A 57,671-nucleotide genomic window follows, 5' to 3' on the forward strand; every position below is an offset into this window, starting at 1 on the left:
TCGGGCTTGAGGTCATGGACGGAGACGATCATGCCGTAGTGCTCGGCGACCGCGTCCCGGCCGAAGGGCAGCGTGGGATTGGTGGAGGACCCGATGACATTCGGGACACCGGCCATCTTCAGCACGTTCGGGACGTGCCCGCCACCGCAGCCCTCGATGTGGAAGGCATGGATGGTCCGCCCCTCCAGCACCCGCAGGGTGTCCTCCACCGAGAGACACTCGTTCAGACCGTCACTGTGCAGAGCGACCTGCACATCGAACTCCTCCGCCACCCGCAGCGCCGTGTCCAGCGCCCGGGTGTGCGCGCCCATGTCCTCGTGCACCTTGAACCCGGACGCACCGCCCTCGGCGAGGGCCTCGACCAGGGGAGCATCGTTCGAGGAGGAACCGCGGGCCAGGAACCCGATGTTCACGGGCCAGGCGTCGAAGGCGTTGAAGGCGTGCTTCAGCGCCCACGGGGAGTTGACGCCGACACCCCATACGGGGCCGAACTCCTGGCCGATGACCGTGGTGACGCCCGCGGCGAGCGAGGCTTCCATGATGCGTGGGGAGAGCAGGTGGACGTGGGTGTCGACGGCGCCGGCGGTGGCGATCAGCCCCTCGCCCGACACGATCGAGGTGCCGGTGCCGACGACCACGTCGACGCCGTCGAGCGTGTCCGGATTACCGGCCCGGCCGATCGCATGGATCCGGCCCTCACGGATACCGATCGACACCTTCCGGATGCCCAGCACGGCATCGATGACCAGCACATTGCTGATCACGACGTCGCACGTCCCGCGGACCGCGGCCGCCTTCAGGTGCAGACCGTCACGCGCCGTCTTCCCGAAACCGGCCAGGAACTCGTCCCCCGGCCTCTGGGCGTCCGACTCCACCCGGACGGTCAGCCCCGAATCCCCGAGCCGCACCCGGTCCCCCGCCCGCGGACCGAACACGGCCGCGTACTCGTGCGGATCGATGTGCCGGCCGCCCGGCGCACAGTGCGCGCTGTGATCGGTGTGCGGTGTCTGCCTGCTCATGCCGTCGTCCCTTCCGGGCTGTTCTCGTCGGGGGCGCCCAGGTAGCCGCAGGCCGCGGCGCGCCGAAGGGCTTCTTCCTTGGCCCCTGGCGCGTCGAGGGGCCCGTCGACCAGCCCGGCGAAACCGATCGCGATGCGGTCGCCGCCGATGGGGACCAGGCCCACTTCGCCCTCGCCGTGGGGGTCGAACCGTACGGACGAGCCCGCCGGAACGCACAGCCGCATCCCGTAGGCCGCGGCCCGGTCGAAGTCGAGCCGCGGGTTCGCCTCGAAGAAGTGGAAGTGCGAGGTCACGCTCACCGGCACGGCGGCGGTGTTGCGCACGTGCAGGTGCAGGGCCGGCTCCGGCTGGGGGGCGCCCGGGCCGGGGACGATCGCGCCCGGGGCGTCGTCGCCGAGCGGGACCGCGCCCTGGATGGGGGACGAGACCACCGCGAGACGGGATCCGTCGTCGAAGACGGCCTCCACGTGCACCTCGGTGACCACGTCGGCGACGCCCGGCAGGACATCGCCGGGACCCAGCACGCTGCGGGCCTCCTCGATGGCCTCGGCCAGCCGCTTGCCGTCGCGCGCGGCCTCGCAGACCGTGTCCGCGATCAGCGCGGTGGCCTCCGGGACATTGAGTTTCAGGCCACGGGCCCGCCGGGCCCTGGCCAGTTCCGCAGCGCTGCGGAGCAGCAGCCGGTCGCGCTCCGTAGGGGTCAGCCGCACGCCGATCCACCACCTCTTGAGTCGATGGGTTAGAGCATCACTCTAACTCTTCATTTCCTTGCAGGGAATCATTGACCTGGGAGCAGGCCTTGAGTCACATTGAGTGTCGCTCAAACACAAGCGCAACCACCCCCCGCCCTGCCAAGGGAGTCCCCCATGCCCATCGAACAGCGCGGAGTCGACACCATCCCCGAGGACGAGCGGACGAGTGGTCCCCGTGACCTGATCTCGATCCTGCTCGGCTCCAACCTGTGCCTCGGTGTGATCGTCTTCGGCTGGCTGCCCCCGTCCTTCGGACTGGGGCTGTGGCCCTCGGTCACCGCCATCGTGACCGGCACGCTCGTCGGTATCGCCTTCACCGCGCCGCTGGCGCTCGTCTCCCTGCGCACCGCGACCAACCTCTCGACCTCCAGCGGCGCACAGTTCGGCGTCCGCGGCCGGCTCGTGGGCTCGGTGGTGGGCCTGCTGCTCTCCCTCGGCTACACCGCACTCACCCTGTGGATCGGCGGCGATGTGATGGTGGGCGTCCTCGCCCGGCTCACCGGGCTGCCGGACACCGGCGCCTCGCGGGGCGTGATGTACGGCGTACTGGCCGTGTGCACCGTCGTCGCGGCCGTCTTCGGCTACCGGCTGCTGCTGCGCATGAGCAAGATCCTGGCCATCGGCATGGTGGTACTGCTCGCCGTGGGCGTCTTCGCGTACTCCGGGAACTTCACCACCGCCGCCCCGCCGGAGACCCCGTACCTGCTCGGCTCCTTCTGGCCGACCTGGATCCTCGCGGCCGTGGCCGCCGGGCTCAGCGGGCCCGTCGCCTTCATCACCCTGCTCGGCGACTACACCCGCTACATCTCCCCGCGCCGGCACAGCTCCCGCAAGGTGCTCCGGGCCACCGGTCTCGGCCTGCTCTTCGGCCTGCTGGTCCCGCAGCTGTTCGGCACCTACACGGCTCTCGCCGCCCGGGCCGGGGCCGAGTACGCCGGTCCGCTGGTCGGGGCCGCGCCCTTCTGGTACCTGGTGCCGCTGCTCGCCGCCGCCGCGGGCGGTTCGGTCGGCAACGCCGGGCTGATGCTCTACTCGATGGGCCTCGACCTCGACGCGATCGTCCCCCGGGCCACCCGGACCACGGCCACCCTGGTCGCCGCGGCCGTCGCCACCGCCTTCGTGTTCATCGGCTCCTTCGAGTGGGACGTGCAGTCCGCGATGACCTCGTTCGTACTGGTGCTGACCGCGATCGGCACCCCGTGGGCCGTGATCACCCTGATCGGGTACGTGCGCTGCCGCGGGCGCTACGACGCCGACGCGCTCCAGGTCTTCAACCGCCGCTCGGTGGGCGGGATCTACTGGTACCGCTCCGGCTGGAACCTCGCGGCGACCGCCTCCTGGGCGATCGGTGCGGGAATCGGCCTGCTCGCGGTGACCACCCCCTTCTACGAGGGCCCGCTGCTCGCCCTCACCGGCGGCGTGGACTGCTCCTTCGTCCTCTCCGGCCTGACGGGCGGGCTCGTGTACGCCGCGCTCACCGCCCGCCGTGCCTCCGCTGCGGCCCCGGCGGCGGCCGCCGAGGAGCCGGCGAACGCCTGAGGTCCCCCGTACGCGCGCAGGCCCGCGCCCCGGAGCATCCGGGGTGCGGGCCTGCGTACGTGGGTGGCGCCGTGGGGCTAGCCCAGCGGGTGCATCCAGCCGTGGGTGTCGGCGCTGTGGCCGGTCTGGAGTTCCAGCAGCGCCTTGCGCAGGCGCATGGTGACCTGGCCCGGCTGCCCGTCGCCCTGGGTCCAGTCGGCGCCCTCGGACTTGACCGAGCCGACCGGGGTGATCACGGCGGCGGTGCCGCAGGCGAAGACCTCGGTGAGGGTGCCCTCGGCGTTGTCGCGCTGCCAGTCCTCGGTGGTCAGGCGGCCCTCCTCGGCGGTGTAGCCGAGGTCGCGGGCGATGGTGAGGAGCGAGTCGCGGGTGATGCCGGGAAGGAGCGAGCCGGTGAGCTCCGGGGTGACGATGCGGTCGCCGTACACGAAGTACAGGTTCATCCCGCCCATCTCCTCGATCCAGCGGTGCTCGACGGCGTCGAGCCAGACCACCTGGTCGCAGCCGTGCGAGGCGGCCTGGGCCTGCGCGACGAGCGAGGCCGCGTAGTTGCCGCCGGTCTTGGCCGCGCCGGTGCCGCCCTTGACCGCGCGGACGTAGTCCTCGGAGAGCCAGACGGAGACGGGCTTGACGCCGCCGGGGAAGTAGGCGCCGGCGGGCGAGGCGATGACGATGAAGAGGAACTCGTTGGCCGGGCGGACGCCGAGGCCGACCTCGGAGGCGAACATGAACGGCCGCAGGTAGAGGGATGCCTCACCGGAGTCCGGCACCCAGGCGCGGTCCTGCTTGATCAGCGCGTCGCAGGCCTCGATGAAGAGCTCGGTCGGCAGCTCCGGCATGGCCATGCGGCGGGCGGAGGACTGGAAGCGCGCCGCGTTGGCCTCGGGGCGGAAGGTGGCCACGGTGCCGTCGGGCTGGCGGTAGGCCTTGAGGCCCTCGAAGATCGTCTGCGCGTAGTGCAGCGTCATGTTCGCCGGGTCGATCGCGAGCGGCGCGTACGGGACCAGCTCGGCATCGTGCCAGCCGCGGCCCTCGGTCCACTTGATCGTCACCATGTGGTCGGTGAAGTGGCGGCCGAAGCCGGGGCTGGCCAGGATCGCCTCGCGCTCCGCATCGGACAGCGGGTTCGAGGAGGGCTTGAGCTCGATCGTGGGCGTCGTCATGAGTGCTTGTCCTTCACCGGTTGTGTATGGCGGACCGCGCTCACGGCGTACTAGGACGTCCGAGCTTCCCCGCATTCCGCGGCCTCGCGTTCGATTATCGCGCGCGGGCAGGCTTCGGAGAAGCGGGGACAGCGGCCCAGGGGAGATGGTGGCACCCGGGGCCGCGCAGGAAAAGCCGCCGGGTCCCTTTGTGACCCGGCGGCTTCCTGAGGTGGAGCTGCCGGGTCAGCCGGCTACTCGAGCGGCGAGGGCGTCGCCGATCGCGTCGGTGGAGCGGAAGGTTCCGTCGCGCTCCGCCAGGTCGGCGGTGACCGCGTCCTCGATGCGGACGGCCTCGGCCTCGTGGCCCAGGTGGCGCAGCAGCAGGGCGACGGAGAGGATCGTCGCGGTCGGGTCGGCCTTGCCGGTGCCGGCGATGTCCGGGGCCGAGCCGTGGACGGGCTCGAACATGGACGGGAAGGCGCCGGTCGGGTTGATGTTCCCGGAGGCGGCGAGGCCGATTCCGCCGGTGACGGCGGCGGCCAGGTCGGTGAGGATGTCACCGAAGAGGTTGTCCGTGACGATGACGTCGAAGCGCTCGGGCTGCGTGACGAAGAAGATCGTCGCGGCGTCGACGTGCAGGTAGTCGGTGGTGACCTCGGGGTACTCCTGGCCGACCTTGTCGAAGATGTTCTTCCACATGTGGCCCGCGTACACGAGGACGTTGTTCTTGTGGACGAGCGTCAGCTTCTTGCGGGGGCGGGCGTTGGCCCGCTCGTACGCGTCACGGACGACGCGCTCGACGCCGTACGCGGTGTTGATGCTGACCTCGGTGGCCACCTCGGCGGGGGTGCCGGTGCGCAGGCTGCCGCCGTTGCCGGTGTACGGGCCCTCGGTGCCCTCGCGGACCACGACGAAGTCGATGTCCGGACGGCCGGCGAGCGGAGTGGCCGTGTTCGGGAACAGCTTGGACGGGCGCAGGTTGATGAAGTGGTCGAAGGCGAAGCGGAGCTTCAGCAGCAGGCCGCGCTCCAGCACGCCGGACGGGACCGAGGGGTCGCCGATGGCGCCGAGCAGGATCGCGTCGTGGTGCTTGAGGGCTTCGAGTTCCGCGTCCGGGAGGGTCTCACCGGTGCGGTGCCAGCGCTGGGCGCCGAGATCGTATTGCCTGGTCTCCAGCTTCACATCCTGGGGCAGGACCGCGGTAAGGACCTTGAGTCCCTGAGCCACGACTTCCTGGCCGATGCCATCACCGGGGATCACTGCGAGATTGATGCTGGTCGACATGACGGAACCGTACTCCGTGTCCCAGCCCTCAGACATTCCGCGTCCACCATCTGGACGCAGAATGTCCCGGGCGGCGCTGGTCAGTGGCCGGTCGAGCCGCCGTTGTCACGGCGGTCGAGGGCCCGCTGGAGAGCGGCGGCGGCGTTCTTGCGGTCGTCGGCCGAGGCGGAGGTGTGGCGGACGCGGCGGGTGGCGGTGGAAGCGGTCATGGTGATCGACTCCTTGAGATCACGGCGTGGCGGGGCCACGGATAAGGGGTTCCTTCAAGGCGCCGGAAGAGGCGGGGAGCAGTGCGCCGCAGGGGTTGCCTGCCAGGGGCGCGCGCTCTCGACCGCCATTCGCCTGATCGGCGAGACGTTCGGCTTCTACAAAGCTAGGGCAGGTCCCGTTGTATGTCTCGGCAATTACTCGGGCTTCCTACTATCTGAGACGCCAACCCCTTCGGAAGGCCCCCTCCCAGCGGTCCGTTTCAGCCCTTGCTGGATCGAAGTTCCCTGATCAGAGCACGTACGGCGAGAGATGAGGCCAATTCCGCCGTAGTGACGTATCCCACCTGCCTCACCGGCCCCCCGGGGCCCAGACCGGTGATGCCGACCGCCTCGGTCGCCTCCCTCAGGGACAGCTCGGGCATGATCGCCATGCCGAGCCCGCGGCCGACCATGGTCAGCACCATCGCGTCGTCCTCCGCCGTGACCGTCGCCCGCGGGATCCAGTCCTGGGCCCGCCACCAGGAGCGTGTGTAGGAGCCGCAGTTCTCGTCCCAGTCCATCAGCGGCAGAGCCTTCGGGTCCGGATGCCCGGCCGGGTGGACCAGGTGGTACGCCTCCTGCGCGAGCACCCCGGTCAGCAGGCCGGGCGGCACCTCCTGCGACCCGCCCAGCGTGGCGATGCCCAGGTCGGCGCGGCCCGCCGCCACCTCCCCGGCCGTGCCGGCGCCGATCTCGCGCACCACGCGGACCTCGGGGCGGATGCCCGGGTGCCGGGCCGTGAGCCGCTCCAGGGCGGGCGGCAGCAGGTGCAGGGCCGCGCTGCGGAACGCCGCGATCCGCAGTACGCCCTCCACCGCGCCCCGGCCCGCGCTGCGGACCTCCGCGCCGAGGACCTCGTACATCCGCAGGATCCGGCGGGCGAGGGCGACGGCCCGCTCCCCCGCCGGGGTGGGCGCCGCGCCGGCGCGGCCGCGCTCGAAGAGCACCGCGCCGACCTTGGCCTCGCTGCCGCGCACGGAGTGGGAGACGGCCGACTGGGTGAGGCCGAGCGCGGCTCCGGCGGCGGAGAAGCCGCCGCTCTCGGCGACGGCGACCAGGATCCGCAGTTCCTGGGGCAGCAGGTCGGCAGTGCTTCCCGCCATGGGCGCTTCCACCTCGTTCTATGAGCGGCGTTCATGGATGTGCAGCTTCCATGAACGCAACCCTCTGCCCGGGCCGCTGATTCCTCCCTAGCGTCGGGCCCATGACCACGAACACCGCTCATGCCGTCCACCAGATCGCCCGCCCGACCGGCTTCCCCACCGCCCGGGACTTCACCCTCGCCGCCTTTCCGGTCCCGGATCCGGGGCCGGGCACCGCGCTCGTGGAGAACCTCCTGCTCTCGGTGGACCCGTACCACCGCGGCCTGATGGACGGCGGCGAGGGCGGCTTCGAGCTGAACACCCCGCTGGAGGGCCGCTCGGTGGGCCGGGTGATCGCCTCACGCGACCCGGGGCTGGCCGAGGGCGACCTGGTCTTCCACCGGGCGGGCTGGCGGACCCACGCCCTGGTCACCCTCGGGGTGGACGGGACGCGCAGGCTGCGCGTCCATGACGGCGTCCCGCTGGAGGCGTACCTCTCGATCCTCGGCGGCACCGGCCTGACCGCGTACGCCGCCCTCACCCGTACCGCCGCCCTGCGGGCCGGCGAGGACCTCTTCGTCTCCGCCGCCGCGGGCGGGGTCGGCACGGCCACAGGTCACATCGCCCGGCTGCTGGGCGCCCGGCGGATCATCGGCAGCGCCGGATCGGCGGCCAAGGTCCGCCACCTCACCGGCGTGCTCGGCTTCGACGCGGCCTTCGACCACCACGACGGCCCGGTCGGCGAGCAGCTCGCGCAGGCCGCCCCGGACGGCATCGACGTCTACGTGGACAACGTCGGCGGGGACCACCTGGAGGGCGCGATCGACGCGCTGCGCGAGTACGGGCGGATCGCCTGGGTCGGCGCGATCTCGACGTACAACGGGGACCGTTCGCTGGCCGCGCCCCGCAACCTCTTCGAGGTCGTACACAAGTCGCTTCGACTGGAAGGGGTATTGGTTCGCAATCACACCAATCTGCAGGAGGAGCTGGAGGAGTTCCTCGTGCCGCATCTGCGCAGCGGCCGGATCAGCACCGACACCACCGTTGTCCAGGGCTTCGACCGCACGGTGGAGGCATTTCTGGGCATGCTCCGCGGTGACAATCTGGGCAAGATGCTGGTCCGGACCGACGGCTGATTCCAGCCACCCCTATGTTCACCGAACTCTTACCGCACGGATGTAGACCTTTGACCCCGGCGCCGCCACTCTTGCCGTCGATGTGCCAGCGGGGCACTTGAGTTGGAGGCGAGAGGCCAGTGACACCGATCAGCCGCAGAGGTTTCGTGGGAATCGGCGCCGGGCTCGTGGCGGGCGCCAGCCTGCCCGCGATCACGCCGACGACGGCGGCCGCGGCCGCCGCGACCGGCACCATCACCGATGTGAAGCACGTGGTGATCCTGATGCAGGAGAACCGCAGCTTCGACCACTACTTCGGCAGGCTGAAGGGCGTCCGGGGGTTCGGTGACCGCGCCGCCGGCAACATCCCGGGCGGCTGGGGCATGTTCAACCAGCCCAACTGGGGCGGCCGTCAGTACCCCTGGAAGCTGTCCGCCACCCCGCCGGCGGGCGGGGTGGACGGCGAGACCCTGGCCCAGTGCAACGGCGACCTCCCGCACAGCTGGACCTCGCAGCACGCCGCCTGGAACAAGGGCCGGATGGACAACTGGGTCCTCGGCGTCGGCAACACCCGTACCCTCGGCCACCTGGACCGGGGGGACATCCCCTACCACTACGGCCTCGCCGACAACTACACGATCTGCGACGCGTACTTCTGCTCCACCCTCAGCGCGACCGGACCGAACCGCACCTTCCTGTGGAGCGGCAGGATCGACGCCTCCAGCAAGGACGGCGGCGACGAGTCCGGGCTGACCTGGGAGACCTACGCGGAGGCCCTCCAGCGGGCCGGCATGACCTGGAAGGTCTACCAGAACGCCCAGGACAACTACGGGGACAACGGGCTCGCCTACTTCAAGAAGTTCACGGACGCGGCCCCCGGCAATCCGCTGTGGGACCGGGGCATGGGCTCGGTCCCCCGGGTCACCGGCTCCACCCCGGACGACATCGCCGCCGCCATACGCGCCGACGTCGTCGCGGGCACCCTCCCCCAGGTCTCCTGGGTCGTGGCCAGCGAGGCCTTCTCGGAACACCCGTACGCCCCGCCCGGCGACGGCGCGCACTTCGTGGACCTGGTCCACCGCGCGCTCGCGGCGAACCCCGAGGTCTTCGACTCCACCGTCCTCTTCCTCAACTACGACGAGAACGACGGCTTCTTCGACCACGTCCCGCCGCCGGTCGCCCCGCCCGGCACCCCCGGCGAGTACATCGACGGCACCCCGATCGGGCTCGGCTTCCGCGTCCCGATGATCGTGATGTCCCCGTGGACCCGCGGCGGCTGGGTGAGCTCGGAGGTCTTCGACCACACCTCGGTGCTGCGGTTCATGGAGAAGTGGACGGCCGCCCTCGGCACCCCCGCCACCTGTCCGAACATCAGCGCCTGGCGCCGCAAGGTGGTCGGTGACCTGACCGGCGTCTTCGACTTCGCGCACCCGGTCTACGGGGTCCCCGCGGGCCTCCCGTCCACCGCCAAGGTGATCGGCCAGTCGACCTGCGCCCCGCTCCCCAACCCGGTGCCGCAGGACAACGCCCTCCCGGCGCAGGAGCCCGGCACCCGCCCCGCGCGGGCCCTGCCGTACCAGGTGAACGGCAACCTGGACCGCTTCGAGTTCGGGGCGGCCGGCAAGATCCTGGCCTGGTTCTCGATGAGCAACCAGGGGGCCGAGGCGAAGCAGGCCGCGCACTTCTCGATCCACCCGCACCAGCACCGGGACACGGCGGCCTGGCAGTACACCGTCGATGCGGGCGCCACCGGCAGCGACTACTTCAACATCGGGCTCGGCCACGGCTCCGGCAAGTACAACATCTCGATGCACGGGCCGAACCGCTTCCTGCGCCGCTTCATCGGCGACGCGTCGAAGCCCGGCAAGGACATCGAGGTCGCGGCCCGCTTCGCGATCGAGCCGGGCACCGGGAAGACGGCGGTCTACTTCAGGATGAAGAACGCCTCCGGCTCCCCCGTCACCTTCACGATCCGCTCGAACGCCTACCGCACGGACGGCCCGTGGACCTACGCGGTCCCGGCGAATTCCTCGCGCGAGGACTACTTCAACGCCGTGGCCCACAGCAACGGCTGGTACGACTTCACGATCCTGGCCGATTCGGACGGCACCTGGTCGCGCCGCTACACGGGCCACATCGAATCGGGCGGGCCCAGCATCTCGGGGTCGTGACTACAGGACGTCCCCGTCCCGCCAGTCGAAGTCGAGCCGCCCGGCGGGGTCCAGCCGGATCCCGCCGGGCGGCGCCCACACGTAGGTGGAGCCCTCCTCGTCGGGCAGGCGCACCGGCCCGTCGGGCGCGAGCACGCCGATCCGCCCGCCCCACACCTGCCAGCCGCGGCCCAGGTACAGCGCGGCCCCCTCCTCGGAGGCCGACAGCGCGCCCAGTACGTAGGCCCCCGCGACGATCCGTTCGAGCTCGGCCATGACCTGCCCGCCGAGGCCGCGGCGCCGCAGCCCGGCGCGTACGGCCACGGCCTCGACGTACCCGGTCCGCAGGGCGCGCCCCCGGTGCAGGACCCGCCGCTGCACGACGCTGCCGTGCGCGGCGAGCCGGCCGTCCATGCCGATCAGGACGTGCATGCCGCCGAGCGCGTGCTCGAAGTCCTCGTCGGCGAAGTCCCCTTCGAAGGCGTCATCGAGCAGCGACCGGATCGTGCGGAGCTCGTCGCCGGTCAGCTCGGCGGTGTGGGCGACGCGCAGGTCCATCACTTCTCCAGTCGGTCGGTGCGCCGGGTGCGGAAATCAGGGCGCCCGGGCGGCCTCCGCGTCCCGGTCGCCCGTCCCGCGACCGTACCAAGGACCGCATTGCGGACGCCGGACGCCGTTCACCGGCCGGAATCGGCCGACACGGCTCTGGCGGTCTGGACCAATGGCTCGGCACACTCGCCCCATGTCGCCTCAGACCCAGCAGTGGAACCCCACCCACGGCCAGCCGTACCGCCCCGCCCCCTACCGGCCCGAGCGGATGCCGCAGCACGAATCCCTGGCGCGCGCCGCCGAGTTGCGCACCCGGATGGACGAGCGGCGGACCGTACGCCACTTCTCCCCCGACCCGGTGCCCGGCCAGGCGGTCCGGGACGCGATCGCCTGCGCGGCGACCGCACCGTCCGGGGCGCACCAGCAGCCGTGGACCTTCGTCCTGGTCAAGGACCCGGCCGTGCGCCGGCAGATCCGCGCGGCCGCCGAGCAGGAGGAGCAGCTGTCCTACGACGGCCGCCTCGGCGACGAATGGCTCGCCGCCCTGCGCCCCATCGGCACGGACGCCGTGAAGACGCACCTGACGGACGCCCCGGCGCTGATCGTGGTCTTCCAGCAGCGCTACTGGCTCGGCCCGGACGGCACCAAGCGCAAGCACTACTACGTGGACGAGTCGGTCGGCATCGCGGTCGGCATGCTCCTGTCCGCCCTCCACCTGTCGGGTCTGGCGGCGCTGATCCACACCCCCAGCCCGATGCGCTTCCTCAGCCACGTCCTGGACCGCCCGAAGAACGAGAAGGCCTTCGCGGTCATCCCGGTCGGCTACCCGGCGGACGACTGCGAGGTCCCGGACCTCGTCCGCAAGTCCCTGGACCAGGTCATCGTGGAGGTGTGACCCCCTCCCCGGCGGGCGGCTCCGGGGGCGGCCCGGACTGCCCGCCGCCGAGCGCTTCCGCGAGCCGCATCCCGATCCGCACCCGGTCCTGTGACGTGCCCGCCTCCATGGCCGCCCGCACCTGCCGCAGGATCAGCCAGTCACGCACCACCTTGCTGACCCCGAGCACGGCCGCCGTCACGATCGCAGCGAGCAGCATCAGCGCACCCCCGCTTCCGGGGTGGCGGTGGCGGCACAGCAGGGCCCGCGCCGCAGGGTGACGAACCCGCCGCCCATCACGATCTCGCCGGGGAACCACGGTCGGTCCCGCTCCCGTTCCCGTGCCGGGCCGCCGTCGAGCCGTTCCGCGAGGCCGCTGCGCCGCAGCCGGTGCTCCAGGTCGGACCGTTCCACGGAGCAGCACCACTCGACGACGACGTCCCCTCCCCCGTGGGTGTAAACGTTCGCCGAACCGTGTGCGGCCCCGGCGGCGCCCAGCAGCAGGGGGCGCCTGAGCAGCCTGCTGTTCAGGCAGTTCTGCGCCGGGACGCCGTCGTGGTCGTGCCCCGCCCCGGACCGCTGCTCCCAGTCGGCCGCCTCGGCGGGGTGCATGCGGTGACGGTGGCGCCGCCACAGCTGCGTGAGTCCGTCGCCGTGCTCCGGCAGGGCGGGCCGCCAGCCGGCGTCCGGATGGACCAGATGGATCGCGGCACGGCCCTGGACCCGGGTCAGTACCCATGTCCCGCCCATCGGAACGAGCCGCAGCCCCGGCACACCGCGCAGACCGCCGTGGTGCTCGTCGAGCCGGGGCAGCAGCGTGGCGAGGACCCGGTCGGCCATCGCCGGGTGCAACGACAGCGTCAGGCAGGCCGGCTCGGGACGGGCCCGGGTGAAGCCGAGGAGGGCTCCGTCGCGTCGTTCCTGTTCGCGGAGCCCGTCGGCGAGCTCCGCCAGCACCAGGGCCTCGAAGGTCCGCTGCTGCTCGTCGGCGGCATCGGGTACCGGCCGACGGCGGGTGATCAGCCCGTCGGCGGCCCACTGCATGCAGGTGTGGTGTGCGAGCCCGGTGGCCTCACGGCAGATCGTCGCCACGCGGTGGCGGTTGTCGGTGCGCCTGGACATACGTCTCCCCGGGCGTCGTCCCGGCACGGACGCGTAGAGGTCTCGTATCTCCTGGCAAACATCCCACCCCGTACGGGAACTCGTCAGAGCCCTCGGCTCCCTCGGGTAACCGGGCCCGAGTACTGGAGCGTGTCGCCGTACACGACAACTGCCGCCAGGCTAACAGGTGTTGCCGGTCGGCGGAATGGAACCGCCCCCGCTCCGGACTTGGGGGTACCGGAACGGGGGCGGGGTTCAGCGGGGGCGGGCAGGTCAGCCCATGTGGGGGTAGCCGTACTCGGTCGGCGCCACCAGCGTCTCCTTGATGGAGCGGGTGGAGGTCCAGCGCATCAGGTTCGACGCGGCGCCCGCCTTGTCGTTCGTGCCCGAGGCGCGGCCGCCGCCGAAGGGCTGCTGGCCGACCACGGCGCCGGTCGACTTGTCGTTGATGTAGAAGTTGCCCGCCGCGAAGCGGAGCTTCTCCATCGCGTCCGCCGCCGCGTAACGGTCCGCCGCGATGATCGAGCCGGTCAGGGCGTACGCCGAGACGGACTCCATCTGCGCGAGCATCGCGTCGAAGTTCGCGTCCTCGTAGACGTGCACGGCGAGGATCGGGCCGAAGTACTCGGTCGTGAAGACCTCGTTCTCCGGGTCGGTGCACGCGATGACGGTCGGGCGGACGAAGTAGCCCTCCGAGTCGTCGTAGGTGCCACCGGCGATGATCTCGCAGGTCGGGTCGGCGATCGCGCGGTCGATGGCGGCCTTGTTCTTGGCGAAGGACCGCTCGTCGATGACGGCGCCGATGAAGTTGGTCAGGTCGCGGACGTCACCCATGGTGATGCCGTCGACCTCGGCCGCGAAGGCCTCCTTGAAGCCGTCGTTCCAGATCGAGGCCGGGACGTAGGCGCGCGAGGACGCCGAGCACTTCTGGCCCTGGAACTCGAAGGAACCGCGGGTCAGGGCGGTCTTCAGGACGGCGCGGTCCGCGGACGGGTGCGCGACGACGAAGTCCTTGCCGCCGGTCTCGCCGACCAGGCGCGGGTAGGACTTGTACTTCTCGATGTTATTGCCGACCGTCTTCCACAGGTACTGGAAGGTCTTGGTCGAGCCGGTGAAGTGGATGCCGGCCAGCTCGGGGTGGTTCAGGGCCACCTCGGAGACGGCGATGCCGTCGCCGGTCACCAGGTTGATGACGCCCTTGGGCAGGCCGGCCTCCTCCAGGAGCTCCATGAGGAGGATCGCGGAGTGGGTCTGCGTCGGGGACGGCTTCCACAGGACCACGTTGCCCATGAGGGCGGGGGCGGTCGGCAGGTTGCCGGCGATGGCCGTGAAGTTGAACGGCGTGATCGCGTAGACGAAGCCCTCGAGCGGGCGGTGGTCGCTGCGGTTCCACACGCCGGCGGAGTTCGCGACCGGCTGCTCGGCCAGGATCTGGCGGGCGAAGTGGACGTTGAAGCGCCAGAAGTCGACGAGCTCGCACGGGGTGTCGATCTCGGCCTGCTGCGCGGTCTTCGACTGGCCCAGCATGGTCGAGGCGGCGAGCTTCTCGCGCCACGGGCCGGACAGCAGCTCGGCGGCGCGCAGGATGATCGCGGCGCGGTCGTCGAAGGACATCGAGCGCCAGGCCGGGGCGGCGGCCAGGGCGGCGTCGATCGCCTCCTGCGCCTCGGCCCCGGTGGCGTTCGCGTAGGTGCCGAGCACCGACTTGTGGTCGTGCGGCTGGACCACGTCGAAGCGCTCGCCGCCGCCCATCCGCTTGACGCCGTTGATCGTCATCGGGAGGTCGATCGGGTTCTCGGACAGCTGCTTGAGCTGCGCTTCGAGCCGCGTGCGCTCCGGGGTGCCGGGGGCGTACGAGTGGACCGGCTCGTTGACCGGAGCGGGGACCTGGGTCACAGCATCCATGGGGCTGGTAACTCCTTGACCTAGTTCTTGGCTAGTTCTTGGTGATCATCGAGCGGACGAAGAAGAGCAGGTTGGCCGGCTTCTCCGCGAGGCGGCGCATGAAGTAGCCGTACCAGTCCGTCCCGTACGCGGTGTAGACGCGCATCCGGTGCCCCTCGGCGGCGAGCCGCAGGTGCTCCTCGCTGCGGATGCCGTACAGCATCTGGAACTCGTACTCGTCCAGCTTGCGCCCGGCCTTGCGGGCGAGCTCCTGGCCGATGGCGATCAGGCGAGGGTCGTGCGACCCGATCATCGGGTAGCCCTCGCCGTCCATCAGGGTCTTCAGGATCCGGACGTACGCCTTGTCGATCTCCGCCTTGTCCTGGTACGCGACCTCGGCGGGCTCCTTGTAGGCGCCCTTCACGATGCGCACGCGGCTGCCGGCGGCGGCCAGGCGGCGGGCGTCGGCCTCCGTGCGGAAGAGGTACGCCTGGATCACGCAGCCGGTCTGCGGGAAGTCCCGGCGCAGCTCCTCGTGGATCGCGAACATCGAGTCGAGGGTGGTGTGGTCCTCGGCGTCGAGCGTCACGGTGGTGCCGATGGCGGCGGCGGCCTCGACGACCGGGCGGACGTTGGCGAGGGCGAGCTCGTGGCCGCCCTCCAGCGCCTGGCCGAACATCGACAGCTTCACGGACATCTCGGCCTTCTCGCCGAGGCCGAGCTCCGCGAGGCGCTCGATGAGCTGGAGGTAGGCGTCACGGGCGGCGTAGGACTGCTCCACCTCGGTGATGTCCTCGCCCACGACGTCGAGGGTGACCTCGAGGCCGGCCTGCGTGAGTTCCTCGACGATCGGGATGACCTGATCGACGGTCTCGCCGGGGATGAACCGATTCACCACGGGCTTGGTCACCGGGGCGGCAGAGACGATACGACGCATCTTGTCGCTGCGCGAAGCGGCGAGGATCACGGGACCCAGCACGGGGGCACCTCCAGCGGGTGGCAGAAGAAAAGCGCAATTAAAACCACCGTGAAACCTAAGGATCGCTTTGATCCTCTGCCATCGACAGCTGTCACGCATCCGTGTCCCGGATCTCATACATCTGTCTGAAGGGGCCGTCCCGGGGTGGGAGAATGTCCGCGTGAAGGGCGATTACCAGGACCTGGTGGACGAGATCTCCGCGCTGCTCGGCGCCCCGGCGACCCTGGAGAACCGCGACTTCCGGCTGATCGCCTTCGGCGCCCACGACAGCGACGACGATCTCGCCATGGACCCGGTGCGGACCCGCTCGATCCTGACGCGGCAGTCCACGGCCGCCGTCCGGTCCTGGTTCGAGGGCTTCGGCATCGCCCGCGCCACCGGGCCCGTCCGGATCCCAGCGGCGCCCGCAGCGGGAGTGCTCCGGGGGCGGATCTGCCTTCCGGTGCGCTACCGGGGCATCGTGCAGGGCTACGTGTGGCTCCTCGACCAGGAGCCCGGCAAGCCCGGGCCGGAGCCGGCGGCCCTGGACGCGGCCATGGAGGTGGCCCAGCGGATCGGGGTGCTGCTCGCCGAGGAGGCGAAGGCGGGGGCCGACCTGTCGCGCGAGTTCCTGGCGGTGCTCACGGCCGGACGGGGCTGGCAGCAGGACATGGCGGTGACCGCGCTGCGCGCCGCCCTCGGCCCGGGCGGGGACGGGCTGCACGCGGCGGTCTGCGTGGCGCCGTGGCCCGGGGAGGCTCCGGCGTCGGTACCGGGCGCGGCGGCGGTGTGCGTCGTACCGCGGCGGGCCGGGGGCGAACCGGGAGGTGCCGCCGGCTCCGGGCCCGGGGCGGAGCCCGCGGGCGACCCGGCCCTGGCGGTACTGCTCCGGCTGCGCTCGACGGACGCGCTGACCCCGGCCCTGGCGGCGGTGGCCCGGCTGCTGCCGCGCACGGCGGACCCGACGGGGTCGGGGGCGGCCGGGGGCGCCGCGGCCCCCGCGCACCGGGTGACCGCCGGCGTCGCCGACCCCGTACGGGGCCTCGCGGACCTGCCCGCCGCCTGGGAGCAGGCCGTCGCCGCCGCCCGGGCGGCCGTGGCCCAGCCCCGGCTCGGCCCGGTCGCCCAGTGGTCGGCGATCGGCCCGTACCGGCTGCTGGCGACCCTCGCCGCCGACCCGGTGGACGACCCCGCCGCCCGCACCCTGCTGACCCCGGCCCACCGCGAACTCGCCCGCACCGCCGAGGTCTTCCTGGACTGCGCCGGGCAGGCGGGCCGCGCGGCGGCGGCCCTGGGCATCCACCGCCAGACCCTCTACTACCGCCTCGCCCGGGTGGAGCAGCTCACGGGCCTCGACCTGGACGAGGGCGAGGACCGCCTGCTGCTCCACATGGCCCTCAAGGCCTCCCGGCTGGCCTGAGTCCGGCGGTCAGCCGTCCCGGCCCTCCTCCAGCGCCCTGCCCGTCGCGGCATCGACGACGATCCGGTCGCCCACCGGCCGGCTCAGCACGATCCGCACGGTCTGCGCCTGCAGCATCGCATCGCAGAGCGTGCCCGGCTCCAGGGGGCGCCGGGCAGGATCCGGCCGGCCGGCACCACCACGCCGACACCCTCCAGGACGTCCACGGCCACACCGCCGTCACAACTTCCGTGGCCCGCCGTGACGCTGACGGTCATCGCCTCCCGGGCGGGCCGCCCTTGCCCGCGCTCCCGCCCCCGCTCTCACCACGGTGACTCCCCCTCGCCCAGGGCCGATTCGGCGATGGGACGGGGCGCGCCCGGCGGTGGTTCCGGCTCCGGTCACCGGGTCTGCGAGCGGGTCATCGCCTCTGCGGCCCGGCGCATGCCCTCGGTGAACTCCTCCGCGGTGGCCGCCGATTCCGGATCGAAGAGCCACTGGATCATCAGGCCGTTCAGCAGCGCCTGGTAGAAGCCGCCCAGCGTGCGCACGTCCCGCTCGTCGAGCTGGTCCTCCGGTGTGCCGGTGAGCATCGAGATCAGCCCCCGGCGTCCCTCGGCCTGCGAGGCGGCGAGCATCGACCTCAACTCCGGCCGCTGGTCGCGGCCGAGCGCCACCTCCAGGCTGGCCGCCCAGACCGGACCCGACTTCTCGTGCTGCGCCAGCACCCCTTCCCACAGGGCGCGGAACCGCTCCAACGACCCGCCCTCGCCGTCGAGTCCGGACTGGAAGACCGCGCCCCACTCCTCCATCAGGCCGATGAATGCCTGGGTGAGCAGGGCGTCCTTCGAGCCGTAGTGGTAGCCGATGGAGGCCAGGTTGGTCCCCGAGGCGCTGACGATGTCGCGCGCGGTGGTGCGCACGAACCCCTTCTCGATCAGGCACTTCTTGGCGCCTTCGAGCAGATCTTCGCGATGTCCCATGGCCACACGGTAGCAAGACAAGCGTCCTAGACAGCAGTTCTATACATTCGTCATAGACAAGCGTTTAAGACGACTGTACATTCCTGCTCATGACGAACCCCGCCGCCACAGCGCGACTCGCCGGCCGCCGCGAATGGACCGCCTTCACCGTCCTGCTGCTGCCCCTGCTCCTGGTCTCGATGGACGTCTCGGTCCTCTACTTCGCCATCCCGGCGATCACCGAGCAGCTCGACCCGAGCGCCACCCAGCAGCTCTGGATCTTCGACAGCTACGCCTTCGCCCTCTCCGGCCTGCTCATCACGATGGGCTCGCTGGGCGACCGGATCGGCCGCCGCAAGCTGCTGCTGATCGGTGCGACCGCCTTCGGCCTCGCCTCGGTCGGCGCCGGCTGCGCAACCAGCGCCGAGATGCTGATCGCGGCCCGCGTACTGCTCGGCATAGGGGGCGCCACCCTGATGCCCTCCACGCTGGCCCTCGTCCGCAACCTCTTCCAGGACGCCCGGCAGCGCGGCAGGGCCATCGCCATCTGGTCCGGTGCCATGACCGGCGGGATCGCCCTCGGCTCGGTGCTCAGCGGAGTGATGCTGAACCACTTCCACTGGGGCTCGGTCTTCCTGATCAACGTGCCCGCGATGCTGCTCCTGCTGGTCCTGGTCCCGGTACTGGTCCCGGAGTTCAAGGACCCGGCCCCCGGCCGCTTCGACCTGCTGGGCGTCCCGCTGTCCCTGGCCGCCGTGCTGCCGGTCGTCTACGGCCTCAAGGAGATCGCCGCCGAGGGCTTCGAACCCCTCTACCTGGGCTGTCTCGCCGCCGGCCTGGCCTTCGGACACGTCTTCGTCCGCCGCCTGCGCACCCGTGACGACGCCATGGTGGGTCGGGCGCTGTTCCAGGGCCGCGGATTCGGCGCGGGCATCGGCCTGAACACCATCGCCGCCTTCGCCATGATGGGCTCGGCCTACTTCACCACCCAGTACCTGCAGTCCGTGCTCGGGATGGGCCCCCTGGAAGCCGCCCTGTGGAGCCTCGCCCCCTCGATCGTCATCGGCGCCGCGGCCCCGGTCGGCGCAGCCCTGGCCCAGAAGCTGGACCGGGGCTACGTGATCGCCGGCGCTTTCGCCCTCGCCGCCGCCGGGTTCGCCCTGATCGGCCTGGTCGGGACCGACTCCCTGTGGCTGCTGCTGATCGGCGCCGGGGTACTGGCCTCGGGCATCGTCACCGTGATGTCCCTGGTGTCCGACATGGCGCTGGCGTCGGCCCCCGCGGAGAAGGCCGGGTCCGCCGCCTCCCTGCTGGAGACCGGCCAGGAGTTCGGCGGCGCGCTCGGGATGGCCCTGCTCGGCACTCTGAGCACCGCCGTCTACCGCAGCGACCTGGCGGACTCCGAGCCCGCGGTACGGGAGACCCTGGGCGGGGCCGTCGCCACCGCCCACCGCCTCGGCGGGCCGGCCGGCGAGCAGGTGCTGGCCCTGGCCCGGGATGCCTTCGTCCACGGCATGCAGTACGCGGCCTGGGGCGGTACGACGCTGCTGCTCGGGGCGGCCGTGCTCGCAGCGGCTCTGATGCGGGGCATCGAAACCCCCGCCCCGCCCGCGGCGGAACCGGCCGGTGCTCCCGGGGCCCGCGTCCACGAGGCGACGTACAACTGATCGGTGCGGCACGGCCGCCCGAACGCGAAAGGGCCCGGGGTCTCCCCCGGGCCCTTCGCCTGCGTGGTGCCGGTCAGGCGAGGCTGACCGTGCGCGCCGAGACGGCGCCGATCTCGGTGGCGATGTCCGCGAGGACGTTCGCCGGCACCGGGGCGTCGACGGTCAGGACGGCGAGCGCCTCGCCGTGCTCCTCGGCACGGGCGACCTGCATGCCCGCGATGTTCAGACCGCCCTCGCCGAGCACGCGGCCGACGGCGCCGACCACGCCGGGGCGGTCGGTGTAGCGCAGGACGACCATGTGGTCGGCGAGCGCCAGGTCCACGTCGTACTCGCCGACGCCCACGATCTTCTGAAGGTGCTTCGGGCCCGCGAGCGTGCCGGAGACCGAGACCTCCTGACCGTCCGACAGGGTGCCGCGCACGGTCACCACGTTGCGGTGGTCCGGGGACTCCGAGCTGGTGGTCAGACGGACCTCGACGCCGCGCTCCTGCGCGAACAGCGGGGCGTTGACGTAGGAGACGGTCTCGTCGACGACGTCCTCGAAGACACCCTTGAGGGCGGAGAGTTCCAGCACCTTGACGTCGTGCTGGGTGATCTCGCCGCAGACCTCGACGTCGAGGCGGACCGCGACCTCGCCCGCGAGGGCGGTGAAGATGCGGCCGAGCTTCTCGGCGAGCGGCAGGCCGGGACGGACGTCCTCGGCGATGACGCCGCCCTGGACGTTGACCGCGTCCGGCACGAGCTCACCGGCGAGCGCGAGGCGCACCGACTTGGCGACCGAGACACCGGCCTTCTCCTGGGCCTCGTCCGTGGACGCGCCGAGGTGCGGGGTGCAGACGACCTGGTCGAGCTCGAACAGCGGGGAGTCCGTGCAGGGCTCCTTGGCGTACACGTCGAGGCCGGCGCCGGCGACGCGGCCCTCCTTGATGGCCGTGTACAGCGCGGCCTCGTCCACGATCCCGCCGCGGGCGGCGTTGACGATGCGGACGGACGGCTTCACCTTGTGCAGCGCCTCGTCCCCGATGAGACCGAGGGTCTCGGGGGTCTTGGGCAGGTGCACGGTGATGAAGTCGGCCACCTCCAGGAGCTCGTCCAGCGCCAGCATCTTGACGCCCATCTGGGCGGCGCGCGCGGGCTGTACGTAGGGGTCGTACGCGACGACCTTCATGCCGAAGGCCGACATGCGCTGCGCGACCAGGACGCCGATGCGGCCGAGGCCGACGACACCGAGGGTCTTCTCGCTGAGCTCGACACCCGTGTACTTGTTCCGCTTCCACTCACCGTTCTTCAGGGCGGTGTTGGCCTGCGGGATGTTGCGGGCGGTGGCGACGAGCAGGCCGCAGGCGAGCTCGGCCGCGGTCACGATGTTCGAGGTCGGCGCGTTGACGACCATCACGCCGGCCTTGGTGGCGGCGGAGACGTCCACGTTGTCCAGACCGACACCGGCGCGCGCGACGACCCGCAGCTTCTTGGCCGCGGCGATGGCCTCGGCGTCGACCTTGGTGGCGGAGCGGACGAGGATCGCGTCGACGTCGACGATCGCGGGCAGCAGCTCGGCGCGGTCGGCGCCGTTGCAGTGCCGGATCTCGAAGTCCGGGCCGAGCGCCTCCACGGTGGCGGGCGACAGCTCTTCGGCGATGAGTACGACAGGTTTCGAGCTCACGTGGGTCCTCACAAGTCCAGTGCGGACGGCCGTCCCGACGGCCGCAGGCGGTGGAGGGGGTAGCCGCGTGGAAGACGCACGACACTGTGGGCCTGACGCGTATGTGTTGAGCAGTGTAGTGGCGCTGACGGTCCGGATTTCCGCCTGTACGGAAGGATCACCCATCCGTGGTTGGCCGAGGTGGACAAGCCGCGCTCAGGAAGGCCGGATTCCGGATGCTTCCGCACCCCCGGCACCCCGGCCTCGCGGGCGGCCGCGGCGACTCCCGGTGATGCACGGCGGGGCCGGGGCCGCAAGCGTCCCGGCCCCGCCGACACAGGATCAGCTCTCGTCGCTGTCGACCCAGCTCATCAGCTTGCGCAGCTTCTTGCCGGTGGTCTCCAGCAGGTGGGCCTCGTCGGCCTTCTTGTACTCGTTGTACTTCGGCAGACCGGCCTTGTACTCGGCCATCCAGGTGTTGGCGAACTCGCCGGACTGGATCTCCGCGAGGACCTTCTTCATCTCGGCCTTGGTGGCGTCGGTGATGACGCGGGGGCCGGTGATGTAGTCGCCCCACTCGGCGGTCTCGGAGACCGACCAGCGCATCTTCTCCAGGCCGCCCTCGTACATGAGGTCCACGATGAGCTTCAGCTCGTGCAGGCACTCGAAGTACGCGATCTCCGGCTGGTAGCCGGCCTCGGTCAGGGTCTCGAAACCGGCCTTGACCAGCGCGGAGGCACCACCGCAGAGGACGGCCTGCTCACCGAACAGGTCGGTCTCGGTCTCCTCGGTGAAGGTGGTCTTGATGACGCCGGCGCGGGTGCCGCCGATGCCGGCCGCGTAGGAGAGCGCGAGGGCGAAGGCGTTGCCCGAGAAGTCCTGCTCGACGGCGGCGATGCAGGGCACGCCGCGGCCTTCCTCGTACTGGCGGCGGACCAGGTGGCCCGGACCCTTCGGGGCGACCAGGGCGACGTCCACGTTGGCCGGGGGCTTGATGAAGCCGTAGCGGACGTTGAAGCCGTGACCGAAGAAGAGCGCGTCGCCCTCCTCGAGGTGCTCCTTGATGGACTCCTCGTAGATCTCGGCCTGCAGCGGGTCCGGGGTCAGGATCATGATGACGTTCGCCCAGGCGGCGGCCTCGGCCACGGGGACGACCTTCAGACCCTGCTCCTCGGCCTTGGCCTTGGACTTCGAGCCCTCCTTCAGACCGACGACGACGTCGACGCCGGAGTCACGGAGCGACAGCGCGTGGGCGTGGCCCTGGCTGCCGTAACCGATGACCGCGACCTTGCGGCCCTGGATGATGGACAGGTCGGCGTCGTTCTCGTAGAACAGCTCGGCCACTGGGATATCTCCTTGGTGCGCTGGTGTTGCTCCCACCGTACGGCGGGGAACGGAATCTGAGTTTCTCGGTCTCGCTATGCGAGCAGGGCGTGTCCGACCCGGCTCACGTGTCCGCGGTGCCGGGCCGGGCGGGTCAGGCGCTGCGGTCGAGCGCGCGCAGACTGCGGTCCGTGATGGACCGGCCGCCACGCCCTATGGCGATCGTGCCGGACTGGACGAGCTCCTTGATGCCGAAGGGCTCCAGCATCTTGAGCATCGCGCCGAGCTTGTCGGAGCCGCCGGTGGCCTCGATGGTCACGGCCTCCGGGGAGACGTCGACCGTCTTGGCGCGGAACAGCTGGACGATCTCGACGATCTGCGACCGGGTCTCGTTGTCGGCGCGGACCTTCACCAGGACGAGCTCGCGCTCGATGGCGTTGTGGGACTCCAGCTCGACGATCTTGAGCACGTTGACCAGCTTGTTCAGCTGCTTGGTCACCTGCTCCAGCGGGAGGTCCTCGACGTTGACGACGATGGTGATGCGGGAGATGTCGGGGTGCTCCGTGACACCGACCGCGAGGGAATCGATGTTGAACCCGCGGCGGGAGAACAGGGCGGCGATCCGGGCGAGGATGCCGGGCGTGTTCTCGACCAGGACGGAGAGCGTGTGCTTGGACATGTGAGGCGTTCTCTCTCTCGGGCTCTCTCGGCTCAGTCGTCTTCGTTGTCGCCGAAGTCGGGACGGACGCCCCGGGCTGCCATGACCTCGTCGTTGGAGGTGCCGGCGGCGACCATCGGCCACACCATGGCGTCCTCGTGGACGATGAAGTCGATCACGACGGTGCGGTCGTTGATCGCGTTGGCCTCGGCGATGACCTTGTCCAGGTCGGCCGGGTCCTCGCAGCGCAGCGCCACGCAGCCCATGGCCTCCGACAGCTTGACGAAGTCCGGGACGCGCGTGCCCTTGCGGGGCGCGATGGACTCGCCGAGCTGGGAGCCGACCGTGTCGTGACCGGTCTCGTCGGCGTGCAGAACGGTGTTGGAGTACCGCTGGTTGTAGAACAGGGTCTGCCACTGGCGGACCATGCCCAGCGCGCCGTTGTTGATGATCGCGACCTTGATCGGGATGTTGTTCAGGGCGCAGGTGACCAGTTCCTGATTGGTCATCTGGAAGCAGCCGTCACCGTCGATCGCCCAGACCGTGCGCTCGGGCATGCCGACCTTGGCGCCCATCGCGGCCGGGACCGCGTAGCCCATGGTTCCGGCGCCGCCGGAGTTCAGCCAGGTGCGGGGCTCCTCGTACTTGACGAAGTGCGAGGCCCACATCTGGTGCTGGCCGACGCCGGCCGCGAAGATCGTGCTCTTCGGCGCGAGCGCGCCGATCCGCTCGATGACCTGCTGCGGGGAGAGGCTGCCGTCCGCGGGCAGGTCGTAGCCCAGCGGGTAGGTGTCGCGCCAGCGGCTGAGGTCGTTCCACCAGGCGGTGTAGTCGCCCGCGTTGCCCTCGGTGTGCTCGGCCTGGACGGCCTGGATCAGGTCGGCGATGACCTCGCGGGCGTCACCGACGATCGGGACGTCGACCGCGCGGTTCTTGCCGATCTCGGCCGGGTCGATGTCCGCGTGGATGATCTTGGCGAAGGGGGCGAAGCTGTCCAGCTTGCCGGTGACGCGGTCGTCGAAGCGGGTGCCGAGCGCGATCAGCAGGTCCGACTTCTGCAGCGCGGTGACGCCGGTGACGCTGCCGTGCATGCCCGGCATGCCGACGTGCAGTGGGTGGCTGTCGGGGAAGGAACCCAGCGCCATCAGGGTGGTGCAGACCGGGACGCCGGTCAGCTCGGCGAGGACCTTCAGCTCGGCGGTCGCGCCGGACTTCATGACGCCGCCGCCGACGTACAGGACCGGGCGCTTGGCCTGGCAGATGAGCTTGGCGGCCTCGCGGATCTGCTTGGCGTGCGGCTTGGTGACCGGCCGGTAACCGGGGAGGTCCTGGGCGGGCGGCCACGAGAAGGTGGTCTTCGCCTGCAGGGCGTCCTTGGCGATGTCGACCAGGACCGGGCCGGGACGGCCGGTGGCCGCGATGTGGAAGGCCTCGGCGATCGTCCGCGGGATGTCCTCGGCCTTGGTGACCAGGAAGTTGTGCTTGGTGATCGGCATCGTGATGCCGACGATGTCCGCCTCCTGGAAGGCGTCGGTGCCGATGGCCTTGGAGGAGACCTGGCCGGTGATCGCGACGAGCGGGACGGAGTCCATGTGCGCGTCGGCGATCGGGGTGACGAGGTTCGTGGCGCCCGGGCCGGACGTGGCCATACAGACGCCGACCTTGCCGGTGGCCTGCGCGTAGCCGGTGGCGGCGTGACCGGCCCCCTGCTCGTGGCGGACCAGGATGTGACGGACCTTCTTCGAGTCCATCATCGGGTCGTACGCGGGGAGGATGGCACCTCCCGGAATCCCGAAAACGGTGTCGCACCCCACCTCTTCGAGAGAGCGGATGAGGGACTGCGCACCCGTGACGTGCTCAACTGCGGCGGACTGCTGTCCGCCGGAACGGGGCCGCGGCTGCGGATGGTGGGCCCCGGTGGCCTGCTCGGTCATCGGCATTCTCTTCTCGAAGCTGAGGGTTTTACGCGGATTCGACTCTGTGCCAGTGCAACAAAAAACCCCTCGTGCCGGGAGGCAAGCGAGGGGAGCGCGTCGGGTGTGTTGAGCAGGGACATGCAGGTCCCAGCTTCAGCCGACGCGCTTTCCAAGTACGAGAATTCGGGTGCGCATGGCACTGACCCTCCCTCCGGCGGGAGGGTGATGTCAAGTAGGTGGGACGGGCGTCTCATTATGTGAGCCTCTGCGGATGGCCATCGAGCCCCCGGGGGAACCGCCGGCCAGTGCTGGTTGAGCCGCTCCGCCCGGTACTGGGAACGTACCGCGCACCAGCGCACGGCGCAGCCTGTACTCGTCGAGCGGGCCGGAAAAAGCCATTCCCTGGCCGTGTGTGCACCCCATCGCGCGCAGCGCCAGGACCTGCTCGGGAAGATCCACCCCGTCCGCCACCGACCGCATGCCCAGGTCGTTTGCGATCCGCAAGAGACCGGCGGTGATCTTGTGCAGGCGGGCGGACTCCACCACCCCCTCCACCAGCCCCCGGTCCAGCTTGAGCATGTCCACGGGCAGGCGACGCAGGGCGCTGATGGCCGCGTAACCGCTGCCGAAGCCGTCCAGGGAGATACCCACCCCGAGCCGGTGCAGGGCCGTCAGGCGGCGCTCCAGGTCGTCGAAGGGCACTCTGGGGTCGGACACGGCGAGCTCCAGCACCAGGGCCCCGGAGGGCAGTCCGTGCCGGGACAGCAGTGCCTCCACGGAGCCGCGCGGCATGGACCGGTCCAGGAGCCGCTGCGCGGTCATCCGCACGACCACGGGGACGCCGTGCCCGGCCCGGTGCCGGTCGGCGGCCTGCTCCACCGCCTCCTCCAGCAGCCAGCGCCCCAGCTCGGCGGTGCGCGAGGCGTCCTGGCCCGCGGCGCCGGGGCCGCCCGCACCGCCCTCGCTGTACTCGGCGACCCGCAGGAACTCCGCCGGGGTGAAGAGGATCCCCTGGGCCGAGCGCCAGCGGGCGTGCGCGGCGACGGCCGACACCTCGCCGGTGGCCAGCGAGACCACGGGCTGGTGGAGCAGGGCGAACTCGCCCTCGTGCAGCGCGGTCCGCAGCCGGCCCGCCAGCTCGGCCTTGCGCACCACCTCGGCCTGCATCTGCGGGGCGTACATCTCGACGCGGTCCTTGCCGCCCGCCTTGGCCCGGTACATCGCGAGATCCGCGTTGCGCATCAGGTCCGAAGGGGTGATGCCGGGGTCGGCGAAGGCCACCCCGATGCTCGCGGCCACCCGCACCTCGCTGCCGCCGATCCGGTACGGCTGGGAGAGGGTGGTGCGCAGCCGCTCGGCGATCTCGCGCACCTGGTGCTCACGGGCGCCGGCGTCGCGGTTGCCGTCCCCGAGGATCAGCGCGGCGAACTCGTCGCCCCCGAGGCGCGCCGCGGTGTCCCCGGCCCGGACCGAGTCCTGGAGCCTGCGCGCGGCCTCGACCAGCAGCTCGTCACCGGCCTGGTGGCCGATGTTGTCGTTGACCGCCTTGAAGCCGTCGAGGTCGATGAAGAGCACGGCGGAGCTGTGATCGCCCGCACGCCGGCCGTTCAGGGCCTGTCGAACGCGCCGGGTGAACAGGGCCCGGTTGGGCAGGTCGGTCAGCGGATCGTGTTCGGCGCTGTGCTGGAGCTGGGCCTGGAGCCGGACCCGCTCGGTGACGTCCCGGCTGTTGAGGATGAGCCCGCCCTGGTGGCGGTTGACGGTTGACTCCACATTGAGCCACTCGCCGCCGCCGGATTTGAAGCGGCACTCGATGCGGGTGGTGGGCTCCTCGGTCGGCGGCGCCGCGAGGAAGCGGCGCACCTCGTGGACCACCCGGCCGAGGTCGTCGGGGTGGATCAGGGTGGCGAGCTCGGTGCCGACGAGCTCCTCCGCCTCACGGCCGTAGACCCCGGCGGCGGCGGGGCTGACGTAGCGCAGGGTCCCGGTGGGCGCGGCGATCATGATGACGTCGCTGGAGCCCTGGACCAGGGAGCGGAAGTGGTTCTCCTTCTGGGCCAGTTCCTGGGTCAGCGCGATGTTGTCGAGGAGCATGATGCCCTGCCGGATGACGAGGGCGAGCACGACCGTGCACCCGGTGAAGACGACCATACGGTCCACCTTCCGGCCGTCCACGACGTTGTACAGGATGCCGAGGGTGCACACGGCGGCTGCGAGATAGGGGGTGAGGGCGGGCAGCGAGCCGGTGATCGGGCGACTGTGCGCCCGGTCCGCGCGCGGGCGCCCGGCCGGCTCCGGGCCCGGGTGGATGCGCCGGGCGCCCCAGGGTGCGTACGCGAGCAGCAGCGAGCCGGCGAACCAGCCGGCGTCGAGCAGCTGTCCGGACTGGTACTCGGCGCTCAGCAGGGGCGAGGTGAACAGGGCATCGCTGAGCACGGTCAGGGCCAGCGCCGCGATGGCGGTGTTGACGGCGGAGCGGTTGGTCTCGCTGCGCCGGAAGTGCAGGACCAGGACCATCGAGACGAGCGCGATGTCCAGGAGCGGGTAGGCGAGGGAGAGCGCGGCGCGCGGGACGCTGCCGGGGGCACCGGACTGGGCGGTCCGCGCCGCGTGGGCCAGGGCCAGGCTCCAGGAGAGGGTGAGCAGGGAGCCGCCGATGAGCCAGGAGTCGAGCCCGAGGCACACCCAGCCGGCGCGGGTGACCGGGCGTTTGGCGAGGACGAGCAGGCCCACGATGGCGGGCGGTGCGAAGCAGAGGAAGGCGAAGTCCGCGAGCGAGGGCTTCGGCACCTCCTGGCCGAGGACCACCTCGTACCAGCCCCAGACCGCATTGCCTCCGGCGCCCATGAGGGAGGAGAAGGCGAACAGGAGCCAGGCGGGGCGCTCGCGGCTGTCGATCGCCCTCGCGTAGGAGTAGCAGGAGACCGCGGCGAGTAAGCCGGCGGCACTGAGCCCGAAGTCACCCATGATCTCGGCGACTTCCTCCGAACCCCAGTTGAGGGCGGCGCCGACGGCGTACCCGCCGCTGACCACCGCGAGGAGCAGCTGCATCGCCAGGCCCCTGCCTCCGCCCGAGACGGACGGCCGGTTCAGGAGCGCCGCCCCCGGGGTACTCACCGGTCCCCCTCGCCGGCTGGTTCCGGTGCAGCCCAGTCTCGGCAGCGTCGCCTCCGGCGGCTGTGCCGCATCGGATCCTTCGTCCATTGGCCGTACATCGCCCGTCGCCCCCCAAAGTGTCCGATCACTCCCCAGCGCCATACGTTCGTGGCGCAGCCCCTTCTTCCGGACGATACACCACTTTCGTCACTCAGGGACATAGTCCCTCTACTCTCCGTTACCGCGAGAAGGGTTGTGGACACAGGGAGCATCCGGGTGACTGCGGAGCGTGGGCATCATCGGTCACTCGGTGACCAACACCGTGTGCTCCACCGGCTCCCCGGCGGCGAACCGGGTGAGCTGGCGTGCCAGCAGGCGCTTGGCCCTCGGCTCGAACGCCGAGCTGCTGCCCCCGACATGAGGTGTGATCAGGACGTTCGGGGCATGCCAGAGCGGGTGGCCTGCGGGCAGCGGTTCCGGGTCGGTGACGTCGAGCGCCGCGCGCAGCCGTCCCGACTCCACTTCCGCCAGGAGGGACTTGGTGTCGACGACGGGGCCGCGCGCCACGTTCACCAGCAGGGCGCCGTCCTTCATCCGGCCGAGGAACTCGGCGCCGGCCAGGCCGCGGGTGGCATCGGTCAGAGGTGTCACGAGGATGACCACGTCGGCCCGCGGCAGGAGCTCGGGGAGGTCGGCCAGGGCGTGCACGGGCCCGCGGACGGTGGTCCGCGCCGTACGCGCCACCCGGGCGATCGGCCCGCACTCGAAGGCCACGAGCCGGTCCTCGATGGCGGAGCCGATCGATCCGTACCCGATGATCAGAACCGACTTGTCGGCAAGGGCGTCGTAGAAGCCGGAGCGCCATTCCTCGCGGTCCTGGCCGCGGACCATGCCGGGAATGCCGCGCAGGGAGGCGAGGGTCAGCGCGAGGGCGAGTTCGGCGGTGCTGGCCGTGTGGACCCCGACGGCGTTGCACAGCCGTACGCCGGGACGCAGGTCGCCGAGGCGGCCCAGCACGTCGTCGATGCCGGCGGTCAGGGTCTGGACGACCCGGACCGCGGGCATCACCGCCAGCGGGCGCACGGTGACCTCGGGGGACTTCATGTAGGGCGTCACGTAGAAGACGCAGTCGGCCGGGTCGGCCGGGAAGGCGTCCTCGCCGTCCCAGAGGCGGTACCGGAAGGAGTCGGGCAGGCCCTCGATCTCCTCGGCGGGGAACGGGAGCCAGACATCCGGGGTCATTGCAGTCATGATCACGAGGCTATGCCAAGGCATCCGGATCAAGCCGTTAGTTTGATGGCCGGAGCCGGAGGGGGACGCAGGAGTGGAGCGCAGGTCGATCGGGGCGGGGGCGCTGACGGTGGGCGCCGTCGGCCTCGGCTGTATGCCGATGAGCTGGGCGTACGCGCCTTCGCGGCGGCGGGGGCAGGAGTCGCTGGCCGCCGTGCACGCGGCGCTGGACCTGGGGTCGAACCTGCTGGACACGGCCGACGTGTACGGGCCGTTCACCAATGAGCTGCTCCTGGGGCGCGTGCTGCGGGAACGGCGGTCCGAGGCCTTCGTCTCGGCGAAGGTGGGGCTGCGGGCGGGTGACCAGCACGTGGTCGCGGACGGGCGGCCCGGCTATCTGCGGCGGGCGTGCGACGCCTCGCTGCGGCGGCTGCGGACCGATGTCATAGACCTCTACCAGCTGCACCGGGTGGATCCGGAGGTCCCCGTGGAGGAGACCTGGGGGGCCATGGCGGAGCTGGTGGGCGCGGGCAAGGTGCGGGCGCTCGGTTTCTGTGCGCTGGGTGCCGGGGCCGGGCCGGGGGCGGGACGCAGGGGGGACCGCGGATACCGGACGACCCTGCGGCACCTGGAGCGGCTGCAGCAGGTGTTCCCGGTGAGCGCCGTGCAGGCGGAGCTGTCGGTGTGGTCGCCGGAGGCGGCCTGGCAGCTGCTGCCGTGGTGCGCGGCGCGCGGGGTCGGGTTCCTGGCGGCGATGCCGCTGGGCAGCGGGTTCCTCACGGGGACCCTCACGCCGGGTGAGGGCTTCGAGCCGCAGGACGTGCGGGCCCGGCATCCGCGGTTCACGGCGGAGGCGATGGCGTCGAACCAGGTGCTGCTGGCGGGGCTGCGGCAGGTGGCGCGGCGGCACGGCCCGGAGGTCACGGTGGGGCAGGTGGCCCTCGCGTGGGTGCTGGCGCAGGGGCCGCAGGTGGTGCCGGTGCCGGGGGCGGACCGGGCTCCCTGGGCGGTGGAGAACGCGCGGGCGGCGGAGGTCCGGCTGTCGGCCGGTGACCTTGCCGAGATCGCGGGCCTCCCGGTCGAGGTGGGAGCCTGGGACTGACCCGGGGCCGGTCCGGGTGCGCAACCGCGGCAGGACCGGGGCGGAGCCCGGGCCGGGCCGGGGCCGACCCACAACCACTCGATCGAGTGTACGAGTGGTGGAACTTCGCGAACTGCCGGAGCTGTTGAGAGAGATGGAAGGCAGGATCGGGGGACCGGAAGGGAGCAGGGCGATGCGATACGGAAGTCTTCCCGGGCGGGCGGGGGCCGAGGGCGCGGGCGGGCGGCGCCGGGGGGTGCTGGCGGCGGTCGCGCTGGCCGGCTGCGGAGCCCTGCTGGCAGCGGGATGCTCGCCGGAGGGCGCCGCGGGCGCCGGGCCGGGCGGCTCTCCACCGGGCACGGCCGCGGCCGGCCCGGGGTCACCGGGTCCGTCGGGGAGACCGTCCGCCTCGCCCGAGGCCACCGGACCTCCGGCGAAGGGGGCGGTGACGGTGACCGGTGAGGTCGCCAAGGGTCTGGAGTCACCGTGGGGCGTGGCCCCGCTGCCCGGCGGTGACCTGCTGGTCGCCTCGCGGGACAAGGGGACGATCAGCAGGATCGCGGCCGGCTCCGGCACGGTGACGCAGATCGGCAAGGTGCCGGGGGTGGCTCCGGGCGGGGAGGGCGGGCTGATGGGCCTCGCGCTGTCGCCCACCTTCGCGTCGGACCGGCTGGTGTATGTGTACTTCACCACCGAGTCGGACAACCGCATCGCCCGGCTGCGGTACGACGAGCAGAGACCTGCCGGTCAGCAACTGGGCGCGCCGGACACGGTGTTCCGGGGCATTCCCAAGGGCCTCATCCACAACGGCGGCCGGATCGCCTTCGGCCCCGACAAGATGCTCTATGCGGGGACGGGTGAGACGGGTGACACCGGGCTCGCGCAGGACAAGACGTCGCTGGGCGGCAAGATCCTGCGGATGACGCCGGACGGGGAGCCGGTGCACGGCAATCCGGAGGCGGATTCCGTCGTCTATTCCTACGGTCACCGCAATGTGCAGGGCCTGGCCTGGGACAAGGACAAACGGCTCTGGGCGGCCGAGTTCGGCCAGAACACCTGGGACGAGCTGAATCTGATCGAGCCCGGCGCCAACTACGGATGGCCCGAGGCCGAGGGGAAGGCGGGCAAGCCCGGTTTCCGGGATCCGGTGGCCGTCTGGAAGACGGACGAGGCCTCACCGAGCGGGATCGCCTGGGCCGAGGGCTCGGTGTGGATGGCCGGGCTGCGGGGCAAGCGGCTGTGGCGGATCCCGCTGGCCGGCACGGAGCAGGCGGCGGAGCCCGAGGGCTTCCTGGAGGGCGAGTACGGCCGGCTGCGGACGGTGGTGTCCCTCGGCGGGGACCGCATGCTGCTGGTCACGAGCGAGACGGACGGACGCGGGTCGCCGGAATCGGGCGACGACAGGATCCTCACCCTGACGGTGCGGTGACCGGCAAGTCCCCGGCAGGGGACGAAGGGCTTGGTGGGCACGGTGTTCAACATGATCGAGGAGCTGTTCAACCCGGGACGCAAGCACACGAACGAGGAGAAGAAGCGCCTGGAGCTGTCCCGGACCGACGTCAATGACAACGATCCGGGACGGGGTCCGATAGACCTCGACTCCGGCAGGGTGCTCATACGCCTGGACGAGGAGCCTGCGGACGGGGACTGACCGGGGAGGGCGCGGCGAACAGGCGCAGCCGGTGGGCGAGGGCGGCCGCCTCGCCGCGGCCGGTCACCCCCAGCTTCGCCAGGATGTTCGAGACGTGCACGCTCGCCGTCTTCGGGGAGATGAAGAGCTCCTCGGCGATCTTCCGGTTGGTGCTGCCGGCCGCCACCAGGCGCAGCACGTCGCGCTCCCGGCTGGTCAGCCCGAGTGCCTCGGCCGGGTCGGTCTCCTGGGCGGGCGGTGTCTCGGCGGCCGGGTCGGCGTCGGTCAGCGGTAGCCGGGCGCGCCGGGCCAGCAGGGCCAGGTCCTCGCGCAGCATGCGTGCGCCGATCCGCTCGGCGGTGGCGCAGGCCTCGCGGAGCAGGGCGGCCGCGGCGTCCCGGTCACCGGCGGCCAGCAGGGCCTCCGCGAGCCGGTGGCAAACCCTGGCCAGCAGGTAGGGGCGTTCCAGCGGGCGGACGACCTGCTCGACGCCGGCCCAGTCGGCAGGGGTGTCCCGGCCTTCGGCCCGGGCCAGCTCGGCGCGGACGTACGCGGCGTGGGCGGTCCACACCGGGACCGGGGCGGCCAGGGAGTCGGCGGCGGTGCGCAGCACCTCCAGGGCGGCGTCCCGTCCTGCCTCGGCGGCCGGGAGTCCCCGGGCGTCCGCCTCCGCGGTGGCGGCGGCGAGCAGCAGCGGCCAGGCGTAGCGGTGCTGCCCGAGCGGGAATCCGTAGGCGACGGCGGCGGACACCTCGGTGCGGACGTCGGCGATCCTGCCCTGCCCCGCGGCCACTCCGATCGCGAGGCGGTACAGCGGTATCCGGTGCTGGGGCTGGGTTTCGTGGGCGCCGAAGTGGGCGTGGGCGGCGGCGAGCCGGTGGGCCGCCTCGGTCAGCTCGCCGCGGGCCAGGGCCAGGTAGGCCAGCCGGGCGGAGGCCGAACCGCGCGGGGCCGCGCTCTGCCCGACGTGCAGGGTGCGCCGGGCCGCCTCGGCGGCCTCCTCCCAGCGGCCGAGGCTGTAGAGGCTCTCGGCCATGTTCCCGCAGACCCATGCCTCGCTGTCCAGGAGCCGGGACCTGCGGGCCAGTTCGAGTCCTTGTTCGGCCAGTTCCACGGCTTCGCGGGACCGGCCCAGGCTTTCCAGTTGAGAGGTGAGATTGATATGCGCATGCCCTGCCAGCATGGGGAGACCGAGTTCCGCGGCCCGTTCACCGACCGCGCGCATCTCGGCGAGGCCGCCCGCGCCGTCGCCGGCGTCGGTGAGCAGCGCCCCGACCGTGATCCGGGCATTGAGCTCGGTCTCCTCGGCGCCGACCATGCGCGCGTACTCGGCGGCGCGTTCGGCGGCGGCGAGGTTGTCGGGTCCCGGCTTGTGGAGCATGCCCCAGCTCGCGGCCCGGACCAGGACCTCGGCGTGCACGTGGGACGGGTGCAGCCCCCGGACGAGGTCCTGCGCCTTGGCTATCTCCTCCCAGCCGTCCCCGCGCCCGAGGCCGGCGACCAGCCGGGAGCGTTCGGTCCAGAACCAGGCGGCCCGCAGCGGGTCGTGGTCCTCCTCCAGCAGACGCAGCGCCGTCTTCGTTATCTTCAGGGCGCGCTCGCGCTCGCCGCCGTAGCGGGCGGCGACGGTCGCCTCGGCCAGCAGGTCGAGGCGCTGGAGGGCGGTGGTGGCCGGGTCGCAGCCGCACGGCGGGTACACCTCGGTGAAGTCCGCCGGGCGGAGCGCTTCGCGGACCTCCTCCGGGGCGCTGTCCCACAGGTCCATGGCCCGCTCCAGCAGGCGCAGTTGCTCGGAGTAGGCGTGTCGGCGGCGGGCTGCGACGGAGGCGGCCAGTACGGCGGGCAGCGCCCTGGCGGGATCGTTCGCGTGGTACCAGTAGCTGGCCAGCCGGATGATCCGCTCCCCGGCCCGGATCAGCGATCCGTCGGCCTCCATGGCCTCGGCGTAGCGGCGGTTGACACGGGCCCGCTCACCGGGCAGCAGGTCGTCGCTGACGGCCTCGCGGACCAGCGAGTGCCGGAAGCGGTAGCCGTCGCCGTCGGGGGTGGCGAGCAGGATGTTGGCGCCGACCGCGGCGCGCAGCGCCTCGATCAGCTCGTCCTCGGTGAGCCCGGCGACGGCGCGCAACAGCGGGTACTCCACGGTGGAGCCGCCCTCGGCGACGATGCGCACGATGCGCTGGGCCTCCTCGGGGAGCACCTCGACGCGGACGAGGAGCAGGTCGCGCAGGGATTCGGTGAGCCCGGTGCGGCAGCCGCTCTCCTTGGAGGCGACGAGTTCCTCGACGAAGAAGGCGTTGCCGTCGGACCGGTCGAAGACGGAGTCCACGAAGTCCTCGTCGGGCTGGGCGGCGAGGATGCCGGCGAGCTGGCGGCGCACCTCGGCCCGGTTGAAGCGGGACAGTTCGATGCGCTGGACGGTGCGGAGCCGGTCGAGTTCGGCGAGGAGCGGGCGCAGCGGGTGGCGCCGGTGCACGTCGTCCGCGCGGTAGGTGGCGACGATGACGAGCCGGCCGCTGCCGAGGGTGCGGAAGAGGTAGGAGAGCAGGTGCCGGGTGGAGGTGTCCGCCCAGTGCAGGTCCTCCAGGACGAGGACGACGGTGCGGTCGGCGGCGAGCCGCTCCAGCATGCGGACCGTCAGTTCGAAGAGCCGGGCGGTGCTCTCCTCGTCGTGCGGGCCGCGCGGGGTGTCGCCGAGTTCGGGGAGGATCCGGGCGAGTTCGTCCTCCTGGCCGGCGGCCGCGGCGGCCAGCTCCTGCGGGAGCAGGCGGTGCAGGGTGCGCAGGGCCGTCGAGAAGGGGGCGAAGGGAAGTCCCTCCGCCCCGATCTCCACACAGCCTCCGACGGCGACGACGGCGCCGTGGCGGTCCGCCTCGCACAGGAACTCCTCGGTGAGGCGGGTCTTGCCGACTCCGGCCTCTCCCCCGATGAGCATCGCCTGCGGCTCCCGGCCGGCGGCGCGCGTCAGTGCGTCGGTGAGTACGGCCAGTTCGTCGGCTCGGCCGACGAACACCGGGCTGACAGATCTGGTCTCCACGCCGCCGAGCATCGCACAGACGTCCTGCTCGGCGGCACTCGTCGCCGGTGCGCTTCTCATCACGCGTCAGTTCACACGGTGCGCGGCGCGGAGCACGCGGAGCGGGTGAACCGGCTGCGGAAGGCTGTCACCGGCCTTCGGGCTGCCTGGTGGGGTGAGGAGGCGCGGTGCGTCCTCTTGGCCACCGTGGCCGTGCGGTACTCGGCCGCCTCGCGGAGGAGGTCGGCGCTGTGTACGGCGGTGGCGATTTCGTACTCGAACATCTCGTACTCCCTGGTCGCGTTTCTCGGGCACCTCGTTCGGTGTGGTCCAAGATTCGCGTCCCAGGGGGTACCGGCACATCGGTCGCATGCCGCATCTGCCGGGTGCGGGGGGCCTTAGTCCGGGGCCGGAGAGCCCCGGGTCGGTCCGTGAGGACCTAAGGCACTGCCTAGGCGCCCGCGCCCGCGGCCCTGGGAATGGCGAGGAGGAGGTCGAAGTACATGAGGACGAAGAGCAGTACGCCGAGGGCGCCCAGGCCGATGCCCGCCCAGGAGACGGACCGCACCCAGGTGGGGAGGGTGCGCTCGGGGCTGCTGAAGGCCGGGAGGGCCAGCACGAAGGTGGCGAGGATCAGGGCGAGGGCGGAGAAGATGCCGTTCACCATCGCGGTGGTGTGCCACGGGTCGACGAACTGGGCGGCGATCTGCGCGTTGGCGTCGGCGGCCTGGGTCAGCTCCAGCCGGGCGGCGATGCTGGCGCGCTCGGACACGATGCCCGCGACCCAGCTGCCGCTGAGGGCGACGACGCCCAGACCCGCGGCGACGATCGCGAAGGCCGCGGATCCGACGTGGCTCGGCTCCCCGTCCTCGGCCGTGTCGTCGGCGAACGCCTCGTCTTCCACGTCCGTGTCAATGACCTCGTCGGTGACCGCGGAGTCGACTTCGGCCTCGGCCGGCTGGGGGGTCTCGGCCTTTTCGAGGTCGGCCGGGGTGGTGTCCGCCTCGGAGGCGTTCGGGGCGGGGGTCTTCGTGGTGTCCATGCGGGGCACCGTAGGCGCCCTGTCTGAGAGTTTTCTGAGAATCCGCTGGTTGTGGCCGAGTCGTGCCCATCGGCCGGCCGGGCCCGGGCCGGGGCCGTGGCCAGACGGTCCGGGTCGCGGCCCACTCGTGGGAGAGGATCGACCAGATCTCGGTGTCCCGGCGGGTGCCGCGGTGGAGATGGTTCTCACGCATGACGCCCTCGCGGGTCATGCCGAGCCGCTCGGCGACGGCGAGGCTCTTCTTGTTGCCGGAGGCGGCGTGCCACTCGATGCGGTGCATGCCGCGCTCGCCGAAGGCGTGGTCGATCAGGATCCGGCAGGCCCGGGTGATCAGGCCGCGGCCGGCCGCGTCGGGCTCCGGCCGGCAGCCGATCTCGCAGTTGCCGGTCGTCGCGTCGAAGGCCGGGAAGAGGACCCCGCCCACGAGGGTGCCGTCGAGGCGGATGCCGAAGAAGCGGGCGCCGTCCTCCGCCGCCTCACGGCGTGGGCGGCCGGCAGGGCCCGGGCGGAGCCGAGATCGGTGGCCCGGTCCGGCAAGCCGATGTACTTGCCGATGAACTCGCGTCCGCGCTCGATGTGCGCGAAGAACTCCTGGGCGTGCCGGGCCTCCAGCGGGAACATCTCGGCGTCTTCGGCGAGGTCCATGGAGAACATGCTCGGACTTCCTCGGGTCTCGGACGGCGGGTGGCCGGATCACCGGGAGGCGGTGACGGGCTCGGCGCCTTCCTCGCTCGTGACGAGGTCCGCGGCGGGCCGCTGCTTCGGAAGTTCCGCATGCGGGTGGCGCTCGGGGGGTTCGATGCTGATCCGGGGCAGTCGCCGGTCGAGCCAGGCGGGCAGCCACCAGTTGGCCCCGCCGAGCATGTGCATCAGGGCCGGGACGAGGAGGGTGCGCAGCACGAAGGCGTCGAGGGCCACGGCCGCGGCGAGCGCGATGCCGAACATCGCGATGATCCGGTCGCCGCTGAGCACGAAGGCCAGGAAGACGGAGATCATGATGACGGCCGCCGAGTTGATGACCCGGCTGGTCTCGGCGAGGCCGACGCGCACGGCCCGCCGGTTGTCACCGGTCGCCAGCCACTCCTCGTACATCCGGCTGACGAGGAAGACCTGGTAGTCCATCGACAGTCCGAAGAGGACGGACACCATGATCACGGGCAGGAAGGGCTCGATGGGCCCCGCGCTGCCGAGGCCCAGCAGCTCGCTGCCCCAGCCCCATTGGAAGATCGCGACCACGACGCCGAACGAGGAGGCGACGGCGGCGACGTTCATGGCCGCCGCCTTGAGCGGGATGCCGATGGACCGGAAGGCCAGCAGCAGGAGCACGCAGCCGAGTGCGATGACCACGCCCACGAAGAGCGGCAGCTTCCCGATGATGACCTCGGCGAAGTCGTCGTAGGCGGCCGTCACACCGCCGACGTGGATCTCCATGGAGTTGCCGTGTCCGGCGCCCGGTATGACGTCCTGGCGGAGCCGGTCGACGAGGTCGCTCGTGGCCCGGGACTGCGGTGCGGAGTCCGGTACGACGGTCAGGACGGCGGTGTCGCCGCTGCGGTTGAGGACGGCGGGGCCGGTGGAGGCGACGCCCTCGGTCGTACGGAGCGCCTGTGCGAGCCGGTCCACGGCGAGCCGGTCGCCCGCGCCGTCGAGCCGGGCGACGACGGTGAGCGGGCCGTTGGTGCCGGGGCCGAAGCCGTCCGCCAGCAGGTCGTAGGCCTGCCGGGTGGTGGAGGTGGCCGGGTTGTTGCCCTGGTCGGAGGTGCCCAGGTGGAGGGAGAGGGTGGGCACGGCCAGCACCAGCATGACGGCGGTGGCGACGAACCCCAGCAGCTTGGGACGGCGTTCCACGAAGCCGGACCAGCGGACGGCGAAGCCGGAGGTCTGCTCGGGTGCCGGACCCTCGGCGGCGAGCCTGCGGCGTTCGCGGCGCGAGAGGGCGCGCGTGCCTATGTACGAGAGGAGGGCGGGCAGCAGGGTGACCGACGCGGCGACGGTCAGGACCACCGTCACGGAGGCGGCTATCGCGACGCCGTTGAGGAAGTTGAGCCGCAGCACGAGCATGCCGAGCAGCGCGATGCACACGGTGGCGCCGGCGAAGACGACGGCCCGGCCGGTGGTGGCGACGGCGTTCTCGGCTGCCTCCTCGACCGTGCTGCCGCGCGCCAGGGCCTTGCGGTGCCGGGTGACGATGAACAGCGCGTAGTCGATGCCCACGCCGAGGCCGACGAGGGTGCCGAGCATGGGGGCGAAGTCGGCGACCGGCATCGCGTGCCCGAGGAGGGTGATGCCGAAATAGGCGGTGCCCACGCTGACCAGGGCGGTCGCGATGGGCAGCAGGCTCGCGGCGAGCGAGCCGAAGGCGAGGAAGAGGACCAGGGCCGCGACGGCCACGCCCATGACCTCGGCGAGGTGCGCGGTGGGGGCCTCGGTGAGCTGGATGGCCCGGCCGCCCAACTCGACCTGGAGGCCACCGGCCTCGGTGGTGGGGTTCTTCGCCGCGTCGACGACCGCCCGGGCCTGGGCCTTGGGTACCGAGTCCGCCTGCCGGTCGAAGGTCACCACGGCGTAGGCGGTGCGTCCGTCGGGGCTGATCCGCGCGGCGCTCTCGGGGCCGGGGCCGTAGGGTCCGGCGACCGATCCGACGCCGGGGAGCCCGGCGACGGCGTCCAGTGCCCGGGTCATCCGCTGCTCGATGTCCGGGGTGCGCACGCTCTGCCGGTCCGGGGCCCGCCACACGATGGTGTCGGTGTCCCCGCCCTGGCCGTGGAAGCCCTCGCGCAGCAGGGCGTTCGCCCGGCCGGACTCGGTGCCGGGAACCTCGTAGTCGTTGGAGAACGCCGATCCCGCGGTCACGGCGGCCGCCGCGGTCCCACCGAGTGCGAGCAGCCAGATCAGGACGGCGAGGAGGCGGTGGCGCATGCACCAGCGTGCGATTACAGCCAACGGACGTGCTCCCTGGTGGTTCGGATCTTTACCGGGGCAGCCCGTCGCAAAGAACGCATGAACGCGTGAAGGCCCGGCCGAGGACCCGGGGGATCACCCCGGGAGGGTTCGGCGCAGATGGTCTACACCCGCCACGATCTCAGCGTTTCGTGATCGTTGGCCCCTTTCGTGTGCATCGTCACAGCGCGGAGCGGCCCGCGGGCGCGGCCTCCGGCTGCACTTCGGGCTCGTCCACCCGGTAGCCCGGGATCGAGGGCCATCGGACGGTGAGGACCACGGCGTCCTCCTCCGCGTACCAGGAGTGGTCCACGCCGCGGCCCCAGAGCACGTAGTCCCCCTGCTCGGCGAGGACGACGGTGCGCCCCGGGAACTCCAGCCGGAACCGTCCGCTGATCAGCACCAGCAGTGCGGTGCGCCGCTCTGCGGTCGCCCACCGCTCCCGCTCGTCGCCCTTCGGGTGGACACCCCATTTGATCTCCACGTCCTCGCTGTGACGGGGGTCGGAGGGGTCCTTGAAGTGGCCGAGGAGCCAGCCGCGGTCGGCGGCGGCATCGGGCGTGGCCTTACCGGTGTAGATGGTGGAGTCGTGGTTCACGGGGGTGAGGCTAATGCAGTTGTGGTGCGGGCCCGGCACTGGTGATCTGGGGCGATGACGATCGATCTTGATGAACTGATGAAGGTGCGCGCCCGGTTCGACGCCGAGGTCCGCGAGGGTGCGCAGGCGGACGCCCCGCACGCGGGCGTGGAGCGGGCGGGGGCCGTCGTACGGCACACCGTGCCCGGGCTCGGCTGGAACGGCGTGCTCTGGTCGGACCTCGACGAGGAGACGGCGGACGCGGAGATCGCGGCGCAGGTCGCGTTCTTCCGGGGCCGCGGCTGTCCGGAGTTCGAGTGGAAGCTGTACGACTACGACCGCCCGGCGGACCTCGGGGACCGGCTGAGGGCGGCGGGCTTCGTGCCGGAGCCGCCCGAGACCCTGATGGTGGGCCTCACCTCCGAGCTCGCGAAGCTGCCGGTGGAGCCTCCGGAGGGGATCGCGCTGCGGGTGGTGACCGACGAGGCCGGCGTCGATCTGATGATGGAGGTCCACGCGGGCGCCTTCGGGACGGAGCGGCCCCGGATCCGGGAGCAGTTGCTCAGCCGGCTGCGCGAGGAGCCGCAGACCATCGCCGCGGTGCTCGCGATGGCGGGCGACACCCCGGTGAGCGCGGCCCGGATGGAGATGCGGCCGGGCGCCGCCTTCGCGGGTCTGTGGGGCGGCGGCACGCTGCCGCAGTGGCGCGGCCGGGGCATCTACCGCCTGCTGGTCGCCCATCGCGCCCGCCTGGCCGCGGAGCTCGGCATCCCCTACCTGCAGGTGGACGCCTCGGACGACAGCCGCCCGATCCTGGAGCGGCTGGGCTTCGGCGTCCTGGGCGTGACCGTGCCGTACATGTGGACGGACCCCTCCCGGCGCCCGTCCTGAGAGGAACGCCGCGCGCCCGACGCCGCGGCCGGGCCGGTCAGCCGGTCAGCCGGTCAGCCGGTCAGCCGGTCAGCCGGTCGACGGGAGGATCAGGCAGGTGGTCGTGGCGTGGGCGATCAGCTTGCCGCGGTCGTCCGTGACCTTGCCCTCGGCCGTCGCCGTGCGGCGGCCGGCGTGGATGACGGTGCCCTCGGCGGTGAGGGTCCGTCCGTCGGTCTGCGCCGCCCGGATGTAGTTCACCTTGAGTTCGAGGGTGGTGTAGCCGACACCGGCCGGGAGGGTCGTGTGCACGGCGCAGCCCATCGCGGAGTCGAGCAGGGTCGCCGCGATGCCGCCGTGGACGGTGCCCAGCGGGTTGGCGAAGTCCGGCCGGGTGTCCAGCGAGACGACGATGCGGCCGAGTTCCACCTCGTCGAAGCGCATGCCGAGCAGCCTGCCGATGGAGGGGATGTCGGCGGGCCGTTCCGTCTGCACCCAACGCATCAGTTCGAGGCCGGACATGGCGGCGAGTTCTACGGTCGACACGGGGTCTCCTTGATCGGGTCGCTCGGGCGGTCGCAGGCCGGAAAGAACCTCTACCCAGCGGTAACTTATGGTGGCCGCCGAGGAACGGCAAGGGGTTCCCCCACCCGGGAGCACCCGGCAGGATCACCCCATGGAACGCATCAGCCCGCCCCTGACCGGCGACGAACGCGAGACCCTCCGGACCTTCCTCGACTACCACCGGGCCACCCTCGCCTGGAAGTGCGAGGACCTCACCGACGAGCAGCTGCGCCGCGCCTCGATGCCGCCGTCCACGCTGTCCCTGCTGGGGCTGGTCCGGCACATGGCCGAGGTCGAAAGGCACTGGTTCCGCCGCGTCCTCGACGGCCAGGACCTTCCCCATCTGTGGTCGGACACCCACGACTTCCAGGCCGCCTACGACGCCTCCGGCTCCACCCGCGCCGAGGCGTTCACCGCCTGGCAGGAGGAGGTCGCGCACGCCCGCCGCATCGAGGCGGCCGCCGCGTCGCTGGACGTGACGGGGTACGTGCCGAGCTGGAAGGAGGATGCCTCGCTGCGCCTGGTGATGCTCCACCTCATCCACGAGTACGCCCGCCACAACGGCCACGCCGACTTCCTCCGCGAGGGGATCGACGGCACCACCGGCGCCTGAGGGTCGCCGGCCCTCCCGGCACCCGGCCGCCCGACCGGTCGGCCGACCGCAGAAGGCAACGACACCAGCGGGTGCGTACGGCCCGGGGCTGCTCTAGCGTCGAACGGGGAGGGGATTTCCTGCCGAGCCGGTCCGGACCGGGGGCCCGGGCCCGGCGGCCGCACGGCGGCCGCGCGCACTCGGCTCTGTTCCCACGCGGATCCGGCACCACGCAGGTCCCGGGCCGCGCGACGATCCCGGAGAGCAGGTGCGTCCCATGCGCACGTCGACCCGTATCGCAGGTGTCCTCAGCGGCCTGGCCCTCGTACTCGGTGGCGCGGCCTTCACGGCCCCCGCCGCCCACGCGGACGTCTCGGCCTGCATCAACCAGGTCGAGCGGGAGCTACAGGGCGGCGAAGCACCGGAATCCGTCCGCGCCGCGTGTTCCGCCGGATACTCCGGTGAGCACGAGCAGTGCGTCAGCGGGCTGACCAAGGGCGGTGTGACCAACGGGACCGCGGTGAGCGCCTGCAAGGTGTCCATCCAGTAGCCGGCCCGATCCCGACCGCATCTGCGGCCCGTCCCGCACCCCGAGGTGCCGGACGGGCCGACGGCCGGTCGGGCCGGACGGCCCCGGAGCCGGCCTCAGGCCCCCGGCCGCCAGTACCCCAGCGCGTTCACGCGATGCTTGGGCAGCGCGAGGTCCTTGCGCAGGTACCCCGTCAGGGCGCGCGTCGTCGCCGTGTCGCACGCCAGCCAGACGTACGCCGACTCCGGGTCCCCGGCCAGTGCGGGAAGTTCGGCCCGCACCCGGTCGGCCAGAGCCGTACCGTCCCGCCGCACCCGGCGGATGTCGTGTCGGCCCTGCTCCACCCGCATCGGCAGTTGCGCGTCCGAGTCGTGCTGCGTCTCGAACCAGATGGTCGCCGGGGTCTGCGGGTGCGCATCCAGCAGCGAGTTGATCGCCGGGAGGGACGCGGCGTCGCCGATGACGAGCAGACGCTCCGGGGCCGGCGCCGGAGCCGTGAATCCGGTCCCCTGGACCGTGGCCTCGATCGTGTCGCCCGGCTCGGCGCCGCGCGCCCAGGCGCTGGCGACCCCGTCGTGCAGGGCGAACTCGAAGCTGAAAGTGCCCGCTTCCGGATCCGGGTCCACCAGCGTGTACGCCCGCTGGTGGGGCTTGCCCGCGCCCTGGAACCAGACGCGCACCCACATCGTCGGGTGCAGTGACTCACCGGCTGCGGCCAGCAGCCCGCCGTCCGTGAAGCTCACGCGGCGGTAGTCCTCCGTAAGGTCTTCCGTCCCCGTCACCGTGAACGTGAAGTCCTTGCCCCGCATGAGCTTGAGGACCACGCCCTCCCAGCCCTTGCCGACAGCCATGTCCAACCCCTCCCCTGGCACCCCTATAGTTAGGTCAGCCTAACCTAAACGCACGTCGGGGAAGAGTGTGAGCACGTGAGCAGTGTCAGCAGCGAGAGCGGCGACGCGCAGTCGTACGGAGCGAGCCGGGGCGACGAGCCCCCTGTGGAGACCCCGGAATCCTACGGTGTCTACCGTGACCAGTGGGGCATCCCCCACCTGCGCGCCCTCGACGAGTTCCGCCTCGTCCACGCCCAGGGCCGCGTCACCGCCTTCGACCGCGCCTGGCAGCTGGAGGTCGAGCGGCACCGGGCCGAGGGCTCCAGCGCCTCCTTCCTCGGCGCGGACGCCGTCACCTGGGACCTCTTCGCCCGCCGGTCCCGGCTGGCCGACACGGCCCGCCGCTGCTACGAGGCCATGGAGGCCGACGACCCGGCCACCGCCGCCTGGGTCCGCGCGTACGTGGACGGCGTCAACGACGGGCTCGCCGCCGGCGCCGCCCGCGACGAACGCTTCGCGCGCACCGGCCTCGTCCCCACCCCCTGGGAGCCGTGGGTACCGCTCGCCATCTGGATCGCCACGCACATCCTGTTCGCCGGCTTCGCCACCAAGCTGTGGCGCGAGCGCGTCGCCCGCGCCCTCGGCGACGAGGCGGTCACCCTCTTCGCCACCGACGGTCCCGGCACCGCCGGCAGCAACGGCTGGCTGGTGCCGGGAGACCGCACCGCCTCCGGCTCGGCGATCATCGCGGGCGACCCGCACCGGTTCATCGAGGACCCGGGCGTCTACCAGCAGATACGTCTCTCCTGCCCGGACTACGACGTCGTGGGCCTCGCCGTCCCCGGCGTCCCCGGCCTCGCCCACTTCGGTCACACCGGCAGCGCCGCCTGGGCGATCACCAACGCGATGTCCGACTACCAAGACCTGTACGTCGAGCAGTTGCGCCGAGGCGACGACGGCGTCGTCGAGGCCCTCGGCGCGGACGGCGTCTGGGAGCCCGTCGCCCGCCACACCGAGACCATCACCGTGTCCGGCGGCGACGACGTCGAGGTGGAGATCCTGGAGACCCCCCGCGGCCCCGTGATCATCCACGCGGACGGCGACCTCGGGGCCGACCCCGACGCGGACGCCCACGCCGACGGCAGCGCCCAGACCCTCTCCCTGCGCTACCCGCCCCGGGTCCGCCGCGACCTCGGCTTCGCCGCCCTCCCCGCGCTGCTGCGCGCCCGCACCGTCGCCGACATCGACCGCGCCTTCGACGGCTGGGCCGAGCCGGTCAACGTGGTCCACGCCGCCGACTCCGCGGGCGGCCTGCTGCACCGCGTCGCGGGCGCCGTACCGCTGCGCCACCGGACCAACCGGCTGCGCCCGGTGCCCGCCTGGGACCCGCAGCACGCCTGGCAGGGCTGGGCCCCGACCCCCGCCGAGCCGGTACAGGGCTTCGCCGTCATGGCGAACGCGCGCGGGATCGCCTCCCCGCTCGGCGTGGAGTTCGCGCCCCCGCACCGCGCCAACCGCATCCGCGAGCTGCTCAGCGGCTCCGCGGACTGGTCCCCGAAGGCGATGGCCGACGTACACCGGGACACCTACCTGGCCTCGGCCGCGCCCCTGCTCGCCCTGCTGCCCGGCTTCGAGGACCTGACCCCGGCGGCGCAGGCACTGCGCACCCGACTGCTCGCCTGGGACCGGCACATGGCGGCCGACAGCACCGACGCCACCGTCTTCTCGGCCTTCCGCAGCGCGACCGTACGCCGCTTCGCGGCCGACCCCGTCTTCGAGGGCCTGTGGGGGACGCCCCCCGGCCCGGAGGTGTTCCACCCCTGGCTGTACCTGGTCCCCAAGATCGGCTACGCCCTCGAAGGCCTGCTCACCACCTCCCTCGTCCCCGGACTGGACCGTGCGGCGCACGTCCGGGCCGCCCTCGAGGAGACGGCCGCGGCCGGCGCCCCCGACACCCCCTGGGAGCAGGTGCACCGCCTCACCCCCTGGCAGGCCGTGCCCGACCTGGAGCCCGCGCAGTGGCCCGGCCTCGGCGGCGACCACGACTGCGTGAACGCCACCTCCACCGTTCCCGGCTTCACCGACCTCACCGCCCGCGCCTCGGCGGCCCGTTACGTGTGGGACCTCGCGCGCCGCGAGGACAGCCTCTGGGCGGTCCCGCTCGGCGCGGACGGCGTCACCGGCTCACCCCACCACCTCGACCAGCTGCCCCTGTGGGCACAGTGCGAACTCGTCCCCGTCGTCACCGACTGGACCCGCCTCACCAAGGAATCGATATGACCTCCACCCTCTCCGCGAGACAGCCCGTGCACACCCAGGTCGTCGAGGGCTTCGGCACCGTCACCATCACCCCCGTCGACCCCGCCGCCGACTCCGCGCTGATCCACAGCTGGGTCACCCAGGAGCGCGCCCGCTTCTGGGGCATGGGCGAGGCCAGCCGCGAACTGGTCCAGGAGATCTACGAGGACGTCGACCGCCGCACCACCCACCACGCCTTCATGGTCAGCCGCGACGGTGAGCAGGTCGCGCTGTTCCAGACGTACGACTGCGCCGAGGACCGGGTCAGCGAGTGCTACGAGGTCCAGCCCGGGGACGTCGGCGTGCACCTGCTGATCGGCCCGGCCGGCGGTGCGGCCGAGCACGGCTTCACCGGGGCCCTGATGACCGCCTTCATCGGGTTCGTGTTCTCCGACGGCGCCGCGCGCCGCGTGGTCGTCGAACCGGACGCCCGCAACACCAAGGCCATCGCCCGTATGGAGCGGACCGGCTTCGTGCTCGGACCGGAGGTCGTCCTCCCGGAGATCGACCTGCCCGAGGTCTACCTCCCGGCGAAGCCGGCCCGGCTGGCCTTCTTCAGCGCTCCGGGAGCCGCTTCGGCAACCGGCTGACCGGAGCCGCCCCTTCGACCGGGCGTCCGGCGAACGGAACGCGCCCACCGGGCGGTTCCGCGAGCCGGGCGCCCGGCGGCATGTCCGGGCCCCGGCGTGTGGCCGCCGACCCGTTGCCCCGCCGACCCGTCGGCCCGTGGACGAACGGGTGAACGGGTGAACCCCATGGGGATTCCCGATTCCGATTGACCTCGCGCGTCTTGCCCCGGGAAGCTGATGACCTCTCAAAGCACCTTGAGGTGGGGGACATTGACCAGTCAGAACCTGCACATCGGTCCGGATTCGGCAGCCGACCGGTACCGTCTACTCCGCTCCATCGGGCGCGGCGGGGAGGCCGTGCTCTATCTCGCCGAGATCGAACTCGCCGGCGGATCCGAACCCGTGGTCGTCAAGGTGCTCGACTCCAAGACGACCATCACCCCGGACATCTTCGACCGGATCAGCCAGAAGTGGAACGAGCAGGCCGAGCTGTTGCGGTTCGTCCACCGGCCCGGTGTCGTCGGCGTGCGCGAGCACTTCGAGGGACCGCCGATCCACCGGCCCGGGGAGTCCTCGACCCTGACCGGGCGGGCGCTCGTCCTCGTCATGAACCACGTCGACGGGCTCGACCTGCGGGACTGGCGGGCCGAGCGGACGCTGGCCACCGCCGCCGAGCGGCGCGAGGTGATGCGCACGCTGGAACAGCTGGCCGACGTGCTGGACTGGCTGCACTCGGGGAAGGCCACCCCGTCCGGGCGCCAGGTCGTGCACGGGGACCTCTCCCCCGGCAATGTGATGGTCGACGCGCACGGGCAGGCCACCCTGGTGGACTTCGGCCTCAGCAAGCTGACCGCCGACCACCAGACGGCCGAGGTCTGGTTCACCCCGGGCTACGCGGCGCCCGAGGTCTTCGACGGCAAGCGGACACCGGGCACGGACCGGTACGCCTTCGGGGCGATCGCGTACTTCCTGCTGAGCGGGCAGTCCCCGCCCGCCACGCCGGAGCAGCTCGCGCAGGCGCTGACCGCGCTGCCGCAGATCGCCGTGCTGGACGCCGAGCAGCGGGCGCGGATCGCCTCCATCCACGCGGCCGATCCGGGGAAGCGGCCGGTGAACCTGGCCGGCTGGATGAAGGACGTCCGCCACGCCGTGGTGTCCACGACCACCGCGACCTCGCAGCAGGCCGTCCAGGAGGCGCCGCCGCGGCCTGCCGCCCCACCGCCGCCGGTGGTCCCGCCGCAGCCCGCGACCGCGCCGCCCGCGTACACCCCGACCGCGCAGCCGGACCAGCCCGTGCAGCCGGAACCGGCCGCCGTGCCGCAGCCGGAGCCCGCGCCCGTCCCCGCCCCCGCCCCCGCCCCGCATCCGGAGGCGGTGCCCGCCGGGTACGGGCCGACGTACAACCTGAACCCGGCGGGCACCGCCCCGGAACCGGCGCCGGCACGCCCGAAGAAGCGGCGGACCGGCCTGGTCCTGGGCTCGGTGGCCGCCGTGCTGGTGCTGGCCGGCCTCGCGGTGGTCGGCGTACAGCTGCTGAAGGACAAGGATCAGGGAGCCGGCCGGGCCGGGGGCGACAAGCCGGCCGCGGCGACCAGCTCCGGCGGCTCCGCCCAGCCGTCCGCGTCCGGGTCCGCCGCCCCGTCCCCGAGCGCGTCGGCGAGCGGGGGCGAAACGGCCCTGACCCAGCCCACCGGCACGGCGTCCAGGCCTCCGGGGGGCGTGGCTCCGGGCGTCAACGCCGCCGATCTCACCGTCATGAACCCCGTATCGGGACTCGGTGAATTCGCGGTCGGGGCGGCGAAGATCAACACCAAGCAGTACGGCGCCGCGTTCATCGCCGACCTCGGCTGCAACGGTGACGCGATCACGGAGTTCGACCTCAACCGCGAGTGGAAGTACCTGGACTTCACCGCGGGGATCGACGACGGGTCCTCCCACGAGAAGGGCCGGGTCACCGTCTCCCTCGACGGCCAGCCCGCCGCGTTCTCGGAGCTCGTCACCCTCGGCAGTCCCATCACCAAGAGGGTGGACGTGAACGGCGCCCTGCGCCTGCGCCTCAAGGTGGAAGCGGGGTGCGACATCGGCAAGGTGGTCATCGCCGGCCCACAGCTGACGCGCTGACGCAGCGGCGGGCTCCCGGCCGACTCCCGGGGGGCGGGCCTGCCCGGTGTCCCGCGGCGCCGGCCCGCGGGCTCACTCCTGACGAGCTCGCGAGCGCGCCGGGCGTCGTCGAGCGGTTCTTCGGGCTCTCGCTGCCGGAGGAGCCGAAGGAGCCCATCGTGCTCGGCACCCTGCCGGCCGTCGTGCCGGAATCGGGATTCCCGAAGCCGGCCCGGGCCTGATCCGGTCTCAGCCCACGCCGAGATCGGCACGCATGGCCGCCCGCATCACCCGCAGCGGGTCCCAGATCGCCTGCTGTGCCTCCACCGCCGCCGCCATCGACTCCCCCGGGGCCGGCATGCCCCGCTCCAGGCGCTTGACCTGCCCGTAGACCGCGGTCAGGGCGTGGTGCACCAGTGTCGCGGGCGCGAGGACCTGATCGGGGGCGACCATCTGCGCCTCCGAGTAGCGGTCACGGAAGGCGTTCTTCGCTGCGTCGAGCGCGGCCCGGTCCGCGTCCTCGACCTCGCGTTCCCGCAGGGCGTGCAGGTGCACGTTGAGTGCGGTGGTGAACTGCCGGGCGTCCCTGTTGAGGTCCGCATAGCACGTGCGCCGCAGCGCCCGGTTCTCGCGCAGCTCGTCGTGGGCGCGCACGAGCTCGATCTCGCGGCGCTTCGCGCGCTCCGCACCCCGCTGGGTGAGCAGCGCGCCGCCCAGTGTTCCCGCGACACCCGCCACCGCGATGACCATCGCACCGATCTCCACCGGTCCGCCCCCTGGCTTCCGTCGACCGCGAGCCCTTCGCCCGCGATCACCCCACACAGTCTGCACGCAGAACGGCCCCGCACCGAGAGTTCCGGTGCGGGGCCGCCGTGCGTGCGGAGGGTCTACTCGGAGACGCCCAGGCGCTCCAGGATGAGCTCCTTGACGCGCGCCGCGTCGGCCTGGCCGCGGGTGGTCTTCATGACCGCTCCGACCAGGGCGCCGACGGCGGCGATCTTGCCGCCGCGGATCTTGTCCGCGATGGCCGCGTTGCCCGCGATGGCCTCGTCCACGGCCGCGCCGAGCGCGCCCTCGTCCGAGACGACCTTCAGGCCGCGCTTCTCGACGACCTCGTCCGGGGAGCCCTCACCGGCGAGGACGCCTTCGAGGACCTTGCGGGCCAGCTTGTCGTTGAGCGAACCGTCGGCGACCAGGGCCGCGACCCGGGCCACCTGCACCGGAGTGATCGGCAGCTCGTCGACGACGACGCCCTGCTCGTTGGCGTTGCGGGCCAGCTCGCCCATCCACCACTTGCGCGCGGCGGTCGAATCGGCGCCCGCCTCGATCGTGGCGACGATGGAGTCCACCGCGCCCGCGTTGAGGATCGACTGCATGTCGTGCTCGGTGACGTCCCACTCCTCGCGGAGCCGGTTGCGGCGCACGCGCGGCATCTCGGGCAGACCGCCGCGCAGCTCCTCGACCCAGTCGCGGGCCGGGGCGACGGGGACCAGGTCGGGCTCCGGGAAGTACCGGTAGTCCTCGGCGTTGTCCTTGATGCGGCCGGCCGTGGTGGAGCCGTCCTCCTCGTGGAAGTGCCGGGTCTCCTGCACGATCGAGCCGCCGGAGGAGAGCACCGCCGCGTGGCGCTGGATCTCGAAGCGGGCCGCGCGCTCCACGGAACGCAGGGAGTTGACGTTCTTGGTCTCCGAGCGGGTACCGAACTCGGACTCGGGGGTCGGGCGCAGCGACAGGTTCACGTCGCAGCGCATCTGGCCCTTGTCCATGCGGGCCTCGGAGACGCCGAGCGCCTTGATGACCTCGCGCAGCTCGGCGACGTACGCCTTGGCGACCTCGGGGGCCCGCTCGCCCGCGCCCTCGATGGGCTTGGTGACGATCTCGATGAGCGGGATGCCGGCGCGGTTGTAGTCCAGCAGGGAGTGGGACGCGCCGTGGATACGGCCGGTGGCGCCGCCGACGTGCAGCGACTTTCCGGTGTCCTCCTCCATGTGGGCGCGCTCGATCTCCACGCGGAAGATCTCGCCGTCCTCCAGCTGGACGTCCAGGAAGCCGTTGAAGGCGATGGGCTCGTCGTACTGGGAGGTCTGGAAGTTCTTCGGCATGTCCGGATAGAAGTAGTTCTTCCGGGCGAAGCGGCACCACTCGGCGATCTCGCAGTTCAGCGCGAGGCCGATCTTGATGGCCGACTCGACGCCGATCGCGTTGACGACCGGCAGGGAGCCGGGCAGACCGAGGCAGGTGGGGCAGGTCTGCGAGTTGGGCTCGGCGCCCAGCTCGGTGGAACAGCCGCAGAACATCTTGGTCTTGGTGCCGAGCTCGACATGGACCTCGAGGCCCATGACGGGGTCGTACGACGCGAGGGCGTCCTCGTACGACAGCAGTTCGGTGAAGGTGGTCACGGTGAAACTTTCCCTCTCAGCCCAGCAGGACGTCGTCGTCGCCCAGGCGCTTCAGCTCGCGGTACAGGATCGCGAGGCCGGTGACGATGGCGGCGGCGGACACGGCGGCGTCGACCAGCTTCAGCACGTCGTTCTCGCTGCGGGCCTTCTTGACCTGCTTGATCACGCTGATCGCGCCGAAGGCGGTGGTGCCGATCGACAGGTAGGTGCCGGTCTTGGACTTCTTGAAGCCCTTGGCCTTGGACAGTGCACTGGTGCTCACAGCGACGGTGCCTCCTCAAGCAGCGGGTGACCCCAGCGTGCGACGAAGGCGGCCTCGACGGCCGCGCCGACCTTGTACAGCCGGTCGTCCTTCATCGCCGGGGCGATGATCTGCAGCCCGACCGGGAGACCGTCCTCCGGTGCCAGGCCGCAGGGGAGCGACATGGCGGAGTTGCCGGCCAGGTTGGTCGGGATGGTGCACAGGTCCGCGAGGTACATCGCCAGCGGGTCGTCGGTGCGCTCACCGATCGGGAAGGCGGTGGTCGGGGTCGTCGGGGAGACGATCACGTCGACCTGCTCGAAGGACTTCTCGAAGTCCTTGGTGATGAGCGTGCGGACCTTCTGGGCGGAGCCGTAGTACGCGTCGTAGTAGCCGGAGCTGAGCGCGTACGTGCCGAGGATGATGCGGCGCTTGACCTCGTCGCCGAAGCCGGCTTCGCGGGTCAGGGCGGTGACGTCCTCGGCGGACTTGGTGCCGTCGTCGCCGACGCGCAGGCCGTAGCGCATGGCGTCGAAGCGGGCCAGGTTGGAGGAGCACTCGGACGGCGCGATCAGGTAGTACGCGGCCATCGCGAGGTCGAAGGACGGGCAGTCCAGCTCGACGATCTCGGCGCCGAGCTCCTTGAGGAGCTCCACCGACTCGTTGAAGCGCTGGACGACTCCGGCCTGGTAGCCCTCACCGGCGAACTGCTTGACCACACCGACGCGCATGCCGGCGACCGAGCCGTTGCGGGCGGCCTCGACGACCGGCGGGACCGGGGCGTCGATGGAGGTGGAGTCGAGCGGGTCGTGCCCGGCGATCACCTCGTGCAGGAGGGCTGCGTCCAGGACCGTACGGGCGCAGGGCCCGCCCTGGTCGAGGGAGGAGGAGAAGGCGACCATGCCGTAGCGGGAGACACCGCCGTACGTGGGCTTCACGCCGACCGTGCCGGTGACGGCGGCGGGCTGGCGGATGGAGCCGCCGGTGTCCGTGCCGATGGCGAGGGGGGCCTGGAAGGCGGCGAGGGCCGCCGCGGAGCCGCCGCCGGAGCCGCCGGGGATCCGGGTGAGGTCCCACGGGTTGCCGGTGGGACCGTAGGCGCTGTTCTCGGTGGAGGACCCCATGGCGAACTCGTCCATGTTGGTCTTGCCGAGGATGACGACGTCGGCTTCCTTCAGCTTGCGCGTCAGGGTGGCGTCGTAGGGCGGGATCCAGCCTTCGAGGATCTTCGAACCGACGGTCGTCGGGATCCCGACGGTGGTGAAGATGTCCTTGAGGGCGAGGGGCACGCCGGCCAGCGGGCCGAGCTTCTCGCCGGCCGCGCGCTTGGCGTCGACGGCGCGGGCCTGGGCGAGTGCGCCCTCACGGTCCACGTGCAGGAAGGCGTTGACCTTCTCGTCGGTGGCGTCGATGCGGGCCAGGTGGGCCTCGGTCACCTCGACGGCCGTGAGCTCGCCGGAGGCGATCTTCTCGGCGGTCTCGGCGGCCGTGAGCTTGATGATGTCGACCATGGTTGTTAGTCCTCCCCCAGGATCTGCGGCACCTTGAAACGCTGCTGCTCCTGGGCGGGAGCACCGGAGAGCGCCTGCTCGGGGGTGAGCGACGGACGGACCTCGTCCGCGCGCATGACGTTCGTCAGCGGCAGCGGGTGGGAGGTCGGCGGGACGTCTTGGTCGGCGACCTCGGAAACGCGGGCGACCGCGCCGATGATGTCGCCGAGCTGTCCGGCGAAGTGATCCAGCTCGTTGCTGGACAGCTCAAGGCGCGCCAGCCGAGCGAGGTGGACGACCTCCTCGCGCGTAATGCCAGGCATGCAGCGATCCTCTGGGGGTGGGTGGATGTGTAGTTTCGGTCCCAATCCTATGGGGCCGGGCGCTCGGCCTGCTAAACGGTTTGCGCCGATGCCGGGGCGGGGCCGCTGCGCGGAGCCTCCCGGGCTCCGCCCGGACCCGCGCGTCAAACGCCGGCAGGGCTGGATGGTGCCGGCGTCGGCCGCATCCAGCCCCGCCGGCGTTCGAGGCGCGGGGGTCCGGGGGCGGGGGCCCCGGCAGCGGCGCCGCGCCCGGCCGGGCCGACGGCGGTCAGACCGCGTCGGCCTCGGCGGCGGCCAGTTCCGCCGTGATGTCCGCCGGACGGCGCCAGCCGCGCTCGCCGCGGGCCAGCAGCCAGGCGGTGGCCTCCTGGGGCGGCATGGCGGCGGCGACCAGCCAGCCCTGGACGGCGTCGCAGCCCAGGTCCCGCAGCCGCTCCCACGTCTCGTCGTCCTCGACGCCCTCCGCCACGACCAGCAGGCCCAGCGAGTGCGCCAGGTCCACCGTGCAGCGGACGATCTCCGCGTCCTGCGTGTCGACCGCCAGCCGGCCGACGAAGGACCGGTCGATCTTGAGCTCGCTGACCGGCAGGCGGCGCAGGTGGACGAGCGAGGAGTAGCCGGTGCCGAAGTCGTCCAGGGACATCTTCACGCCGTGACCGGTGAGCCCGGCCATGGTGTCCGCCGCCCGCTGGGGGTCCTCCAGCAGGACGTGTTCCGTTATCTCCAGCTGCAGCCCGCTCGCCGGGACCCCGTGGCGGGCCAGTCGCGCGGCGACCGCGCCCGCGAAGCCCGGGGTGTGGACGTCGCGCGGTGAGACGTTGACGGCCACCGGGACCTTGAGGCCCTGGGCCCGCCACCGCGCCACCTGGGCCAGGGCCGTCTCGAGCACGTACTCCGTCAGGTGCGGCATCAGCCCGGAGGTCTCGGCGATCGCGATGAACTCGTCCGGGGACACCCGTCCGCGTTCCGGGTGCACCCACCGTACGAGGGCTTCGAGCCCGGCCACCTGGCCGTCGAAGCGGACCTTCGGCTGGTAGTGGAGCTCCACTTCCCCGGCGTCCAGGGCCCTGCGGAGGTCACCGAGGAGGCCCAGGCGGTCGGGGGTGTTGCTGTCCCGCTTGGACTCGTAGACCTCCACGCCCGTACGGTCGCGCTTCGCCTGGTACATCGCCACATCCGCGCGCCTCAGCAGCCCCTCCGCGTCGAGCGCGTGGTCGGGGAAGACGGCGAGGCCGGCGCTGGCCTCCAGGACGAGCGTGAGGCCGTCCAGGTCGAGGGGGGAGCTGAGCTCGGCGACCAGGTGGCGGGCGATGCGCTGGGCGCTGGTGGTGGAGTCGGCGAAGGGGAGCAGGACGGCGAACTCGTCGCCGCCGAGCCGGGCCGCCTCGGCGTCCTCGGGCAGGGCCTGGCGCAGCCGCTCGGCGATCTGGAGCAGCAGCCGGTCGCCCGCCAGGTGTCCGAGGGTGTCGTTGACCGCCCGGAAGCGGTCCAGGTCGATCAGCACCAGGGCCGCCCGGGTGCCCGAGCGTTCGGCCTCGTCCAGGGCGGACCAGGCCCGCTCCAGCAGCCACTGCCGGTTGGGCAGTCCGGTGAGCGGGTCCCGCAGCTGTTCCTCGGCGCGTGCCCGGGCGATCCACAGGGTGGAGTCCAGCGCGATCAGCGGTACGGCGAACAGCGGGAGCAGCACCGGCTGGCTGACGGCGACGACGCAGATCAGGGGGGCGATGCCGAGCAGCGCGACGGCCACTAAGGCCTGCCGGAGCAGGGCGGTGCGGGCGACGGTGGGCAGGCCGCCGCCGCGCGGGGCCAGGGCGATCCAGAGCAGGACGCGGGTGGCGAGGAGGTAGGCGACGGCGACGAGGACGATCTCGGGGACGGCCTCCAGCCCCCAGGTGGTGGGCAGCCAGGGGGTTTCGACGGAGGGCACCTCGCCGAAGGCGGCGAGGACGACGGCCCCGGCGCCGATGCCGAGGATGTCCACGGAGCCGTGCAGCAGGCCCTGCCGCCAGCGGTGCCGTCGCGCGGCCCCGACCAGCGAGACCACCGCCAGCGAGACCAGTCCGGCGGGGACCCATCCGTAGAGGATGAGCACGCCGAGGGTGAGCGCGGCGCCCGATCCGGTGCCGCCCCACCAGCGGTCGCGGCCGAGGGCGACGAGGTGGCCGACGATGATGCCGGTGAGGAGGGCCAGCGCCCAGCCGACCGGCCCGCCGGGAAAGAGCGCATGACGACCGCTCAGCGCGGTCACGATGCCGGTGGTGAGCGCCGCGACGGCGAGGCCCACGACGAGGAAGGGCAGCACGCCGCGCCGCTCCTGCCCGCCCGCACCGGTGTCGATCGGTCGGGTCTCGGGCGTCCTGGCACCCAGGACACCGAGTCTGCCCGTCCTGCCCGCCCGCATGGACGGGAGTCCCCCGCCGGATTCAGGTGACGGGTCGGCGCTTTCGGTGGGTTTCATGCCCGTACCTCTCACAGCCGGCGATGCCGATGTCACGCGATGGCCCCGATGTCATGCCACCACGGCCGAAATCGCATCCTGCAGCCGTGCACGACAGGCGCACCCCTCAACAGTAGGACGCGCGAGGCTCCCAGGGGCAGCGGTCGGCAGTGGTTGCCCGAATGCGACCCAGCCATCCTCATCAGTACGGTATCCGCCGAACGGGTGAGTTTGGACCGGGCCCCCCTGTCACCCATCCGATGATCCGACAGCTCACCGCCCTGCGACCAGCCTTGTACCGGCCGTTTACCACCGTTCGCCGCGCCTGGCGTGCGCCCGCCCGTACGGCCGCACGCCACGCATCCGTTCGCCTTCGCTACTCCCCCTCGGCGATTCCCCTCTTCGTGCTACTCCCCTTCGCCCTCGCCGTCCACCGCGAGCGCGGCCTCGCGCGCCGCGTCCGGGCCCTGCTCCAGCAGCACCGCGAATCCGGCGTCGTCGAGGATGGAGAGCTTCAGCTGTACGGCCTTGTCGTACTTCGAGCCGGGGTTGTCGCCGACCACGACGAAGGAGGTCTTCTTCGACACGGATCCGGTGACCTTGGCGCCGCGGCTCTGCAGCGCCTCCTTGGCGCCGTCCCGCGTGTGGCTCTGCAAAGTGCCGGTGACGACGACGGTCAGCCCCTCCAGCGGCCGCGGCCCCTCGTCCTCGGCGGAACCTTCCTCCTCCATCCGGACCCCGGCCTCCCGCCACTTGCGCAGGATCTCCTGGTGCCAGTCGACGGCGAACCACTCCTTGAGGGAGGCCGCGATGATCGCGCCGACCCCCTCGGTCGCGGTCAGCTCCTCCTCGGTGGCCTGCTCGATGCGCTCGATCGACCGGAACTCACGGGCGAGGGCCTCCGCCGCGACCGGTCCGACATGACGGATCGACAGGCCGTTGATGATGCGGGCGAGCGGGCGGTCCTTGGCGGCCGCGATGTTCTCCAGCATGGACAGGGCGTTCTTCTTCGGCTCGCCCTTCTGGTTGGCGAAGACCGTGACGATCTTCTCCTCGCCCGTCTTCGGGTCCCGCTTGGGCAGCCCGCTGTCCGGGTCCAGGACGTACGCCTTGATGGGCAGCAGCTGCTCGATGGTCAGGCCGAAGAGGTCACCCTCGTCGAGCAGCGGCGGCCGGGCCGGCTCCAGCGGGCCGGTCAGCGCGGCCGCCGCCACCATGCCGAAGTTCTCGATGTCCAGGGACTGCCGGCCGCCCAGGTAGAAGAGCCGCTCGCGCAACTGGGCCGGGCAGGTCTGGGCATTGGGGCACCGGACGTCGATGTCCCCCTCCTTCATCGGCCGCAGCTCCGTCCCGCACGCGGGGCAGACGGCCGGCATCACGAACTCCCGCTCGCTGCCGTCGCGCAGGTCCACCACGGGGCCGAGGATCTCGGGGATGACGTCGCCCGCCTTGCGCAGGACCACGGTGTCCCCGATGAGGACGCCCTTGGCCTTGACGACCTCCTGGTTGTGCAGGGTCGCGAACTCGACCTCGGAGCCCGCCACCTTCACCGGCTCCACCTGCGCGTACGGGGTCACTCGGCCGGTGCGGCCGACGCCGACCTTGATGTCGATCAGCTTGGTGTTGACCTCTTCCGGTGCGTACTTCCAGGCGATCGCCCAGCGCGGGGCGCGCGCGGTGGAGCCGAGCCGGCCCTGCAGGGCGATCTCGTCGAGCTTGACGACCACGCCGTCGATCTCGTGCTCCACCGAGTGACGGTTCGCGCCGAAGTCCGCGATGAACTCCCGGACCTCGGCGAGCGAGGCCACCACCTTGTTGTGCCGGGCGGTCGGCAGACCCCACTCGTGCAGCAGCTCGTACGCCTGCGACTGGCGCACGATCTCGAAGCCCTCACGGGCGCCGATGCCGTGCACGACCATGTGCAGCGGGCGGCTCGCCGTGACCTTGGGGTCCTTCTGCCGCAGCGAACCGGCCGCCGCGTTGCGCGGATTGGCGAAGGGCTTGCCCTCCGCCTCCACCAGCCGGGCGTTGAGCTCCTCGAACTTCTCCATGGGGAAGAAGACCTCGCCGCGGATCTCGACCAGGGCCGGGATCCGGTCGCCCCCCAGGCGGTCCGGGATCTCGGCGATGGTGCGGACGTTGGGCGTGATGTCCTCACCGGTGCGGCCGTCGCCGCGGGTGGCCGCCCGGGTGAGGCGGCCGTTCTCGTAGGTGAGGTTGACGGCGAGGCCGTCCACCTTGAGCTCGCACAAATAGTGGTAGTCCGAGGTGTTCACGTCCCGGGCCACCCGCTCGGCCCAGGCCGCCAGTTCCTCGTCGTCGAAGGCGTTGTCGAGGGAGAGCATGCGCTCGCGGTGCTCGACGGAGGCGAAGTCCGTCTCGTACGCCCCGGCCACCTTCTGGGTGGGCGAGTCGGGCGTGCGCAGCTCCGGGTACTGGTCCTCCAGTCCCTCCAGCGAGCGCAGCAGCTGGTCGAACTCGGCGTCGCTGACGACCGGCTGGTCGTTCACGTAGTACCGGAAGCGGTGCTCCTCGACCTGCTCGGCCAGC

General features: G+C 71.9%; 47 protein-coding genes and 1 pseudogene (1 of these 48 running past the window's edge). 15 read left to right on the forward strand and 33 right to left on the reverse strand.

Annotated elements, in window-relative coordinates:
* Together ACWGE1_RS09960 and ureA are read right to left on the reverse strand one after the other, a co-directional pair.
* The coding region (locus ACWGE1_RS09960) for an urease subunit alpha (RefSeq protein WP_453420032.1) at positions 1–1,019 on the reverse strand (1,019 nt) is incomplete at its 3' end.
* Positions 1,016–1,729, reverse strand: a complete 714-nt coding sequence (gene ureA, locus ACWGE1_RS09965) for an urease subunit gamma (RefSeq protein WP_453420033.1) — start codon at positions 1,727–1,729, stop codon at positions 1,016–1,018. The genes ACWGE1_RS09960 and ureA, both read right to left, overlap by 4 nt.
* Before the next feature lie 156 nt (positions 1,730–1,885).
* Between ureA and ACWGE1_RS09970 the strand changes: the two genes are divergently transcribed.
* On the forward strand, positions 1,886–3,310 hold the full coding sequence (locus ACWGE1_RS09970; RefSeq protein WP_453420034.1) for a cytosine permease: 1,425 nt from the start codon (positions 1,886–1,888) through the stop codon (positions 3,308–3,310).
* A 77-nt stretch (positions 3,311–3,387) separates the two neighbouring features.
* On the opposite strand, the gene ACWGE1_RS09975 is transcribed toward ACWGE1_RS09970, so the two are convergent.
* The 4 genes from ACWGE1_RS09975 to ACWGE1_RS09990 all read right to left on the reverse strand — a co-directional run bounded on the left by ACWGE1_RS09975 (position 3,388) and on the right by ACWGE1_RS09990 (position 7,090).
* Positions 3,388–4,473 carry a branched-chain amino acid aminotransferase gene (locus ACWGE1_RS09975; RefSeq protein WP_453420035.1) on the reverse strand — a complete coding sequence of 362 codons (1,086 nt, stop codon included), beginning with the start codon at positions 4,471–4,473 and terminating at the stop codon, positions 3,388–3,390.
* Between the two features lie 225 nt (positions 4,474–4,698).
* Positions 4,699–5,739, reverse strand: a complete 1,041-nt coding sequence (locus tag ACWGE1_RS09980) for a 3-isopropylmalate dehydrogenase (protein WP_453420036.1) — start codon at positions 5,737–5,739, stop codon at positions 4,699–4,701.
* 80 nt (positions 5,740–5,819) lie between these two features.
* A complete protein-coding gene (locus ACWGE1_RS09985; RefSeq protein WP_266379422.1) occupies positions 5,820–5,948 on the reverse strand; it encodes a hypothetical protein in 129 nt (42 codons plus the stop codon).
* Positions 5,949–6,208: 260 nt separating this feature from the next.
* Positions 6,209–7,090: a LysR family transcriptional regulator gene (locus ACWGE1_RS09990; protein ID WP_453420037.1), complete on the reverse strand. Its 882-nt coding sequence runs from the start codon at positions 7,088–7,090 to the stop codon at positions 6,209–6,211.
* A gap of 101 nt (positions 7,091–7,191) precedes the next feature.
* Here ACWGE1_RS09990 and ACWGE1_RS09995 point away from each other — a divergent pair, with 101 nt between their 5' ends.
* Positions 7,192–8,205 carry an NADP-dependent oxidoreductase gene (locus ACWGE1_RS09995; protein ID WP_453420038.1) on the forward strand — a complete coding sequence of 338 codons (1,014 nt, stop codon included), beginning with the start codon at positions 7,192–7,194 and terminating at the stop codon, positions 8,203–8,205.
* A gap of 119 nt (positions 8,206–8,324) precedes the next feature.
* The gene (locus tag ACWGE1_RS10000; protein WP_453420039.1) at positions 8,325–10,355 is read left to right on the forward strand and encodes a phosphocholine-specific phospholipase C; all 2,031 of its coding nucleotides are present in this window, start codon (positions 8,325–8,327) and stop codon (positions 10,353–10,355) included.
* Here ACWGE1_RS10000 and ACWGE1_RS10005 read toward each other — a convergent pair whose 3' ends face one another.
* Positions 10,356–10,892: a GNAT family N-acetyltransferase gene (locus tag ACWGE1_RS10005; RefSeq protein WP_453420040.1), complete on the reverse strand. Its 537-nt coding sequence runs from the start codon at positions 10,890–10,892 to the stop codon at positions 10,356–10,358.
* A 184-nt stretch (positions 10,893–11,076) separates the two neighbouring features.
* Here ACWGE1_RS10005 and ACWGE1_RS10010 point away from each other — a divergent pair, with 184 nt between their 5' ends.
* Positions 11,077–11,778: a nitroreductase family protein gene (locus tag ACWGE1_RS10010; RefSeq protein WP_453420041.1), complete on the forward strand. Its 702-nt coding sequence runs from the start codon at positions 11,077–11,079 to the stop codon at positions 11,776–11,778.
* On the opposite strand, the gene ACWGE1_RS10015 is transcribed toward ACWGE1_RS10010, so the two are convergent.
* The 4 genes from ACWGE1_RS10015 to ACWGE1_RS10030 form a co-directional block, all read right to left on the reverse strand.
* Complete coding sequence (locus ACWGE1_RS10015; RefSeq protein WP_453420042.1) at positions 11,762–11,977, reverse strand: hypothetical protein; 216 nt, start codon at positions 11,975–11,977, stop codon at positions 11,762–11,764. The two genes, ACWGE1_RS10010 and ACWGE1_RS10015, sit on opposite strands and share 17 nt — an antisense overlap.
* Positions 11,977–12,879 carry a hypothetical protein gene (locus ACWGE1_RS10020; RefSeq protein WP_453420043.1) on the reverse strand — a complete coding sequence of 301 codons (903 nt, stop codon included), beginning with the start codon at positions 12,877–12,879 and terminating at the stop codon, positions 11,977–11,979. Before ACWGE1_RS10020 ends, ACWGE1_RS10015 begins: the two co-directional genes overlap by 1 nt.
* 252 nt (positions 12,880–13,131) lie before the next feature.
* The gene (gene pruA, locus ACWGE1_RS10025) at positions 13,132–14,763 is read right to left on the reverse strand and encodes an L-glutamate gamma-semialdehyde dehydrogenase (protein ID WP_453420044.1); all 1,632 of its coding nucleotides are present in this window, start codon (positions 14,761–14,763) and stop codon (positions 13,132–13,134) included.
* A gap of 31 nt (positions 14,764–14,794) precedes the next feature.
* Positions 14,795–15,721, reverse strand: a complete 927-nt coding sequence (locus ACWGE1_RS10030) for a proline dehydrogenase family protein (protein WP_453420045.1) — start codon at positions 15,719–15,721, stop codon at positions 14,795–14,797.
* Positions 15,722–15,881: 160 nt separating this feature from the next.
* Here ACWGE1_RS10030 and ACWGE1_RS10035 point away from each other — a divergent pair, with 160 nt between their 5' ends.
* On the forward strand, positions 15,882–17,120 hold the full coding sequence (locus ACWGE1_RS10035) for a PucR family transcriptional regulator (RefSeq protein WP_453420046.1): 1,239 nt from the start codon (positions 15,882–15,884) through the stop codon (positions 17,118–17,120).
* Positions 17,121–17,500: 380 nt separating this feature from the next.
* On the opposite strand, the gene ACWGE1_RS10040 is transcribed toward ACWGE1_RS10035, so the two are convergent.
* The gene (locus ACWGE1_RS10040; protein WP_453420047.1) at positions 17,501–18,082 is read right to left on the reverse strand and encodes a TetR/AcrR family transcriptional regulator; all 582 of its coding nucleotides are present in this window, start codon (positions 18,080–18,082) and stop codon (positions 17,501–17,503) included.
* An 89-nt stretch (positions 18,083–18,171) separates the two neighbouring features.
* On the opposite strand from ACWGE1_RS10040, the gene ACWGE1_RS10045 reads away from it, so the two are divergent.
* Entirely contained in the window at positions 18,172–19,728 is a 1,557-nt protein-coding gene (locus tag ACWGE1_RS10045) for an MFS transporter (protein WP_453420048.1), read from the forward strand.
* Between the two features lie 73 nt (positions 19,729–19,801).
* Here ACWGE1_RS10045 and serA read toward each other — a convergent pair whose 3' ends face one another.
* From serA to ACWGE1_RS10075, 6 genes are all read right to left on the reverse strand, one after another.
* Positions 19,802–21,391, reverse strand: coding sequence for a phosphoglycerate dehydrogenase (serA, locus tag ACWGE1_RS10050; RefSeq protein ID WP_453420049.1), 1,590 nt, complete (start codon positions 21,389–21,391; stop codon positions 19,802–19,804).
* A gap of 321 nt (positions 21,392–21,712) precedes the next feature.
* Complete coding sequence (gene ilvC, locus ACWGE1_RS10055) at positions 21,713–22,714, reverse strand: ketol-acid reductoisomerase (RefSeq protein ID WP_453420050.1); 1,002 nt, start codon at positions 22,712–22,714, stop codon at positions 21,713–21,715.
* Between the two features lie 133 nt (positions 22,715–22,847).
* Entirely contained in the window at positions 22,848–23,372 is a 525-nt protein-coding gene (gene ilvN, locus ACWGE1_RS10060; protein ID WP_030010002.1) for an acetolactate synthase small subunit, read from the reverse strand.
* A 32-nt stretch (positions 23,373–23,404) separates the two neighbouring features.
* Positions 23,405–25,291, reverse strand: coding sequence for an acetolactate synthase large subunit (locus tag ACWGE1_RS10065; protein WP_314244265.1), 1,887 nt, complete (start codon positions 25,289–25,291; stop codon positions 23,405–23,407).
* 204 nt (positions 25,292–25,495) lie between these two features.
* A complete protein-coding gene (locus ACWGE1_RS10070) occupies positions 25,496–28,384 on the reverse strand; it encodes a putative bifunctional diguanylate cyclase/phosphodiesterase (protein ID WP_453420051.1) in 2,889 nt (962 codons plus the stop codon).
* Positions 28,385–28,666: 282 nt separating this feature from the next.
* Complete coding sequence (locus ACWGE1_RS10075; protein WP_453420052.1) at positions 28,667–29,614, reverse strand: 2-hydroxyacid dehydrogenase; 948 nt, start codon at positions 29,612–29,614, stop codon at positions 28,667–28,669.
* Between the two features lie 73 nt (positions 29,615–29,687).
* Between ACWGE1_RS10075 and ACWGE1_RS10080 the strand changes: the two genes are divergently transcribed.
* The 3 genes from ACWGE1_RS10080 to ACWGE1_RS10090 all read left to right on the forward strand — a co-directional run bounded on the left by ACWGE1_RS10080 (position 29,688) and on the right by ACWGE1_RS10090 (position 32,325).
* Positions 29,688–30,695: an aldo/keto reductase gene (locus ACWGE1_RS10080; protein ID WP_453420053.1), complete on the forward strand. Its 1,008-nt coding sequence runs from the start codon at positions 29,688–29,690 to the stop codon at positions 30,693–30,695.
* 172 nt (positions 30,696–30,867) lie between these two features.
* On the forward strand, positions 30,868–32,103 hold the full coding sequence (locus ACWGE1_RS10085; RefSeq protein WP_453420054.1) for a PQQ-dependent sugar dehydrogenase: 1,236 nt from the start codon (positions 30,868–30,870) through the stop codon (positions 32,101–32,103).
* Between the two features lie 42 nt (positions 32,104–32,145).
* On the forward strand, positions 32,146–32,325 hold the full coding sequence (locus ACWGE1_RS10090; RefSeq protein WP_453420080.1) for a DUF6191 domain-containing protein: 180 nt from the start codon (positions 32,146–32,148) through the stop codon (positions 32,323–32,325).
* On the opposite strand, the gene ACWGE1_RS10095 is transcribed toward ACWGE1_RS10090, so the two are convergent.
* From ACWGE1_RS10095 to ACWGE1_RS10120, 6 genes and pseudogenes are all read right to left on the reverse strand, one after another.
* On the reverse strand, positions 32,288–35,401 hold the full coding sequence (locus ACWGE1_RS10095) for a helix-turn-helix transcriptional regulator (RefSeq protein ID WP_453420055.1): 3,114 nt from the start codon (positions 35,399–35,401) through the stop codon (positions 32,288–32,290). The genes ACWGE1_RS10090 and ACWGE1_RS10095 overlap by 38 nt on opposite strands.
* Positions 35,402–35,412: 11 nt before the next feature.
* A complete protein-coding gene (locus ACWGE1_RS10100) occupies positions 35,413–35,604 on the reverse strand; it encodes a hypothetical protein (RefSeq protein ID WP_453420056.1) in 192 nt (63 codons plus the stop codon).
* Positions 35,605–35,771: 167 nt separating this feature from the next.
* Positions 35,772–36,362, reverse strand: coding sequence for a hypothetical protein (locus tag ACWGE1_RS10105; protein WP_453420057.1), 591 nt, complete (start codon positions 36,360–36,362; stop codon positions 35,772–35,774).
* Positions 36,363–36,471: 109 nt separating this feature from the next.
* Positions 36,472–37,016: pseudogene (locus ACWGE1_RS10110) on the reverse strand (GNAT family N-acetyltransferase); the annotation flags it as partial.
* Positions 37,017–37,055: 39 nt separating this feature from the next.
* Positions 37,056–39,305 carry an MMPL family transporter gene (locus tag ACWGE1_RS10115; RefSeq protein WP_453420058.1) on the reverse strand — a complete coding sequence of 750 codons (2,250 nt, stop codon included), beginning with the start codon at positions 39,303–39,305 and terminating at the stop codon, positions 37,056–37,058.
* A gap of 178 nt (positions 39,306–39,483) precedes the next feature.
* Positions 39,484–39,900, reverse strand: a complete 417-nt coding sequence (locus ACWGE1_RS10120) for a signal peptidase I (RefSeq protein WP_453420059.1) — start codon at positions 39,898–39,900, stop codon at positions 39,484–39,486.
* A gap of 54 nt (positions 39,901–39,954) precedes the next feature.
* Here ACWGE1_RS10120 and ACWGE1_RS10125 point away from each other — a divergent pair, with 54 nt between their 5' ends.
* On the forward strand, positions 39,955–40,770 hold the full coding sequence (locus ACWGE1_RS10125) for a GNAT family N-acetyltransferase (RefSeq protein WP_453420060.1): 816 nt from the start codon (positions 39,955–39,957) through the stop codon (positions 40,768–40,770).
* Between the two features lie 69 nt (positions 40,771–40,839).
* On the opposite strand, the gene ACWGE1_RS10130 is transcribed toward ACWGE1_RS10125, so the two are convergent.
* A complete protein-coding gene (locus ACWGE1_RS10130; RefSeq protein WP_453420061.1) occupies positions 40,840–41,295 on the reverse strand; it encodes a PaaI family thioesterase in 456 nt (151 codons plus the stop codon).
* Between the two features lie 130 nt (positions 41,296–41,425).
* On the opposite strand from ACWGE1_RS10130, the gene ACWGE1_RS10135 reads away from it, so the two are divergent.
* Both ACWGE1_RS10135 and ACWGE1_RS10140 read left to right on the forward strand, forming a co-directional pair.
* Positions 41,426–41,926 carry a DinB family protein gene (locus ACWGE1_RS10135; RefSeq protein ID WP_453420062.1) on the forward strand — a complete coding sequence of 167 codons (501 nt, stop codon included), beginning with the start codon at positions 41,426–41,428 and terminating at the stop codon, positions 41,924–41,926.
* Positions 41,927–42,182: 256 nt separating this feature from the next.
* Entirely contained in the window at positions 42,183–42,455 is a 273-nt protein-coding gene (locus ACWGE1_RS10140; RefSeq protein ID WP_453420063.1) for a hypothetical protein, read from the forward strand.
* A 95-nt stretch (positions 42,456–42,550) separates the two neighbouring features.
* On the opposite strand, the gene ACWGE1_RS10145 is transcribed toward ACWGE1_RS10140, so the two are convergent.
* Positions 42,551–43,285 carry a siderophore-interacting protein gene (locus ACWGE1_RS10145; protein ID WP_453420064.1) on the reverse strand — a complete coding sequence of 245 codons (735 nt, stop codon included), beginning with the start codon at positions 43,283–43,285 and terminating at the stop codon, positions 42,551–42,553.
* A 144-nt stretch (positions 43,286–43,429) separates the two neighbouring features.
* Here ACWGE1_RS10145 and ACWGE1_RS10150 point away from each other — a divergent pair, with 144 nt between their 5' ends.
* From ACWGE1_RS10150 to ACWGE1_RS10160, 3 genes are all read left to right on the forward strand, one after another.
* The gene (locus ACWGE1_RS10150) at positions 43,430–45,544 is read left to right on the forward strand and encodes a penicillin acylase family protein (RefSeq protein WP_453420081.1); all 2,115 of its coding nucleotides are present in this window, start codon (positions 43,430–43,432) and stop codon (positions 45,542–45,544) included.
* Positions 45,541–46,152, forward strand: coding sequence for a GNAT family N-acetyltransferase (locus tag ACWGE1_RS10155; protein WP_453420065.1), 612 nt, complete (start codon positions 45,541–45,543; stop codon positions 46,150–46,152). Before ACWGE1_RS10150 ends, ACWGE1_RS10155 begins: the two co-directional genes overlap by 4 nt.
* A gap of 249 nt (positions 46,153–46,401) precedes the next feature.
* Complete coding sequence (locus ACWGE1_RS10160) at positions 46,402–48,252, forward strand: protein kinase domain-containing protein (protein ID WP_453420066.1); 1,851 nt, start codon at positions 46,402–46,404, stop codon at positions 48,250–48,252.
* 228 nt (positions 48,253–48,480) lie between these two features.
* Here the strand turns inward: ACWGE1_RS10160 and ACWGE1_RS10165 are convergent, their stop codons facing one another.
* From ACWGE1_RS10165 to ligA, 7 genes are all read right to left on the reverse strand, one after another.
* Positions 48,481–48,996 (reverse strand): hypothetical protein, encoded by a 516-nt coding sequence (locus ACWGE1_RS10165; protein WP_453420067.1) that lies wholly within the window; start codon positions 48,994–48,996, stop codon positions 48,481–48,483.
* A gap of 122 nt (positions 48,997–49,118) precedes the next feature.
* Positions 49,119–50,630, reverse strand: a complete 1,512-nt coding sequence (gatB, locus tag ACWGE1_RS10170; RefSeq protein WP_453420068.1) for an Asp-tRNA(Asn)/Glu-tRNA(Gln) amidotransferase subunit GatB — start codon at positions 50,628–50,630, stop codon at positions 49,119–49,121.
* A gap of 16 nt (positions 50,631–50,646) precedes the next feature.
* On the reverse strand, positions 50,647–50,892 hold the full coding sequence (locus ACWGE1_RS10175; protein WP_030769206.1) for a hypothetical protein: 246 nt from the start codon (positions 50,890–50,892) through the stop codon (positions 50,647–50,649).
* Entirely contained in the window at positions 50,889–52,382 is a 1,494-nt protein-coding gene (gene gatA / locus ACWGE1_RS10180) for an Asp-tRNA(Asn)/Glu-tRNA(Gln) amidotransferase subunit GatA (RefSeq protein ID WP_453420069.1), read from the reverse strand. The genes ACWGE1_RS10175 and gatA overlap by 4 nt, the downstream gene beginning before the upstream one ends.
* 5 nt (positions 52,383–52,387) lie before the next feature.
* Positions 52,388–52,684, reverse strand: a complete 297-nt coding sequence (gene gatC, locus ACWGE1_RS10185) for an Asp-tRNA(Asn)/Glu-tRNA(Gln) amidotransferase subunit GatC (RefSeq protein WP_030010586.1) — start codon at positions 52,682–52,684, stop codon at positions 52,388–52,390.
* A gap of 268 nt (positions 52,685–52,952) precedes the next feature.
* On the reverse strand, positions 52,953–55,142 hold the full coding sequence (locus ACWGE1_RS10190; protein WP_453420070.1) for a putative bifunctional diguanylate cyclase/phosphodiesterase: 2,190 nt from the start codon (positions 55,140–55,142) through the stop codon (positions 52,953–52,955).
* A 386-nt stretch (positions 55,143–55,528) separates the two neighbouring features.
* On the reverse strand, positions 55,529–57,671 hold the 3' portion of the coding sequence (gene ligA, locus ACWGE1_RS10195) for an NAD-dependent DNA ligase LigA (RefSeq protein WP_453420071.1). Its footprint extends 59 nt past the window's final position; 2,143 of the gene's 2,202 nt are visible here — the last part of the coding sequence; the start codon falls outside the window, past its right edge; the stop codon is at positions 55,529–55,531.

It is taken from the genome of Streptomyces sp. NPDC054932 (assembly GCF_053610205.1).

What these genes read in the sequence shown, in the direction of transcription:
- ACWGE1_RS10045 (WP_453420048.1), top strand. Translation starts at nt 18,172, where the DNA reads ATGACGAACCCCGCCGCCACAGCGCGACTCGCCGGCCGCCGCGAATGG.
- ACWGE1_RS10075 (WP_453420052.1), bottom strand. Translation starts at nt 29,614, where the DNA reads ATGACTGCAATGACCCCGGATGTCTGGCTCCCGTTCCCCGCCGAGGAG.
- ACWGE1_RS09995 (WP_453420038.1), top strand. Translation starts at nt 7,192, where the DNA reads ATGACCACGAACACCGCTCATGCCGTCCACCAGATCGCCCGCCCGACC.
- ACWGE1_RS10020 (WP_453420043.1), bottom strand. Translation starts at nt 12,879, where the DNA reads ATGTCCAGGCGCACCGACAACCGCCACCGCGTGGCGACGATCTGCCGT.
- ACWGE1_RS10065 (WP_314244265.1), bottom strand. Translation starts at nt 25,291, where the DNA reads ATGCCGATGACCGAGCAGGCCACCGGGGCCCACCATCCGCAGCCGCGG.
- ilvN (WP_030010002.1), bottom strand. Translation starts at nt 23,372, where the DNA reads ATGTCCAAGCACACGCTCTCCGTCCTGGTCGAGAACACGCCCGGCATC.
- ACWGE1_RS09970 (WP_453420034.1), top strand. Translation starts at nt 1,886, where the DNA reads ATGCCCATCGAACAGCGCGGAGTCGACACCATCCCCGAGGACGAGCGG.
- ACWGE1_RS10190 (WP_453420070.1), bottom strand. Translation starts at nt 55,142, where the DNA reads ATGAAACCCACCGAAAGCGCCGACCCGTCACCTGAATCCGGCGGGGGA.
- ACWGE1_RS10140 (WP_453420063.1), top strand. Translation starts at nt 42,183, where the DNA reads ATGCGCACGTCGACCCGTATCGCAGGTGTCCTCAGCGGCCTGGCCCTC.
- ACWGE1_RS09985 (WP_266379422.1), bottom strand. Translation starts at nt 5,948, where the DNA reads ATGACCGCTTCCACCGCCACCCGCCGCGTCCGCCACACCTCCGCCTCG.
- ACWGE1_RS10125 (WP_453420060.1), top strand. Translation starts at nt 39,955, where the DNA reads ATGACGATCGATCTTGATGAACTGATGAAGGTGCGCGCCCGGTTCGAC.
- pruA (WP_453420044.1), bottom strand. Translation starts at nt 14,763, where the DNA reads ATGGATGCTGTGACCCAGGTCCCCGCTCCGGTCAACGAGCCGGTCCAC.
- ACWGE1_RS10100 (WP_453420056.1), bottom strand. Translation starts at nt 35,604, where the DNA reads ATGTTCGAGTACGAAATCGCCACCGCCGTACACAGCGCCGACCTCCTC.
- ACWGE1_RS10005 (WP_453420040.1), bottom strand. Translation starts at nt 10,892, where the DNA reads ATGGACCTGCGCGTCGCCCACACCGCCGAGCTGACCGGCGACGAGCTC.
- ACWGE1_RS10085 (WP_453420054.1), top strand. Translation starts at nt 30,868, where the DNA reads ATGCGATACGGAAGTCTTCCCGGGCGGGCGGGGGCCGAGGGCGCGGGC.
- gatA (WP_453420069.1), bottom strand. Translation starts at nt 52,382, where the DNA reads ATGGTCGACATCATCAAGCTCACGGCCGCCGAGACCGCCGAGAAGATC.
- ACWGE1_RS10010 (WP_453420041.1), top strand. Translation starts at nt 11,077, where the DNA reads ATGTCGCCTCAGACCCAGCAGTGGAACCCCACCCACGGCCAGCCGTAC.
- ACWGE1_RS09975 (WP_453420035.1), bottom strand. Translation starts at nt 4,473, where the DNA reads ATGACGACGCCCACGATCGAGCTCAAGCCCTCCTCGAACCCGCTGTCC.
- ACWGE1_RS10095 (WP_453420055.1), bottom strand. Translation starts at nt 35,401, where the DNA reads ATGAGAAGCGCACCGGCGACGAGTGCCGCCGAGCAGGACGTCTGTGCG.
- ACWGE1_RS10145 (WP_453420064.1), bottom strand. Translation starts at nt 43,285, where the DNA reads ATGGCTGTCGGCAAGGGCTGGGAGGGCGTGGTCCTCAAGCTCATGCGG.
- ACWGE1_RS10040 (WP_453420047.1), bottom strand. Translation starts at nt 18,082, where the DNA reads ATGGGACATCGCGAAGATCTGCTCGAAGGCGCCAAGAAGTGCCTGATC.
- ACWGE1_RS10105 (WP_453420057.1), bottom strand. Translation starts at nt 36,362, where the DNA reads ATGGACACCACGAAGACCCCCGCCCCGAACGCCTCCGAGGCGGACACC.
- gatC (WP_030010586.1), bottom strand. Translation starts at nt 52,684, where the DNA reads ATGCCTGGCATTACGCGCGAGGAGGTCGTCCACCTCGCTCGGCTGGCG.
- ACWGE1_RS10015 (WP_453420042.1), bottom strand. Translation starts at nt 11,977, where the DNA reads ATGCTGCTCGCTGCGATCGTGACGGCGGCCGTGCTCGGGGTCAGCAAG.
- ACWGE1_RS10155 (WP_453420065.1), top strand. Translation starts at nt 45,541, where the DNA reads ATGACCTCCACCCTCTCCGCGAGACAGCCCGTGCACACCCAGGTCGTC.
- ACWGE1_RS10135 (WP_453420062.1), top strand. Translation starts at nt 41,426, where the DNA reads ATGGAACGCATCAGCCCGCCCCTGACCGGCGACGAACGCGAGACCCTC.
- ACWGE1_RS09990 (WP_453420037.1), bottom strand. Translation starts at nt 7,090, where the DNA reads ATGGCGGGAAGCACTGCCGACCTGCTGCCCCAGGAACTGCGGATCCTG.
- ACWGE1_RS09980 (WP_453420036.1), bottom strand. Translation starts at nt 5,739, where the DNA reads ATGTCGACCAGCATCAATCTCGCAGTGATCCCCGGTGATGGCATCGGC.